44 protein-coding genes are annotated in these 42,606 nt (G+C 68.0%); 30 read left to right on the forward strand and 14 right to left on the reverse strand.

Translation table 11 applies throughout. The annotated features are described in order from the left end of the window. Positions 1–215 precede the first annotated feature (215 nt). The 7 genes from L0D17_RS07490 to L0D17_RS07520 all read left to right on the forward strand — a co-directional run bounded on the left by L0D17_RS07490 (position 216) and on the right by L0D17_RS07520 (position 8,744). Positions 216–491 carry a DUF485 domain-containing protein gene (locus L0D17_RS07490; RefSeq protein WP_243094647.1) on the forward strand — a complete coding sequence of 92 codons (276 nt, stop codon included), beginning with the start codon at positions 216–218 and terminating at the stop codon, positions 489–491. Beyond that, positions 488–2,023 carry a sodium:solute symporter family transporter gene (locus L0D17_RS07495; protein ID WP_039455830.1) on the forward strand — a complete coding sequence of 512 codons (1,536 nt, stop codon included), beginning with the start codon at positions 488–490 and terminating at the stop codon, positions 2,021–2,023. The genes L0D17_RS07490 and L0D17_RS07495 overlap by 4 nt, the downstream gene beginning before the upstream one ends. A 105-nt stretch (positions 2,024–2,128) precedes the next feature. Further along, complete coding sequence (locus L0D17_RS07500) at positions 2,129–3,877, forward strand: putative nucleotidyltransferase substrate binding domain-containing protein (RefSeq protein ID WP_243094648.1); 1,749 nt, start codon at positions 2,129–2,131, stop codon at positions 3,875–3,877. Then, positions 3,874–4,050 (forward strand): hypothetical protein, encoded by a 177-nt coding sequence (locus L0D17_RS07505; RefSeq protein WP_200883374.1) that lies wholly within the window; start codon positions 3,874–3,876, stop codon positions 4,048–4,050. Before L0D17_RS07500 ends, L0D17_RS07505 begins: the two co-directional genes overlap by 4 nt. Next, complete coding sequence (locus tag L0D17_RS07510; RefSeq protein WP_243094649.1) at positions 4,047–6,536, forward strand: ATP-binding protein; 2,490 nt, start codon at positions 4,047–4,049, stop codon at positions 6,534–6,536. The genes L0D17_RS07505 and L0D17_RS07510 overlap by 4 nt, the downstream gene beginning before the upstream one ends. Then, entirely contained in the window at positions 6,514–6,873 is a 360-nt protein-coding gene (locus L0D17_RS07515; protein ID WP_243094650.1) for a response regulator transcription factor, read from the forward strand. Before L0D17_RS07510 ends, L0D17_RS07515 begins: the two co-directional genes overlap by 23 nt. Then, positions 6,870–8,744: a 3'-5' exonuclease gene (locus L0D17_RS07520; RefSeq protein ID WP_243094651.1), complete on the forward strand. Its 1,875-nt coding sequence runs from the start codon at positions 6,870–6,872 to the stop codon at positions 8,742–8,744. Before L0D17_RS07515 ends, L0D17_RS07520 begins: the two co-directional genes overlap by 4 nt. On the opposite strand, the gene purD is transcribed toward L0D17_RS07520, so the two are convergent. Genes purD through L0D17_RS07545 form a run of 5 tightly spaced genes read right to left on the reverse strand, consistent with a single transcriptional unit; the run spans position 8,734 to position 13,085 of the window. After that, positions 8,734–9,987 (reverse strand): phosphoribosylamine--glycine ligase, encoded by a 1,254-nt coding sequence (gene purD / locus L0D17_RS07525; protein ID WP_039455820.1) that lies wholly within the window; start codon positions 9,985–9,987, stop codon positions 8,734–8,736. The genes L0D17_RS07520 and purD overlap by 11 nt on opposite strands. Next, positions 9,984–10,856: a phosphoribosylglycinamide formyltransferase gene (purN, locus tag L0D17_RS07530; protein ID WP_243094652.1), complete on the reverse strand. Its 873-nt coding sequence runs from the start codon at positions 10,854–10,856 to the stop codon at positions 9,984–9,986. Before purN ends, purD begins: the two co-directional genes overlap by 4 nt. 1 nt (position 10,857) lies before the next feature. Then, a complete protein-coding gene (locus L0D17_RS07535; RefSeq protein ID WP_243094653.1) occupies positions 10,858–11,757 on the reverse strand; it encodes an MBL fold metallo-hydrolase in 900 nt (299 codons plus the stop codon). Next, positions 11,751–12,545 (reverse strand): fumarylacetoacetate hydrolase family protein, encoded by a 795-nt coding sequence (locus L0D17_RS07540; RefSeq protein ID WP_039455816.1) that lies wholly within the window; start codon positions 12,543–12,545, stop codon positions 11,751–11,753. Before L0D17_RS07540 ends, L0D17_RS07535 begins: the two co-directional genes overlap by 7 nt. Before the next feature lie 9 nt (positions 12,546–12,554). After that, positions 12,555–13,085, reverse strand: coding sequence for a glycerol-3-phosphate acyltransferase (locus L0D17_RS07545; RefSeq protein WP_039456216.1), 531 nt, complete (start codon positions 13,083–13,085; stop codon positions 12,555–12,557). An 84-nt stretch (positions 13,086–13,169) separates the two neighbouring features. On the opposite strand from L0D17_RS07545, the gene L0D17_RS07550 reads away from it, so the two are divergent. The 9 genes from L0D17_RS07550 (at position 13,170) to L0D17_RS07590 (ending at position 20,872) form a co-directional block, all read left to right on the forward strand. After that, positions 13,170–14,204: a substrate-binding domain-containing protein gene (locus tag L0D17_RS07550; RefSeq protein WP_243094654.1), complete on the forward strand. Its 1,035-nt coding sequence runs from the start codon at positions 13,170–13,172 to the stop codon at positions 14,202–14,204. A gap of 3 nt (positions 14,205–14,207) precedes the next feature. After that, entirely contained in the window at positions 14,208–14,651 is a 444-nt protein-coding gene (locus tag L0D17_RS07555; protein WP_039455814.1) for a YqhA family protein, read from the forward strand. Next, complete coding sequence (locus tag L0D17_RS07560) at positions 14,651–15,316, forward strand: hypothetical protein (protein WP_243094655.1); 666 nt, start codon at positions 14,651–14,653, stop codon at positions 15,314–15,316. The genes L0D17_RS07555 and L0D17_RS07560 overlap by 1 nt, the downstream gene beginning before the upstream one ends. A 10-nt stretch (positions 15,317–15,326) precedes the next feature. Next, positions 15,327–16,445 (forward strand): aminofutalosine synthase MqnE, encoded by a 1,119-nt coding sequence (mqnE, locus tag L0D17_RS07565; RefSeq protein ID WP_039455810.1) that lies wholly within the window; start codon positions 15,327–15,329, stop codon positions 16,443–16,445. Continuing rightward, positions 16,445–17,263 carry a menaquinone biosynthetic enzyme MqnA/MqnD family protein gene (locus L0D17_RS07570; RefSeq protein WP_039455808.1) on the forward strand — a complete coding sequence of 273 codons (819 nt, stop codon included), beginning with the start codon at positions 16,445–16,447 and terminating at the stop codon, positions 17,261–17,263. The genes mqnE and L0D17_RS07570 overlap by 1 nt, the downstream gene beginning before the upstream one ends. A gap of 56 nt (positions 17,264–17,319) precedes the next feature. Further along, the gene (locus L0D17_RS07575; protein ID WP_039455806.1) at positions 17,320–17,856 is read left to right on the forward strand and encodes a YceI family protein; all 537 of its coding nucleotides are present in this window, start codon (positions 17,320–17,322) and stop codon (positions 17,854–17,856) included. Next, a complete protein-coding gene (locus L0D17_RS07580) occupies positions 17,856–18,623 on the forward strand; it encodes a VOC family protein (RefSeq protein WP_039455804.1) in 768 nt (255 codons plus the stop codon). The genes L0D17_RS07575 and L0D17_RS07580 overlap by 1 nt, the downstream gene beginning before the upstream one ends. A gap of 138 nt (positions 18,624–18,761) precedes the next feature. Beyond that, entirely contained in the window at positions 18,762–19,796 is a 1,035-nt protein-coding gene (gene aroF, locus L0D17_RS07585; RefSeq protein WP_039455802.1) for a 3-deoxy-7-phosphoheptulonate synthase, read from the forward strand. Beyond that, positions 19,793–20,872, forward strand: coding sequence for a prephenate dehydrogenase (locus L0D17_RS07590; protein WP_039455800.1), 1,080 nt, complete (start codon positions 19,793–19,795; stop codon positions 20,870–20,872). The genes aroF and L0D17_RS07590 overlap by 4 nt, the downstream gene beginning before the upstream one ends. On the opposite strand, the gene L0D17_RS07595 is transcribed toward L0D17_RS07590, so the two are convergent. The 3 genes from L0D17_RS07595 to L0D17_RS07605 are packed head-to-tail and all read right to left on the reverse strand — an operon-like array spanning position 20,857 to position 23,695. Continuing rightward, complete coding sequence (locus L0D17_RS07595) at positions 20,857–21,810, reverse strand: GGDEF domain-containing protein (RefSeq protein WP_039455798.1); 954 nt, start codon at positions 21,808–21,810, stop codon at positions 20,857–20,859. The genes L0D17_RS07590 and L0D17_RS07595 overlap by 16 nt on opposite strands. 46 nt (positions 21,811–21,856) lie before the next feature. Then, positions 21,857–23,206 carry an FAD-binding oxidoreductase gene (locus tag L0D17_RS07600; protein WP_039455796.1) on the reverse strand — a complete coding sequence of 450 codons (1,350 nt, stop codon included), beginning with the start codon at positions 23,204–23,206 and terminating at the stop codon, positions 21,857–21,859. 9 nt (positions 23,207–23,215) lie between these two features. Continuing rightward, entirely contained in the window at positions 23,216–23,695 is a 480-nt protein-coding gene (locus L0D17_RS07605; protein ID WP_039455794.1) for a hypothetical protein, read from the reverse strand. A gap of 71 nt (positions 23,696–23,766) precedes the next feature. Between L0D17_RS07605 and L0D17_RS07610 the strand changes: the two genes are divergently transcribed. Then, positions 23,767–24,219 (forward strand): EVE domain-containing protein, encoded by a 453-nt coding sequence (locus L0D17_RS07610; RefSeq protein ID WP_039455792.1) that lies wholly within the window; start codon positions 23,767–23,769, stop codon positions 24,217–24,219. Here the strand turns inward: L0D17_RS07610 and pilC are convergent. After that, on the reverse strand, positions 24,194–25,414 hold the full coding sequence (pilC, locus tag L0D17_RS07615) for a type IV pilus assembly protein PilC (protein WP_039455790.1): 1,221 nt from the start codon (positions 25,412–25,414) through the stop codon (positions 24,194–24,196). The genes L0D17_RS07610 and pilC overlap by 26 nt on opposite strands. Between pilC and L0D17_RS07620 the strand changes: the two genes are divergently transcribed. Next, the gene (locus L0D17_RS07620) at positions 25,413–26,006 is read left to right on the forward strand and encodes an L-threonylcarbamoyladenylate synthase (protein WP_039455788.1); all 594 of its coding nucleotides are present in this window, start codon (positions 25,413–25,415) and stop codon (positions 26,004–26,006) included. The genes pilC and L0D17_RS07620 overlap by 2 nt on opposite strands. Continuing rightward, a complete protein-coding gene (gene scpB / locus L0D17_RS07625) occupies positions 25,999–26,520 on the forward strand; it encodes an SMC-Scp complex subunit ScpB (protein ID WP_039455786.1) in 522 nt (173 codons plus the stop codon). The genes L0D17_RS07620 and scpB overlap by 8 nt, the downstream gene beginning before the upstream one ends. Here the strand turns inward: scpB and L0D17_RS07630 are convergent. Next, the gene (locus L0D17_RS07630; protein ID WP_243094656.1) at positions 26,467–27,546 is read right to left on the reverse strand and encodes a PIG-L deacetylase family protein; all 1,080 of its coding nucleotides are present in this window, start codon (positions 27,544–27,546) and stop codon (positions 26,467–26,469) included. The genes scpB and L0D17_RS07630 overlap by 54 nt on opposite strands. A gap of 33 nt (positions 27,547–27,579) precedes the next feature. Between L0D17_RS07630 and L0D17_RS07635 the strand changes: the two genes are divergently transcribed. Next, on the forward strand, positions 27,580–28,203 hold the full coding sequence (locus L0D17_RS07635; RefSeq protein ID WP_243094657.1) for a GNAT family N-acetyltransferase: 624 nt from the start codon (positions 27,580–27,582) through the stop codon (positions 28,201–28,203). Here L0D17_RS07635 and L0D17_RS07640 read toward each other — a convergent pair. Continuing rightward, on the reverse strand, positions 28,200–28,523 hold the full coding sequence (locus L0D17_RS07640; RefSeq protein ID WP_243094658.1) for a heavy metal-binding domain-containing protein: 324 nt from the start codon (positions 28,521–28,523) through the stop codon (positions 28,200–28,202). The genes L0D17_RS07635 and L0D17_RS07640 overlap by 4 nt on opposite strands. Positions 28,524–28,540: 17 nt before the next feature. Between L0D17_RS07640 and L0D17_RS07645 the strand changes: the two genes are divergently transcribed. The 6 genes from L0D17_RS07645 (at position 28,541) to L0D17_RS07670 (ending at position 37,126) form a co-directional block, all read left to right on the forward strand. Beyond that, positions 28,541–30,763 (forward strand): DEAD/DEAH box helicase, encoded by a 2,223-nt coding sequence (locus tag L0D17_RS07645; RefSeq protein ID WP_243094659.1) that lies wholly within the window; start codon positions 28,541–28,543, stop codon positions 30,761–30,763. A 106-nt stretch (positions 30,764–30,869) separates the two neighbouring features. Continuing rightward, entirely contained in the window at positions 30,870–31,343 is a 474-nt protein-coding gene (locus L0D17_RS07650) for a hypothetical protein (RefSeq protein ID WP_243094660.1), read from the forward strand. A 52-nt stretch (positions 31,344–31,395) separates the two neighbouring features. Continuing rightward, positions 31,396–31,794 (forward strand): hypothetical protein, encoded by a 399-nt coding sequence (locus L0D17_RS07655; protein ID WP_243094661.1) that lies wholly within the window; start codon positions 31,396–31,398, stop codon positions 31,792–31,794. A gap of 2 nt (positions 31,795–31,796) precedes the next feature. Continuing rightward, complete coding sequence (locus L0D17_RS07660; protein ID WP_243094662.1) at positions 31,797–34,391, forward strand: adenylate/guanylate cyclase domain-containing protein; 2,595 nt, start codon at positions 31,797–31,799, stop codon at positions 34,389–34,391. Then, positions 34,370–36,103: a DNA primase gene (dnaG, locus tag L0D17_RS07665; RefSeq protein ID WP_243094663.1), complete on the forward strand. Its 1,734-nt coding sequence runs from the start codon at positions 34,370–34,372 to the stop codon at positions 36,101–36,103. The genes L0D17_RS07660 and dnaG overlap by 22 nt, the downstream gene beginning before the upstream one ends. 39 nt (positions 36,104–36,142) lie before the next feature. Beyond that, the gene (locus L0D17_RS07670) at positions 36,143–37,126 is read left to right on the forward strand and encodes a malate dehydrogenase (RefSeq protein WP_071677461.1); all 984 of its coding nucleotides are present in this window, start codon (positions 36,143–36,145) and stop codon (positions 37,124–37,126) included. Positions 37,127–37,132: 6 nt separating this feature from the next. On the opposite strand, the gene L0D17_RS07675 is transcribed toward L0D17_RS07670, so the two are convergent. Beyond that, the gene (locus L0D17_RS07675; RefSeq protein WP_039455771.1) at positions 37,133–37,594 is read right to left on the reverse strand and encodes a phosphoribosyltransferase; all 462 of its coding nucleotides are present in this window, start codon (positions 37,592–37,594) and stop codon (positions 37,133–37,135) included. Further along, on the reverse strand, positions 37,594–38,811 hold the full coding sequence (locus L0D17_RS07680) for an aspartate kinase (RefSeq protein WP_039455769.1): 1,218 nt from the start codon (positions 38,809–38,811) through the stop codon (positions 37,594–37,596). The genes L0D17_RS07675 and L0D17_RS07680 overlap by 1 nt, the downstream gene beginning before the upstream one ends. Before the next feature lie 88 nt (positions 38,812–38,899). On the opposite strand from L0D17_RS07680, the gene L0D17_RS07685 reads away from it, so the two are divergent. The 4 genes from L0D17_RS07685 to L0D17_RS13795 are packed head-to-tail and all read left to right on the forward strand — an operon-like array spanning position 38,900 to position 41,974. Continuing rightward, complete coding sequence (locus L0D17_RS07685; protein WP_071677460.1) at positions 38,900–40,033, forward strand: methyltransferase; 1,134 nt, start codon at positions 38,900–38,902, stop codon at positions 40,031–40,033. Next, positions 40,030–41,346, forward strand: coding sequence for an RNA polymerase sigma factor RpoD (gene rpoD / locus L0D17_RS07690; protein WP_039455765.1), 1,317 nt, complete (start codon positions 40,030–40,032; stop codon positions 41,344–41,346). The genes L0D17_RS07685 and rpoD overlap by 4 nt, the downstream gene beginning before the upstream one ends. A 43-nt stretch (positions 41,347–41,389) precedes the next feature. After that, positions 41,390–41,815, forward strand: coding sequence for a hypothetical protein (locus L0D17_RS07695; protein WP_243094664.1), 426 nt, complete (start codon positions 41,390–41,392; stop codon positions 41,813–41,815). Positions 41,816–41,848: 33 nt separating this feature from the next. Continuing rightward, positions 41,849–41,974, forward strand: a complete 126-nt coding sequence (locus L0D17_RS13795; RefSeq protein WP_243094665.1) for an EamA family transporter — start codon at positions 41,849–41,851, stop codon at positions 41,972–41,974. Here L0D17_RS13795 and L0D17_RS07705 read toward each other — a convergent pair. Beyond that, positions 41,958–42,464 carry a 2'-5' RNA ligase family protein gene (locus tag L0D17_RS07705; RefSeq protein WP_243094666.1) on the reverse strand — a complete coding sequence of 169 codons (507 nt, stop codon included), beginning with the start codon at positions 42,462–42,464 and terminating at the stop codon, positions 41,958–41,960. The two genes, L0D17_RS13795 and L0D17_RS07705, sit on opposite strands and share 17 nt — an antisense overlap. Between the last annotated feature and the right edge of the window lie 142 nt (positions 42,465–42,606).

The raw sequence follows: 42,606 nt of genomic DNA on the forward strand, positions 1-42,606 counted from the left end.
AAGGCGCGGAAGTCCCTTGGGGTTATGCCCTATGGAGGTTTTGACGTGTACATAGGAGAAAACCTACCTTTTGCGCATGACCGAAAAAGCTGGTTTTCTTGACATGCTCCTCACCGAGAAATCATACTGGGCCCCAACCCAAGGGAGTTTAAAGGCCCTGCCCAGCGGAGCAGGTTTCCCTTGGGGTACCGAGAAGGAAAGGGAGGAGGTCAACCATGTCCAAAGACCAGTTGGAGCAGCTCGTTCAGGCAAGATGGCGGATCGCCCTCACCCTCACAGGGGCCATGCTCGCCATCTATTTGGGGTTTTTCCTCCTTGTCGCTTACGCAAAGGGGGCTATGGGCACGCAAATCGTACCTGGCTTGAGCTGGGGTATTTTCCTTGGCGTCTTGGTGATCCTGACCGCCTGGGTGCTCAACTGGATTTACGTCCGGTGGGCTAACCGTTACTACGACGAGGCCATTCGCCAGCTGAAGGAGGTGCGAGGATGAGCGGAAGCGCGTTGGGACAACCCAACCCCACGGCAATCCTTTTCTTCTTCGTCTTCATCGCACTAACTCTGGGCATCACCTACTGGGCCGCGCGGCGAACGAGGTCTACAGAGGAGTTCTATGCCGCCGGCAGGTCTATCTCTGGTTTTCAGAACGGCCTCGCCCTGGCCGGTGACTACATGTCAGCGGCGAGCTTCCTCGGCATCGCCGGCCTCGTAGCCCTTTCCGGCTTTGACGGCCTCCTCTACTCCATCGGCTTCCTCGTGGGCTGGCCCGTGGTCATGTTCCTCGTGGCCGAGCCCCTGCGAAACCTCGGCAAATACACCTTCGCCGACGTGGTGGCCTACCGCCTCCGGCAAGCTCCGGTGCGCAGCGCCGCAGCGGTGAGCACCTTGGTTGTGGTCACCCTCTACCTCATCGCCCAAATGGTGGGGGCCGGAAACCTGATCAAGCTCCTCTTCGGGCTATCCTACGAGTGGGCGGTGGTGCTCGTAGGGGTGGTGATGCTGGCCTATGTTCTCTTCGGAGGCATGGTGGCCACCACCTGGGTTCAGATCGTCAAGGCCGTACTCCTCTTAAGCGGGGCCTTCCTCCTTGCCCTCCTGGTGCTGGTCCGCTATGGCCTGAACCCTCTTTCGTTGTTCCAAGATGCGGCCGCTAAGTACGGGGAACAAGTCTTGGCTCCTGGAGGGCTCGTTGCCAACCCCATAGACACCCTTTCCCTGGGCTTGGCCCTAATGCTGGGCACCGCAGGCCTACCCCATATCCTCATGCGGTTTTACACGGTTCCCGACGCCAGGGCCGCCAGAACGTCCGTGAGCTGGGCTACCCTTTTCATCGGCTTCTTCTACCTTCTCACCTTCGTCTTGGGGTTCGGCGCCATGACCCTGGTGGGCCGAGACCCCATCCGGGCCATCGACAAGGGGGGCAACATGGCGGCACCCCTGCTCGCCGAGGCGCTCGGGGGGACAGCCTTTTTAGGGTTCATCAGCGCCGTGGCCTTCGCCACCATTCTAGCGGTGGTGGCAGGCCTTACCCTGTCTGGAGCCGCCGCCCTTTCCCACGACCTTTGGGTGAATGTGGTCCGGCAAGGAAAGGCCCCCGAAAAGGAACAGCTGGCGGTCGCTCGGATCGCCACCTTGCTCTTGGGCATCGTGGCCATCCTCCTGGGCATCGCCTTCAAGGGGCAAAACGTGGCCTTCACGGTGGGGCTAGCCTTCGCCATCGCTGCCAGTGGAAACCTTCCCGCCATCGTCTATTCGGTTTTTTGGCGCAAATTCACAACCGCCGGAGCAGTAGGCGCCATCCTCGTCGGCACTCTCTCCGCGGTCATCCTCATCTACCTCTCCCCCACGGTGCAGGTGGACATCCTTAAGCATGCAAGCCCCATTTTTCCCCTCAAAAACCCGGGCATTGTTTCCATCCCGCTAGGGTTCTTGGCCGGCTACCTCTTTTCCCTTCTGTCCCAAGAAAAGGAGGCGGAGGAACGCTACCGGGAGGTTGAGCGTCGGGTGCACCTGGGAGGGGACTAGGTATCCCGCCTTAGCTCCGGCACCCAAAGCTGGCTCAAGTCTCCTCCAGGACCCCTTGGGGTCCTGGAGGAGGTTGAAGCCAGGCTGGCCATAGGCCTTTGTTTTATGCATCCGAGGACGATACCCCCGTTACAGGCCCTGCCCAAACCCGTACAAGAGGCTTTCCTAGCCCAAGGGGTAGAGGAGGCCCACCCTCCCGGAACCCGTTTCCTGGAGCAAGGAGGAGTACCTGTCCAGGCGCTCTACCTGGTGCTGGAGGGGGAGGTGGCCCTCCTGGACGGGGAAAGGGAGGTGGGGGTGTTGGGCGCAGGGGAGTTTTTCGGGTTTCCCTCCCTCCTTTCCGGGGAGCCCCCGGCGTTTAGCGTGGTGGCCAAGACCCCGGTGCGCCTCCTGCGTTTTCCCGAAGCCGCTTTTCGCCGGCTCCTCGCCCACCCCGAGGCCGCCCGCTTCTTCGGGCAGGGCTTGGCGGAGCGGGTGCGGCTTAGGGCCTTGCCCGACCTCTCCCTCTTTGCCCCCGTGGGGCGGCTCGTGCGGCGGGCGCCCGCCTTCATCGCACCGGAAGCCCCGGTGCAGGAGGCGGCAAGGAGGATGCGGGAGGAGGGCATCAGCAGCCTCCTGGTGGCCTCCGACCCCCCCGGCATCCTCACCGACCGGGACCTGAGGAACCGGGTCTTGGCGGAGGGCCTTCCCCCCTCTACCCCGGTGGCGGCGGTGATGACCGCCCCCCTCTTCGCCCTGCCCGCGGACACCCCCCTCTACGAGGCGGTGGCGGCCATGGTGGAGCGGGGCATCCACCACCTGCCCCTCACGGAAGGGACGAGGATCGTGGGCCTTTTGACCCACACCGACCTCCTCCTGCACCAGGCGCAAAGCCCCCTTCTCCTCCTGCGGCGGATTGAGCGCCTGGAGCTCACCCGCTACAGCGCCGAGGTGGCCCACCTGGTGGAGGGGCTTTTCCAGAAGGGCCTCGAGGCCCTGGAGATCGGCCGGGTGGTGGCCTCCCTGAACGACGCCCTGATCCGCCGCCTGGTGAAGGAGGGGGAAGCCGCCTTAGGGCCACCCCCCACCCCCTATAGCTTCATGGTCTTCGGCTCGGAAGGCCGCCGGGAGCAGGCCCTCCTCACCGACCAGGACAACGCCCTGGTCCTGGGGGAAGGGGGGCACGAGGCCTACTTCCAGGCCCTGGCGGAGCGGGTGGTGGGGGGGCTTTTGGAGGCGGGGATCCCCGAGTGCAAAGGGGGGTATATGGCCACCCGCTGGCGCATGCCCCTAACGGACTGGATCGCCACCTTCCGCCGCTTCATGGAAACGCCCGAACCCCAGGCCCTCCTGGAGTCCCAGATCTTCTTTGACTTCCGGGGCGCCGCCGGGGAGCTTTCCCTAAAGCCCTTGGAAGAGGCCGTCTTAGAAGGGGCCAAGCGGGGGGTTTTCCTCTACCACCTGGCCCGGGCCAGCCTGGCGTTCCACCCTCCTTTGGGCTTCCTGGGCCGGGTGCGCACGGAGGAGGGCTTCGTGGACCTCAAGCGCTCGGCCCTCGCCCCCATCGTGGCCCTGGCAAGGCTTTACGCCCTCCTGGCGGGAAGCGCCGCCAAGGGCACGGTGGAGCGGCTTAGGGCGGCGGCGGAAGGGGGGACGCTAAGCCGGGAAGGGGCGGAAAGGCTGGAGGAGGCCTTCCGCTTCTTCTTCGGCCTGCGCCTGGCCCACCAGCTCCAGGCCTTCCGCGAGGGGAAGGAGATCGGCAACAAGGTGCTCTGGGCGGCCCTCTCCCCCGGGGAAAGGCGGCGGGCCCTGGAGGGGTTTAGGGCCATCCAGGAGGTGCAGGAGAGCACGGCAAGCCGCTTCAACCTGCGATGAAGGAGAAAGCCTTCGCCCTCTTCCTCCTGGCCCTCTTTCTCTTCACCCTGCCCCTAAGCCTCCTCTTCCGGGGGGTGGAGGGGCCTTGGGGGCTTCCCCCCCTTTACCTCTACCTCTTTGGGGCCTGGGCCTTGGTGGTCCTCTTGGCCTTTCTCCTCTTCCGCCGGCCATGAGCCCTGGGGTGCTTCTCCTCGGCCTTCTCCTCTACCTGGGCCTCCTCTTCCTGGTGGCCCTGTGGGGGGAAAGCCGCCCGAGCTTCACGCAAAGCCCCTGGATCTACGCCCTCTCCCTAGCGGTCTACGCCACCGCCTGGACCTTCCTGGGCAGCGTCGGGCGGGCGGCCACGGAAGGGGCCACCTTCCTCCCCATCTACCTGGGCCCCACCCTGGTCCTCCTCCTCTGGCCCTGGCTCCACGGAAGGCTCCTCGCCCTGGCCCGGACCCACCGCCTCACCTCCTGGGCGGACTTCCTCCACCTGCGCTATGGCCCAGGTCCCTTGGCCCCCCTGGCGGCGGGGTTTTTGGTGGTGGGGCTTCTGCCCTACCTGGCCCTGCAGCTTAAGGCCATCGCCCAAGCCTTCCTCTTCCTTAGCGGGGAAAAGGCCCCCCTGGCGGACGTGGCCCTCCTCACCGCCCTTCTCCTCGCCCTCTTCGCCATCCTCTTCGGCACCCGCCGCCTGGACCCTTCGGAGCGCCACCCGGGCCTGGTCTTGGCGGTGGCCTTTGAATCCGTGGTGAAGCTCCTCGCCCTCCTCCTGGTGGGGGCCTTGGTCCTCTTAAGCCTCGGGAACCCCTTTCCCCGCGCCCAGGCCGAGCCCCACCTCCACCCCCTCCTCCTCCCCCCTGAGGGGCTTTCCGGGCACCTGGCTTGGGTGAGCCTGGTGGCGCTTTCCGGCCTCGCCTTCCTCCTCCTGCCCCGGCAGTTCCACGTGGCGGTGGTGGAGGGCCAAGACCCCCGCCACCTGCCCCAGGCCGCCTGGGCCTTCCCCCTCTACCTCCTCCTCATCAACCTGCCCATCCTCCCCCTGGCCCTTTGGGGGAGGCTTCTTTTGCCCGGGGAAAACCCCGACCTCTTCGTCCTGGCCCTCCCCCTCCTGGCGGGAAGCCCCCCCGTGGCCTTTTTAGCTTTCCTGGGGGCAGTGTCCGCCGCCACGGCCATGGTGGTGGTGGAGGGGCTTGCCCTCTCCATCCTGCTTTCCAACCACCTCCTCTCCCCCCTCCTCCTGCGCTACCGGGCCCTGGGAAGCCTCCTCCTGTGGCGAAGGCTTGCCATCCTCCTGGTGATGCTTTTGGCCTACCTCTACTTCCGCCTGGCGGGGGAAGCCCACGCCCTGGTGGGCATGGGGCTCATCTCCTTCGTGGCGGTGGCGCAGCTGGCCCCGGCGGCCCTCCTCGGCCTCTACTGGAAGGGGGCCACGGGGACGGGGGCTCTGGCGGGGTTCCTGGCCGGGGTGGGCCTTTGGGCCTACACCCTCTTCCTCCCCACCCTGGCCCGCTCCGGCTTCCTTTCCCCCCTCTTCCTGGAAGGCCCCCACCCCCTCCTCCATCCCGAGGGGCTTTTGGGCCTAAAGGGCCTAGACCCCATCACCCACGGCTTCCTGGTGAGCCTGGGGGTGAACCTGGCCCTCACCCTGGGCGTTTCCCTCTTCACCCGCAAGAACGCTCCCCTAGGGGGGCGCACCGGGGAGGTGGCGGCGCTCGCATCCCTTTTGGAAAGGGTCTTGGGGAAGGAGACGGCGGAGGCCTTCCTCAAGGAGGCCGAAGGCCTTCCCGGCACCGAAGCCGCCCAAAGGGCCGAGGCCTTCCTCTCCTCCGCCCTGGGGCCCGCCACCGCCCGGCTCCTCCTCCTTTCCGTCACGGAGGAAGCCCCAGGGGCGCATCGGCCCCTCCTGGAGGAGGCGGCCCGGGAGTCCAAGGCGGTGCGGGCCTACGCCCAGGCCCTGGAAAGGGCCCAGGCGGAGCTGGCCGAGGCCTACGAGCGGCTAAAGGCCCTGGACCGGGCCAAGGACGAGCTCCTTTGGGCGGTTTCCCACGAGCTCAAGACCCCCCTCACCGCGGTGCGGGCCCTGGCGGAGATCCTGGCGACCCACACGGACCTCTCCGAGGAGGAACGGGGGCGCTTCACCGCCCTCCTAGCGAAAGAGGCGGCAAGGCTTTCCCGCCTGGTGGAGGAGGTCCTGCGCTACGCCCGCCTCCAAACGGACCCCGCCCGGAAGGAGCCCACGGACCTGAAGGCCCTGGCGGAGGAGGCCCTGGGCCTCGCCGAGCCCTTGGCCCGGGAGCGGGGCGTTAGGCTGGAGGCGGCCCTGCAGCCCCTCCACGCCCCCACCCACCGGGACCGGGTCCTCCAGGTCCTCCTGAACCTCCTCACCAACGCCATACGCCACGCCCGAAGCCGGGTGCGCCTGGAGCTCTTGCCTAAGGGGCAAGAGGCCCTTTTCCGCATCCTGGACGACGGCCCCGGGGTGCCCGAGGAGGCGCGGGAGCGGATCTTTGAGCCCTTCCAAAGCCTCTCGGGGGGCATGGGGCTCGGGCTTTACCTGGCGCGGCGCCTGGCCGAGGGCTTGGGCGGGCGGGTCTACCTGGAAGCGGGGGAAGGCGGGGCCTTCGCCTTCACCGTACCCTTGGAGGTGGAAGATGCGGATCCTTGTGGTGGATGACGAGGAGAGCATCCTGGTGCCCCTGGAGTTCCTCTTGCGCAGGGCGGGGTACGAGGTGGCCCTGGCCAAAACCGGGGAGGAGGCCTTGAGGGCGGCGGAGGCGAGCCCCTTTGACCTGGTGGTGCTGGACCTCATGCTCCCGGGCCTGGACGGCTTTGCCGTCCTGGAGCGCCTCAAGGCCCACCCCCATCCCCCCAAGGTCCTGGTCCTCACCGCCCGGGGGCGGGAGGCGGACCGGGCCAAGGCGGAGGCCTTGGGGGCGGAGGGCTTCCTGGGCAAGCCCTTCGCCATAGAGGACCTCCTCGCCCGGGTGCGGGCGCTTTTGGAGGGGGCATGAGGGAGGCCCTGCGCTTCCTGGGCGCCCTCCTTTTGGGCCTCCTCCTGGTGGGGGGGACGGTGGGGGCAGGGCTTTTCCTCCTCCTCCAGGGGGAGGAGGCCCTGGCACAGGAACTCCTGCGGCTGGTCCGGGAAAAGGCCTCCCTCATCCTCTTTTTGGCCTTCCTCTTCGCCTTGGTGCTGGCCGCCCTCCTCCACCCCCTTTTCCTGGGGTACCTGGCCGCCACCCGGGCCCTGGGCCAGGAGGCGGAGGTCCTCCTGGCCAACCCCGGCCACCGCCTGCGCCTAAGGGGGCCCTTTGAACTCCAGAGCCTAGCCCGGCTCATCAACCGCCTGGCGGAGGAGAAGGAGGCCCTGGAAAAGGAGGTGGAGGCCCGCGTGGCCGAGGCCAAGGCCCTCTTAGCCCGGGAGCGGGAGGTTTTGGCCACCCTGATCGCCCACCTGCCCCAAGGGGTGGTCCTGGCCAACCCCAAGGGCCAGGTCCTCCTCTACAACCCCCCGGCCCGCCGGCTCCTGGGGGAGGGGCTTGGGGCGGGGAAAAGCCTTTTGGGCCTTTTGGAGCGGGGCCTGCTGGCCCACGCCCTGGCCCTGCCCGGGGAGCGCTTCCTCACCCAGGGCCCCAAGGGCCCCTTGCGCCTGCAGGCGGTGCCCCTGGAAGCTGGCTTTTTGCTCCTCTTGGAGGAGGCTCGGGAGGAGGGGACCCTGGAGGAGGCCACCCTGCACCGCCTCAAGGACAAGCTGGCGGGGCTTAGGGCCCTGGTGGAGGCGGCGGCGCAGGAAGCCCCCCATCCCCTCCTGGCCCAGGCCCGGGCCACGGCGGAGGCCCTTTCCCGCCTGGTGGAAGGCTTGAAGGCGCCGGTGCGGGCGGAGGAGGTGCGGGCGGAGGACCTCCTTGCCCTCTTGGCCGAGGCCCTGGAACGGGAAGCGGGACTTTCCCCGGGGTTTTCCCTGAAGGAAGGGGCCGAGGGGCTTTTGGTGCAGGCGGACACCTACGCCCTCGCCCGGGGCCTCGCCGCCACCCTGGCGGGGGAGGAAGAGGTCTTTTGGGAAGGGGGGCGGCAGGGGAACCTCTTCCGCCTCACCCTCCTCTTCCCCCACCCAGCCCCGAAGCCCCACCCCCTGCTGCAGAAGGCGGTGGAGGCCGCCCAGGGAAGCCTTTGGCGGGAGGATGGCCGGCTTCACCTCCTCCTGCCGGCCCGGGAAGCCCCGAGCCTCCCCGCGCCCCAAGGCCCCCCGCCCCGGACCGAGGTGGTGGACCCAGCTCTCCTCCAGGTGCCGGAGGCCCTCGAGGACGCCCCCCTGGAGGGCCTCCTCTACACCGCCTTTGACCTGGAAACCACGGGGCTGGACCCGGAAAAGGACGCCATCGTCGCCTTGGGGGCGGTGCACGTCCTGGGACGGCGGGTCCTTCACCAGGAAACCTTTGAGGCCCTGGTGGACCCCGGCCGCCCCATCGCCAAGGCGGCCACGGAGGTGCACGGCCTCACCTGGGAGATGCTGAAGGGCAAGCCCAAGCTGGAGGAGGTCCTCCCCGCCTTCAAGGCCTTCCTGGAAGACACAGTCCTCCTCGCCCACAACGGGGCCTTTGACCTGGCCTTCCTGCGGCGGGTGGGGGTGGGGGAGCCCCCCCTGGTGGACACCCTCCTCCTCGCCCACCTCCTCTTCCCCGACCTCAAGGACCACCGCCTCGAGGCCCTGGCGGAGCGCTTCGGCGTTCCCGTTTTGGGGCGGCACACCGCCCTGGGGGACGCCCTCATGACCGCGGAGGTCTTCATCCGCATGGTCCCCCTCCTGAAGGAAAAGGGCTACACCACCTTGGGGGCGGTGCTTTCCGCCTGCAGGCGGCTTCCCCTGGCCCGGCTCAGGTACTAGCCCGCCGCAGGGCCTTGCGCCCGATGTCCTTGCGGTAAACCGACCCCGGAAAGCCCACCTTGGGGACGAAGGCGTAGGCCCGGCCCAGGGCCTCCTCCAGGTCCTTCCCCAGGCCCACCACGTTCAACACCCTTCCCCCGGCGCTCACGAGCCGCCCCCCCTCCCAGCGGGTGCCCGCGTGGAAGACAAGGACCCCCTCCGGGGGCTCGGGCACGTGGAGGGGGATGCCCTTCTTGGGGGCCTCGGGGTAGCCGGGGGCGGCCAGGACCACGCAGGCGGCGGCCCCCTCCCTCCAGGCGAGGGCAGTGCCCCCAAGCCGCCCCTCCGCCACCTTCAGGGCGAGCTCCACCAGGTCGCTTTCCAAGAGGGGAAGCACCGCCTGCGCCTCGGGGTCGCCGAAGCGGGCGTTGAACTCCAGGACCTTGGGGCCCTCCCGGGTGAGCATGAGCCCGGCGTAGACCACCCCCCGATAGACCACCCCCTCCGCCCGGAGGCCCCGGACGAGGGGCTTGAGGATCTCCTCCTCCACCCGCTTGAGGGTGGCGGGGTCCATGGGGTAAGGGGCCACCGCCCCCATCCCCCCGGTCATGGGGCCCTGGTCCCCATCCAGGAGGCGCTTGTGGTCCTGGGAGGGGATGAGGGGTAGGATGGCCTCCCCGTCGGTGAGGGCCAGGACCGTGGCCTCCTCCCCCTCCAGGTACTCCTCCACCACCACCTCCCCCCCTTCGGGGCCCGAGAGGAGGTTTAAGACGGCCTGCTTGGCCTGGTGCAGGTCAAAGGCCACCGTGACCCCTTTCCCGGCGGCGAGCCCCGAGTCTTTGATCACGATGGGAACCCCCACCGCCTCCAGGTACTCCAGGGCCTCGAGGGCCTCGGTGAAGACGCGGTAGCGGGCGGTGGGGATGCCGTGGCGCTCCATGAAGCCCTTGGCGAAGGCCTTAGAGCCCTCAATCATGGCGGCTTTCTGCGCGGGGCCGAAGACCTTAAGGCCCCGCTCCGAGAAGGCGTCGGCGATCCCCTCCACCAAGGGGGCCTCGGGGCCCACCAGGGTGAGGTCTATCCCCTCGGCCAGGGCCCAGTCCGCCAGGGCCTCCACGTCCCCGTTCCAGGGGACGAGCTCCGCCAAGGCCGCCATCCCGGCGTTGCCGGGGGCGGCGTAGAGCTTCTCCACCAGGGGGCTTTGCGCCGCTTTCCAAAGGAGGGCGTGCTCCCGCCCCCCGCTCCCCACCACCAAAACCTTCATAGAGGGGATTCTACCCGCTTCCAAAGGGCCAGGGCCGCCTCCCCCACCTCGGGCAAGGCGGCGAGTTCCTCCTCCAGGGGCAGGTGGGGCGCGGCGAGGAGGTGGGCGAGGAGAAGGGCTCCCCGCACCCAAGGGTTGCGGGAAGGCCCCAAGGCCTCGGGCCAGAGGTCCTCCCGGCCCCAAAGGGCGAGGGCGGAAAGGGCCCGGGCCCATAGGGCCCGCTCCCCCGGGGTAAGGGCGTAGAGGGCCTCCCTAAGCCCGCCGAAGGCCTCGGGGGGGCGGGCCAGGCCCAGGAGGAGGAGGCGCACCGCCTTGGGGTAAAGCCCGTGTTCCAGGCGCAGGACCCGCGCCTCCACCTCCTCCTCCCGGTCCCCGGGGAGGATGGGCACCCGCCCCTGGAGGACGATGGGCCCGGTGTCCATCCCCTGGTCCACGAAGTGCACCGTGGAGCCCGTTTCCTTTTCCCCCGCCTCCAAAACCCGCCGGTGCACGTGGAGGCCGGGGTAGGCGGGGAGGAGGGAAGGGTGGATGTTGAGGAGGCGGCCGTACCACCTCTCCACGAAGCCCGGGGAAAGGAGGCGCATGAATCCAGCCAGGAGGACCACGTCCACCCCCTTGGCCTCGAGGCGGGCCAAGGCCTCCCCTTCAAAGGCCCGCCGCCCCCGCCAGGGCAGGGCCACCGCCTCCACACCCCCCTCCCTCGCCCGCTTTAGGGCCAGGGCCTCGGGGTTGTCGGAAAGCACCAGCACCACCTCCCCCAAGGGGTTGCCGGGAGGGAAGGCCTGGAGGAGGGCCATCAAGTTCGTCCCCCGGCCCGAGGCCAAGACCGCCATCCGGGCCGGGCGGCCCAGGGGAAAGGGCCAGGCCATCTCAGCCCTCCAAGGCCTCGGGATGGTGCTTCTGCCAGTAGCGCGCCAGGCCCTGCAGGTTCATGTACGGAGGGTCGGCGAGCTCGTAAAGGCGCATCCCCGCCTCGTCCACCCCCGCCCGCTTCAGGCCCTCCCGCCAGTAGGCCTCAAAGCGCCGGGTGAGCTCCTCCGGCGAAAGCCCCTCCTTGAGGCGGCTTAGCGTCCAGCCTGCCCACTCCTCCAAGACGTGGCGCAGGGCCAAGAGGTGTTCCTCCACGTCCTGGTAGGCGCCGAAGTGGGTGAGGTAAAGGGCCTCCGGGCGCAAGGCCAGAAGCCGGTCCAAGGAGGCGTACCAGCTTTCCAGGTGGATGTCGGGGGGAGGGGTGGGGGGAAGCACCGGCCCCGGGGCGATGCGCACCCCGGCGATGTCCCCGGCGAAGACCACCCCATCCACCCGATAGGCGTGGTGGTGGGAGGCGTGGCCCAGGGTTTCCAGGGCCTGCACCTTCACCCCGCCCAGGTCCACCACCTCCCCGTCCTCCAGGACCCGCACCCGCTCCGGGGGGATGCCCCTAAGCTCCCCCCAGAGGGGCTTGAGGAGCGCCCCATAGATGCGCTCCGCCGAGGCCAGGAGCCGGGAAGGGTCCACCAGGTGCGGCGCCCCCTTGGGGTGGACGTAGACCGTGGCCCCAGCCTCGGCCAGCCGCCAAGCGGCCCCGGCGTGGTCCAGGTGGATGTGGGTGACGAAGACGTGGCGCACCGCCTCGAGCTCCACCCCGTGGGCCTTAAGCCCTTCCACCAGGCGGGGGTAGGTGCTCTCGGGGCCCGTTTCTATCAGGACCGGACCTATGGGGGTCTCCAGGAGGAAACTGGCGATGACCCTCTCCGCCCCCTGAAACCCCAGGTCCAACACCCTCACCACGGCCGCTCCTCCTTGGGGCCGATGCGGGTGTGGAGGGTCCCCACCCCCTCCACCGCCACCTCCAACCGGTCCCCGGGCTTTAGGGCACCCACCCCTTCTGGGGTGCCCGTGAGGACCACGTCCAAGGGCTCGAGGGTCATGAAGGTGGAGATGTAAGCAAGGATCTCCGCCACGCTAAAGATCATTTGGGAAGTGTGCCCCTCCTGCCGGAGCTCCCCGTTCACGTAGGTGCGGAGCCAGACGTTCTGCGGATCCAGATCGGTCTCCAGCCAAGGCCCCAGGGGCAGGAACTTGTCGGCGCTCTTGGCCCGCACCCACTGCAGGTCCTTTTTCTGGGCGTCCCGGGCGGTGATGTCCACGGCCACGGTGTAACCGAGCACGTGGTCCAAGGCCTTCTCGGGGGGAACGTTGCGCATGCGGTCGCCCACCACCACGGCGAGCTCCCCCTCGTAGTGGAGCTCCTCGGTGAAGAAGGGGTAGGGCACGGCGTCCCCCGTGTTCCACGGGTCCATGGGGTTGCCCGGGTGGGCCAGGGTGTTGGGGGCCTTGAGGAAAAGCCCCGGCTCCTTTGGCAGGTCGTGGCCGAAGTCGTGCCCCATCTCCCGGATGTGCTCCCGGTAGTTTCGCCCCACGCAGACGATCTTGCTAGGGGTCGCCGGCACCAGAAGCCGCACCGAGGCCAGATCGTAGCGCCGGCCCGTGGGGTTTCCCCCGGGGCCGTCCGTTTCCAGGACCACCTCCCCTTCCAGGATGCCCCAGCTTCCGCCGTTAAACCGGAGGATCTTCATGCCCCAAAGCTACCACCTTCCCCTTAGGATTTGTAGGCCCCTTAAGCCCACCACCAGGGCCACCAAGAGGACGGCAAGCCGCCCTTCCTCGGGGGCCAAGAGGAAGAAGGCCAGGTAGCCGAAGGCGGCCCCGAAGGGGATGGGGTAGACCCCCCGCCGCCTGCGCCACCAAAGGAGGTGGTAAACCCCAGCCACCAGGAGGGCGAAAAGGGTGGAAAGGAGGGCCTCCCGGGGGAACCAGGCTAGGAAAAACCCCAAGGAGGGCGCGATCCCCCCGCCCCCCCGGAAGCGGAAGAAAAGGGGCCAGGTGTGCCCCGCCACCAAGGCCGCCCCCGCCCACGGGCGCCAGGCCAGCGGGGTTAAAAGGCCCACCAAAACCCCTTTGCCCACGTCAAAGAGCACCACCCCCAGCGCCGCCCAAGGTCCCTTTTTCCGGAAGACCCCGGAGCCCCCGGGAAGATCCTTCCCCCGGATCTCGGGATAAAAGAGAAGCCCCCCCACCAAGGAACCCATGAGGTAGGCCAGGAGCACGTACCCCATGCCCCCATTCTTGCGGAAGACCCCCTTTTGCTCTATCCTGAGGGTGGAAGTTTCCATGAAGCGCTTCCACCACGGGACCAGGCCATGAGAAAGAAAAAGCCCACCATCCACGAGGTGGCCGCCCGGGCCGGCGTGGGCCTGGGCACGGTGAGCCGCGTGCTCAACAACCACCCGGCGGTGCGCCCGGAAACCCGGGCCCGGGTCCTGAGGGCCATGGAGGAACTGGGCTACACCCCCAACCCCCACGCCCGCAGGATCGCCGGGGGAAGGAGCTACACGGTGAGCGTCCTCCTCCCCTTCGTGGCCACGGAGTTCTACCGCAGGCTCATTGAGGGGATAGAAAGCGTCCTCCTGGAAAAGCGCTACGACCTGGCCCTCTTCCCCATCCTCTCCGAGGCCCGGCTTAGGCGCTACCTGGAAAGCCACACCCTGGCCTACCTCACGGACGGCCTCATTCTGGCCTCCTACGACCTCACGGAGCACTTTGAAGGGGGCAGGCTCCCCACGGACCGGCCCGTGGTCCTGGTGGACGCCAAAAACCCCCGGTACGACTCCGTCTACCTGGACAACTTCCTGGGCGGCCACCTGGCGGGGGCCTACCTGGCCCGCTTCCCCGGGGCCATCTTCGCCGTGAAGGTGGAGGAGGAGCCCGACCGGGCCTTCCGCCACACGGTCTTCGCCGAGCGCATGGCGGGGTTTTTGCAGGCGCTCAAGGAGCGGGGGCGGCCTTTCCCGGAGGAGCACCTCTACACCACCCGCCTATCCCCCGAAGGGGGGCGGCTCGCCCTTCGGTACTTCCTGGAGAAAAGCTCCCCACCCCTCAACGTCTTCGCCGGGGCCGACCAGGTGGCCCTGGGGGTCTTGGAGGAGGCGGGGCGGCTCGGCCTCACCCTGGGCAAGGAGGTGCGGGTCCTGGGGTTTGACGGCCACCCCTTCACCCAGGAAGTGGGGCTTTCCACCATCGCCCAGCCCGTGGAGGCCATGGGGGCCAAGGCGGCCCAGCTCCTCTTGGAGAGGATGCAGGGCTACGCCGGCCCCCCGCGGGAGGTGCGGTTTGAACCCCTTTTGATTGAGCGGGCCTCCACCGGGACCCCGCCCGCCGTACCCTACGTGCCCTAAGCCATGCGCCTGGAACCCTTCGCCAACCTGGTCCGTTGGGTTATGCTCCTGCCGGTGGCGGGGCTTCTCCTCGGGGCCTCCTACTTCGCCTGGAACGCTTTTTTTGAGGCCGTAAAAGCCCTTTTCCACCCCCTGGAAGAAGCCCTCCCCGCCTTGGTGGGGGCGGTGGACCTGGCCCTTTTGGCCGCCGTTTTTCTCCTTTTCTCCCTGGGCCTCTTTGAGCTTTTCATCCGCCCCTTGGAGCTTCCCATGGGGAACATCCTGGCGGTGGCAAGCCTCTCCGACCTCAAGGCCAAACTGGGGCAGGTGATCGTCATGATCCTGGTGGTGAAGTTCTTTGAGAGGGCCCTGGGCTTCAAACCCAATAGCGCCCTGGACTTCCTCCTCTTCGCCGGGGGGGTGGCCCTCTTGGCGGGGGCGCTTTGGCTCGCCAAGGCCAAGGAGTAGTGCTCGTCTACCTGGACCAAAACTATGCCAGCCGCATGGCCAAGCACCTCCTGGGCCAGCCGGGCCACGAGGCCTTTGGCAGGCTCTATGAGGCCCTAAAGGGAAAGGCCCTGGCCCCGCCCAGCCCCTTTCACGTCCTGGAAACCCTTCACCCGCAAAGGGGCCCCGAGGAAAAGGTGGGCTACCTCCTCCCCGCCCTTAAGGCCGTCTTCGGCGAGCTTTCCCACGGGTACTGGGTGCGCCCGTGGCCGGAGGTGGCCTGGCGGCAGGGCCGGGGCCTTTACCGGGAAGACCTTCTCTGGCGGGGGGGAAGTTGGGAGGAGCCGGCGGACCTCTCCCCTTTCCTGGGCCTTCCCGAGGGCCTTAGGGGGCTTCCCTTCCTCGAGGCCCAAGAAACCGCCCGCCGGGAAATCCTGGCCCGCACCGGCCTGAAGGAGGTCCCCTTCGTCCGCCTCCTGGCGGAGCTCTTAGCCCGCATGGCCACGGACCCCACCCGCAAACCCCGCCCCTCCGACCTCCTGGATGCGGTGATGGCGGCCACGGTCTACCCCTACGTGGACCTCCTCCTCACCGACCGCTACCTTAGGAACCTCCTCCCCCAAAAGAGCGTGGGGGGAAGGCAAAAAGAGGTGGAGGCCCTGGTCAGGCGCCTCGGCGGGGAGTAGACTGCCCCCCGTGAAGGGGATCAAGGACCCCCGCCTCCTGCCCATCGCCGAAAAGGTGGAAGCCGGGGAGCGGCTCACCTTCGCCGAGGGGCTCGTGCTCTACGAAACCCAAGACCTCCCCACCCTCATGCGCCTGGCCAACCGGGTGCGGGAAAGGAAGCACGGCCACAAGACCTATTTCGTCCATTCCATCCGCGTTTCCCAGACCAACATCTGCTACGTGGGCTGCACCTTCTGCGCCTTCCAAAGGCGCTTTGGCGAAGAAGGGGCCTGGGACTGGGACGTGGAGGAGGTGGTGGCCTGGGTGAAGGCCCGCTACCAGCCCGGCCTAACCGAGATCCACATGACCGCCGGCCACCACCCCAAGCGGCCTTTCCAGTACTACCTGGACCTGGTGCGGGCGCTAAAGGAAACCTTCCCCGGCGTTCAGGTGAAGGCCTGGACGGCGGCGGAGATCCACCACTTTTCCAAGATCGCCCGCCTGCCCTACCGGGAGGTGCTCCAGGCCCTAAAGGAGGCGGGCCTGGACGCCATGCCCGGGGGCGGGGCGGAGATCTTCGCCGAGCGGGTGCGCAAGCGGATCGCCCGGGCCAAGGTGAGCGCCGAGGGCTGGCTGGAAATCCACCGCACCGCCCACGCGCTTGGCATCCCCACCAACGCCACCATGCTCTACGGGCACATAGAAACCCTGGAGGAGCGCCTGGACCACATGGACCGCCTGCGGCGCCTCCAGGACGAAACGGGGGGGTTCATGAGCTTCATCCCCCTGGCCTTCCAACCCGACGGGAACCAGCTCGCCCGGGAGCTGGGCAAGCGGGAGTTCACCACGGGCCTGGACGACCTGCGCAACCTGGCGGTGGCCCGGCTTTACCTGGACAACATCCCCCACATCAAGGGCTACTGGGCCACCTTGACCCCGGAGCTCGCCCAGGTCTCCTTGGACTGGGGCGTCACCGACATTGACGGCACCCTCATTGAGGAGCGCATCGTGCACATGGCGGGAAGCCCCACCCCCGAAGGGCTCTCCAAGCGGGAGCTCGCCCGCATCATCCTGGCGGCGGGCCGGATCCCCGTGGAGCGGGACGCCCTTTACCGGGAAGTGCGGGTCTGGGACCAGGTGGAGGCCTGATGGCCTACGTCCTGGGGGTGCCCCTTTACGCCAACACCGCCCCCCTCCACCGCTTTCTGGAAGCGGATGGGTTTCTCCTCCGCCACGGGGTGCCGGCGGAGCTCAACCGCATGGTACTTTCGGGGGAGGTGGGGCTTTCCCTGGTCTCCAGCTACTTCTACCTGAAGCACCAAGACGTCCTCGGCCTCCTTCCCGATTTCTCCGTGGCGGTGTTGGGCCGGGTGTACTCCGTGAACCTTTTCCACAAGGTGCCCCTCGAGGCCCTAAAGCAGGTGGCCCTCACCACGGAAAGCGCCACCAGCGTGGAACTCCTCAAGCTCCTCCTACGGGAAAAGGGGCTAACCCCCAGCTACGCCCAGGTGGAGGGGGGCTTGGAACTCTTGGAAAGGTACGACGGCGTCCTCCTCATCGGCGACCGAGCCATAAAAGCCTATGCCAGCCTCCTACCCGAGCTTCCCGAAACCCCCCATGTTCTTCCCACCCGCTTCGGCGGGGTGGAGGTGGTGGACCTCTCGGCCCTTTGGTTCCAAAGGACCCACCTCCCCTTCGTCTTCGCCGTCTGGGCCTACCGCAAGGAAAACCCTCCCCCCAAGGCCCTGGTGCAGGCCCTCAGGCGGGCGAGGCGGGAGGGCTTGGGCCGGCTTAAGGAGGTAGCGGAGGCGGAAGGGAAGCGGCTTGGCGTGAACCCCGCCCTCCTGCAGCACTACCTTTGGAACTTCCGCTACCATCTGGAGGAGCCCGACCGGCTGGGCCTAAAGGCCTTCGCCGAGGCCTTGGGGCTTCCCTTCCAGCCCACGTACTATCCAGCTAGCGCTTGACTTCATATAGCGCTTTAGATAATATTCTACTGGGCCGAGGGCCCGAGGAGGTGTGTATGCGTTGGAACCTGGACCCCACCCACACCAGTGTGGAGTTCGCCGTACGGCACATGATGATCGCCACGGTAAAGGGCACCCTGAACCTCAAGGAGGGGTACGTGGAAACGGACGAAGGCGGCAAGCCCCTTCGGGTGGAAGCCCGCCTGGACGCCAGGAGCATCCACACCGGGGTGGCGGACCGGGATAACCACCTGCGCTCGCCTGATTTCCTGGACGTGGAAAACCACCCCGAGATCGTCTTCCGGAGCGAGAAGATCACCCCCCTGGGCGAGGGGCGCTACCGCGTGGAAGGGGAGGTGACCATCCGCGGCGTGACCCGGCCCCTTTCCTTTGAGGTGGAAACCCATGGCCCCGCCAAGGACCCCTGGGGCAACGAGCGCATCGCGGCCCACTTTGAGGGCAAGCTCAACCGCAAGGACTTCGGCCTCACCTGGAACGTGCCCCTGGAAATGGGCGGGGTGCTGGTGGGGGAAGAGGTGCGCTTTAGCGTGGACACCGAAGCGGTAAAGGCGCAGGAGGCGGTGGCCCGGTAATGCCCTTTCCCAGGCGGCTCCTTTCCCTGGCCCTAAGGGTGCGGGACCTGGGGGCCGCCTTGGGGTTTTACCGGGACCTTCTTGGGCTAGAGGTGGAGGAAGACCCCCCCTTTTTCCGCCTCTTTCCCCAAGGGAAGGGGTTTTGCCTAGAGCTTCACCACGACCCCAAGGCCCCCCTAAGGCCCTACCCCTCCCTGGGCCTTTACCACTTCGCCCTCCTCCTCCCGAACCGCAGGGCCTTGGCCGGGGTTTGCCGCAGGCTCCTGGAAGCCGGGGCCTTCTTTGAGGGGGCGGCGGACCACGGGGTTTCCGAGGCCCTTTACTTCCGCGACCCTGAGGGGAACGGCCTCGAGCTCTACCGGGACCGCCCCCAGGGGGAGTGGCCCAAAGGGCCTTTGATGTTCACCGCCCCCCTAAACCTGGAAAGGCTCCTGGCGGAAAACCCCAAGGCCACCCCCCTGGCCCCGGAGACCCTCCTCGGCCACCTCCACCTGCACGTGGCGGACCTGGGCGAGGCCGAAACCTTCTTCGCCGGAAGGCTTGGGATGGAGGTCACCTTGCGCACCTACCCCGGGGCCCTCTTCTTCGCCTGGGACGGCTACCACCACCACGTGGGGGCCAACACCTGGGCGGGGCCAAGGAGGGCTCCAGAAGGGGCCACGGGGCTTGTGGGCTACACCCTCTTGGACCCCAAAGGACGCGAGGAAACCCTCCTGGACCCCGTGGGGATACGGGTGCGGTTGACAGGCCATGGGGCCACCCCCTAAACTTGGGGGCAATATGCGGAGACCAGGGCGCTACTTCGGCTTTTATTATCCCGCCGGGGGCGCCCTGCGGTCCGCATAGGCTTTCACCGCAACCGGGCGCCCCCAAAAGGGGGCGCCCAAGGTTTTTAGGAGGGGAAGATGCTCATCGTGATGAAGCGGGGACACACGGAGGCGGAGCTGGACGAGGTGGTGCGGGAGATAGAGAAGGTGGGCTACCGGCCCCACGTTTCCCGGGGGGTGGAGACCACCCTGGTGGGGGCCATCGGCCGCGGCCCCACCCCCGAGCTCATGGAGCACTTCCGGGCCCTTCCCGGGGTGGCGGAGGTCATCCCCATCTCCAAGCCCTGGAAGCTGGCGAGCCTCGAGGTCCAACCCTTCCCCACCGTCTTAGACTTCCCCACGGGGAAAACGGGGGGCGGGCACGTGATGGTGGCGGCGGGCCCCTGCGGGGTGGAGTCCCGGGAGCAGACCCTGAAGGCGGCCCGGTACGTGAAGGCCCACGGGGGGGCGATGCTTCGGGGCGGCGCCTTCAAGCCCCGCACGAGCCCCTACGCCTTCCAGGGCCTAGGGGTGGAAGGCCTGAAGATCCTGGCGGAAGCCCGTAAGGAAACGGGCCTCCCCGTGGTCACCGAGGTCCTCTCCCCGGAACAGGTGGAGCTCGTGGCGGAGTACGCCGACGCCTTCCAGATCGGCGCCCGTAACGCCCAGAACTTCCCCCTCCTCCAAGCGGTGGGGGAGGCGAAAAAGCCCGTGCTCCTCAAGCGGGGCATGAGCATGACCCTGGAGGAGTTTTTGATGAGCGCGGAGTACATCCTCTCCCGGGGAAACATGCAGGTCATCCTGGTGGAGCGGGGCATCCGCACCTTTGAGAAGGCCACCCGCTTCACCCTGGATGTCGCCGCCGTGCCCGTGCTCAAGAGTTGGACCCACCTTCCCGTCTGGGTGGACCCCTCCCACCCCGCGGGCAAGCGGGATTGGGTCATCCCCCTGGCCCTGGCGGGGCTCGCCGCCGGGGCAGATGGGCTCATCGTGGAAACCCACCCGGAGCCCGAAAAAGCCCTTTCCGACGCGGCGCAACAGCTTCATGAGCACGAGTTCGCCGAGCTCATGGAAAGGGTGCGCCGCCTGGTGGTGGCCTTGGACAAGACCCTTTCCACCCCTGCCCTGGCATGAAGCCCCTCTTCGGCAAGGTGGGCATCTTCGGCGTGGGCCTCCTGGGGGGAAGCGTGGCCCTGGGGCTCAAGGAGCGCTTCCTGGCGGAGGAGGTCCACGCCTACGACCAAGACCCCTTGGCCCTGGAAAAGGCCCTCTTCCTGGGGGTGGCGGACCGGGTCCACGCCGAGCTCGGGCCCTGGGTGGGGGAGCTTTCCCTGGGCATCCTCGCCGCCCCCGTGGGGGCTTTGCCCGCCCTGGCCCAGGCCCTAAGCCCCCTGGCCCACCCCGAAAGCCTCTGGACGGACGTGGGGAGCGTCAAGGGCAAGGTGGTGGCGGCCCTGGAGGGGCTTCTTCCCCACTACCTGGGGGGCCACCCCATGGCGGGAAGCGAGCGGGCCGGGGTGGAAAACGCCCACGCCGGGCTTCTGCAAAACGCCGTCTGGGTCCTAACCCCCACGGCCCGCACGAGCCCCAAGGCCCGGGAGGGCATACTGCGCCTGGTGGAGGCCCTAGGGGCCTACCCCCTGGAGATGCCCCCCCTCCTTCACGACCAGCTGGTGGCCCGGATCTCCCACCTCCCCTACCTCCTGGCCGTGGCCCTAAACCGCATGGTGGCGCAAAACCCCCATAAGGACCTCCTCATCTTCCTGGCCGCCGGGGGCTTCCGCGACCTCACCCGCATCGCCTCGGGAAGCCCCAGGATGAGCCGGGACATGGTGGTGGAGAACCGGGAAGCCCTCAAGGAGGCCATAGAGGAACTCCGGGCGGTGCTTTTGCAACTGGAAGGACTTCTGGACGAGCCCGAGGCCCTCTTGCAGGTGGCGGAGGAGGCCAAGCGCACCCGGGACAGCCTTCCCATCGTGCGCCGGAGCCTCCTCCCCGAGATGTACGACCTGGTGGTGCAGGTGCCGGACCGCCCTGGGGAGATCGCCCGCATCGCCACCGCCTTGGGGGAGGCCGGGGTGAACATCAAGGACATAGAGGTCCTCACCATCCGGGAAGCGGCGGGGGCCCTCCGCCTTTCCTTCGCCACTCGGGAGGAGCGGGAGGAGGCCAGGCGGGTTTTGGAGAGGGCGGGCTACCGGCTTCCCTGATCGGTGTACCGGGCCACGCGGTCTTTGCCCCCCCGCTTGGCCCGGTAAAGGGCCTCGTCCGCCTTCCGGTAAAGCGTCTCCAAATCCCCCCGGTAGGAGGCCACGCCGAAACTGGCCGTGGTGCCCAGGGCCTTGAGGCCCTCCCGCAACCGCTCCGCCAGGCGGGTGGCCTGGAGGGCGTCGGTCTCCGGCAGGAGGATGGCGAACTCTTCCCCACCCCAACGGCCCACCAGATCCCCCTGGCGCACGTGGGCCACCAGGTAGCGGGCCACCTCCTTCAGGAGCCGGTCCCCTTCCGGGTGACCCTTTTCATCGTTCACCCGCTTGAAGTCGTCCAGGTCCAAAAGCACCAGGCTGAAGGGCTTCCCGCCCCGCTCCACCCGGGCCGCCTCCCGCTCCAAGGCCATCTCCAAGGCCCGGCGGTTGGGCAGGCCCGTGAGGGGGCAGGTGAGGGCCTGCTCCCGCCAAAAACGAGTCCGGCCGTAAAACTCCCGGAAGCGGGCGAGGAGAAGGGTGAGGGCGAGGAGCACAGGCTGGCTCAGGGCGAAGTGGGCGTAATAAGGACCGAGCTCCCGGCCCCAAAGAGGCGGGGCGAGGAGAAGAAGCGCCCCCCAAAAGAGGGAGGCCGCCAAGGCCCAAGGCACAGGGTAAGCGAAGGCAGCCACCAGGTAAAGGGCGGGAGACCAGTACCCCACCACCCACCCGTCCTCCTGGGCCCGCCAAAGCTCAAAGAGCAGGTACGCCCCAAGCCCGTGAACCAAGAACTTAGGGGCCCGCCTTGGCCCGCGGGTCAGCGCAAAGAGGAAGTAAAGGGCGAAGACACCATAGGCAAGCCATAGACCCAAGGTCTCTGGCGGGTACCAAAGCAACTGGAGGCCGATACCCAAGGGAAGGCCGAACCAAGCGGACCAGTAAAGGAGGCGGGCCAAGCGGTCCATGGAGTCATTTTATCCAAAAAGAAGGCGAAAAGGGTGTGAAAGAAAACTAAGGAAGCAGCTTCCCCGGGTTTAAAAGCCCCGCCGGGTCCAGGGCCGCCTTCACCTGGCGGAAGGCCTCGAGGGTCTCCCCGTCCACCGCCTCCGCCATGAACTTCCGCTTCATGACCCCGATACCGTGCTCCCCGGAAAGCACCCCGCCATGCCTGAGGGCCACCCGGGCGATCTCGTGGGCCAGCGCCCAGACCCTCTCCTCGCTCTCCCGCCTGGGGTCAAAGAGGATGTTGGGGTGGAGGTTGCCGTCCCCGATGTGACCAAACTGCACCACGATGAGGCCAGAGGCCTCCCCCAAGGCCCGGATCTCCCGCACCACCTGGGGCAAAGCGGAGCGGGGCACGGCGATATCCTCGTTCACCCGCTTGGGCCGGATCCGCCCCAAGGCCGGGCTCACCGCCCGCCGGGCCCGCCAAAGGGCCTCCGCCTCTTTTTCGTCTTGGGCCCGCCGCACCTGGGCGCCGTGGGCCTTGGCCGTTTCCTCCAGGAGGGAGAGTTCCTCCTCCACGAGCTCGGGATCGTCCCCGTCCGTTTCCGCCAGAAGGAGGGCGTGCCCCCGGGGTAAGCCCATAGCCAGGTAGTCCTCCACGGCATCCACGCAAGCCGGGTCCAAAAACTCCAGCCTAGCCGGCACCGCCCCCAAGGCGATGGCCCGGGAAACCGCCTCCGCCAAGGCCCCCACCTCGGGGAAGGCGGCCATGAGGGCGGCCCGGTGGCGGGGCAAGGGCAAAAGGCGCACCCGGGCCCCGGTGATGAGGCCCAGGGTGCCCTCGGAGCCCACCAAAAGCCCCGCGAGGTCAAAGGCCTTCCTGTCCAGCAGGTGGGCCTCCCCGAAGGCGTCCACGAACTCCAGGGCCAGGAGGTAGTCCCCCGTGACCCCGTACTTAAAGCAAAGGGGCCCCCCGGCGTTTTCCCCCAGGTTGCCCCCGAGGGTGCTGGTGCGGTGGGAGGCGGGGTCGGGGGGGTAAAAGAGCCCGTAGGGCCTCGCCGCCTCGGAGAGGCGGGCGGTGGTCACCCCCGGCTCGGCCCAGGCGGTGCGCGCCACGGGGTCCAGGGCCAGGCGGTCCATGCGGGTGAAGGACACCACGACGACCTCCCCCAGGGGCACCGCGCCCCCGGAAAGCCCGCTTCCCGCCCCCCGGGGCACCAGGGGAAGCCCGTACCGCCGGGCGAGGCGCACCAGGGCCTGCACCTCCTCCCGGGTTTCCGGGAGGACCACCGCCAAGGGCCTTTCCCCCACCAGGATGGCGTCGTAGCGGTAGACCTCCTTTTCCGCCGGGGAGAGGAGCGCCTTTGGCCCCAAAAGCCGCCTCAGCTCCTCCTTGGCCGCCTCCCAAGCCCCCATGCCCTTAGGCTACCAGGCGGGGTCGCAGGAAAGGGTGCCGTCCGGATAGACGGGGTTCCCCCGCACGTAGGGCCCCGCGAGCCCCCCGGTGAAGCCCTGTAGCCAAAGGCGGCGGGGCGGGAGGTTGGGCTCCACGCCAATTCCCTGAACCCCCACCCTCCCTTGAGGGGACACGGCGGAAACCCCCCGGATGGCCCCGTCTGGGGTCACCTCCACGTAGCCCCGGACCACCCCGCCGTAGATGGGGCCCTGGAGGACCGCCCGCTCCTCGGGCAGGGCGCTCTCAGGAGAAGCCCCCTCGGGGAGCCAGTAGAACGCTAGCCTGTCCAGCCTGCCCTCGAGGAAGAAGCGGTAGTCCACCTGGGTGGTACCAGAGGTGCAGTAGGTGGTCTGGGTGGCGAGATCGGAAATGCGGTGCCCGGGGTAGACCACCTCCAGGGTCAAGGAGCAGGCGGCCAAGAGGGGAAGAAGGAGGAGGAACTCTCGCATACCCTCATCTTTGCCTCCTCCCCACCCCTCCAGGCTTTGCCCAGGCTAAAGGGAACTTTAGACTGGACCCCATGGCGTACTGGCTCCTCAAGTCCGAGCCCCAGGTGTACAGCATGGAGGACCTCCGGCGGGAGGGGCGGTCCCTGTGGGATGGGGTGCGCAACTACCAAGCCCGCAACTACCTCCTAAAGATGCGGGAAGGGGACCTCTGCTTCTTCTACCACTCCAGCGTCCAACCCCCGGGCATCGCCGGGCTATGCCGGGTGGTGCGCGTGGGCATCCCCGACCCCACCCAGTTTGACCCAAGTAGCCCCTACCACGACCCCAAGGCTACCCCGGAAAAGCCCCGGTGGTACACGGTGGAGGTGGCCTTCCTCGAGGCCTGGCCCCTCATCCCCCTGGAGGAGCTCAGGGCCTGCTTCCCCCCCGACCACCCCCTGGTGAAAAAGGGGAACCGGCTTTCCGTGATGCCGGTCCCCCCGGAGGTGGCCGAACGGCTTATTGCGCGGAAAGGGTGCCGATGATCTTGAAAAGCGGCAGGAACATCCCGGCCACGATCATGCCCACGATGACGCCCAGGAAGATGATCATGAGGGGCTCAATGGCCGCGGTGAGGCTCGCCACCGCCTCGTCCACCTCACGCTCGTAGAAGTCCGCCAGCTTGTTCAGCATGGTGTCCAAGGCCCCCGTCTCCTCGCCGATGGCCACCATGGAGCTCACCATGGGGGGGAAGATGAAGGGATGCTGGGCCAAGGTGAGGTTCAAGGGGTCGCCTTGCTGGATGCGCTGCTTCGCCGCCTCCACGATCTCCTCCACCACCACGTTTCCCGCCGTCCCCTTGGTGATGTCCAAGGACTCCACGATGTTCACCCCGCTTCCCAAAAGGAGGGCCAGGGTGCGGGAGAAGCGGGCCACCGCGGTCTTGCGGTTCAGGTTGCCAAAGACGGGGATGCGGAGCTTGATGCGGTCAATGACCTTGCGCCCCTGGGGGGTGCTGTAGTACCAGCGGTAGACGAAGAAGAGGACCACCCCCAAAAGGAGGAGGGGTAGGGTGGCGGCCCGGAGCAGGTTGGAAACGGCGATGAGGAAGCGGGTGAGGAGGGGGAGCTCCGAACCCAGATCCGTGAGGATCTGGGCGAACTGGGGCACGATGCCCGTGAGGAGGAAGTAGGCCACGCCCACGGCGAAGACGAAGACGATGGCTGGGTAGGTCATGGCGCTTTTGATCTTGCCCCTGAGCTCCAGCTCTTTCTCCAAGAAGCTCGCCAGGCGGTCCAGGATCACGTCCAAGCCCCCCGAGGTCTCCCCCGCCCGCACCAGGTTCACGTAAAGCCGGGAGAAGAGCTTGTGCTTGGCCAGGGCCTCGGAGAAGGCCATGCCGCCTTCTATATCGGCGCGCACCTGTTTTAGGATTTCCCGGAACTTCTTGTTCTCCGTCTGCCGCTCCAAGATGGCCAGGGACTGGAGGAGGGTGAGGCCTGCCCCCAGCATGGTGGCGAGCTGCCGGGAGAAGATGGCGAGGTCCTTAAGGCCAGGACCCCGCTCCAAGGCGGGAAGCCGCACCTCGGCCCTCAGGCCCTTTCCCGGCTCCTTGATCTCCGCCACGAAAAGGCCCCGGTCGCGAAGGAGCCGCGCGGCGGTGCGGAGGTCTTCGGCCTCAATGGTGGCCTCCACCAGGCGGCCCTGCCGGTCGCGGGCCTTATACTGGTAGACTGGCATGGTAGAAGTATACCAGAAGGAACTGGAAGAAGCCGCCCGTACCCTTCGGGAAGGGGGGCTTGTGGCCTTCCCCACGGACACGGTCTTCGGCGTCTTGGCCCGCATGGAGGACGAGGCCGCCTGCCGCCGCATCTACCAGGTCAAGGGACGGCCCGAGGAAAAACCCCTCCAGGTCCTGGTGGCGGACCTGGAAAGCGCCCTAAGGCTCGCCGAGCTGGGCCCCCTGGAGGACAGGTTCGTGCGCCTGGTGGAGGCCTTCTGGCCCGGGGGGCTCACCGTGGTGGTGCCGGGGCGGAACATCCCCCCTTGGATCAGCAAGGACGGCTCCGTGGGCCTAAGGATGCCCGCCCACGAGGTGTTGCGGGAGCTCCTTTCCCGGGTGGGGGGTTACGCCGCCGCCACCAGCCTGAACCGGAGCGGGGAAGCGCCGGTGCGCACCGCCGAGGAAGCCCGGTCCTTCGCCGTGGACTTTGTCTTCCCCGGGGAGGCGGGGGGGCTCGCCTCCAGCGTGGTGGACCTGCGCACGGGAGAGGTCCTGCGGGAAGGCGCCATTCCCAAGGAAGCCCTCCTCGCCTACCTCCAGGATGCCTAGCCTGAAGGCGGAGATTCTGGCCGTCCTCTTCGCCGCGGGGAGGCCCGTGCGCCTCAAGGAGCTTCGCGCCCTGGGCCACCCGGAGGAGGGGATTTTGCGGGCGCTAAAGGCCCTGGAGAAGGACCTGGCGGAGGGCCATTTGGGGGTGGCCCTGGAGCGGGTGGCGGGAGGGTGGCGGCTCGTGGTGCACGAAAGCGCCCTTCCCGCGGTGGAAAAGGTGCTCAAGCCTTCCCCCCCCAGGCTTTCCAAGGCGGCCCTCGAGGTCCTGGCCCTCATCGCCTACCACCAGCCCGTGGCCCGGGCGGAGCTGGAGGCCATGCGGGGGAAAAGCGTGGAAGGCGTTCTGGAAAGCCTCCTGGAACGGGGGCTCATCCGGGTGGTGGGGGAAAAGGAGGCCCCGGGCCGCCCAAAGCTCTACGGCACCACCGAGCGCTTCCTGGAGGTCTTCGGCCTGGAAAGCCTAGAAGACCTCCCGCCCCTCGAGGACGGCCCACCCCTCCTCCTCCGCGGCTAGGGCCTCCTTGGCGGGGATGGGCAGGGGGCTAAAGAGCTCGTTCTGGCGCACGAAGGCCAGGAGAAACCGCCCCAAAAGGCGCATCTGGCTCCGGTGGGCCCGGATGGCCTTTTCCTTGAGGCGCACCTCCTCCTCCGCAAGGGGAAAGCGCCGCCAGGGAAGCCCCCGGCCCCTGGGGGGCGGGTAGAGGGGAAGCCGGGGGTGGAGGCCCTTGGGCAGGGGGTACTGGTACCCCCCGTGGACGATGTAGTACTCCAAAATCCCCTCCAGGCCCAAGGCCGCCGCCGCCTGCATGCCGAAGTAAGCGGTGGCCTGGTGGTCCCGATGGGCGTCCAAGGGGCTTGGCAAGAGGATGCGGTTCGGCCTAAGCTCCCGAAAAAGCTCCAGCAAAACCCCTTCCAGGGCCTTGCCCGTGTAGGGGAGGCCCAAGCGGTAAGCCCCGGGGTAAGCCACCGCCTTAAGCCCGGTGTAGGGGCTTTCCCAGGGCAGGTAGTAGTGGGTGGTGAAGAGGGCGAAAAGCCCCTGGTCGGGAAAGCCCAGGAAGACGGCGCTTTCCCGGCCAAGCCCCAGGGCCTCGAGGCCCCGCCAGGCCTCCACCATGCGCCTTAGGGCCAACCGGCGCATGGCCTCTTGCGAGGGCAAGGGGCTTCCCGCCGCCAGGTCAAAGGCGTCCCCCGAGGTGAGGTAGACCACGCTAACCCGCCCCCCTTGGGCCGCCACTCGGCGCATGCGCCCCGCCGCCGCCAGCACCTCGTCGTCGGGGTGGGGGGCGAGGACGAGGAGGTGCTCCCCGGGCCGAGGGTCTTCCGCCAGGGAAAGCCCCCGGGTCCGCAAGGAGGCGAAAAAGGCGTGATAGTAGGCGAAGAGGAAGCGGCCGTTGATGAAGGCCCAAACCCCAAGGGCCGCGAAAAGGAGCGCCACCCGCTCGGCCCAAAGGAGCCCCAGCCAAAGCCTCAGCGCCTCCGCCAGGACCAAGTAGGCGAGGAGGAGAAGAAGGAACCACTGCCAAGGAGCCAAACGGCGCACGAGGGGCATTCTACCCAGGGGTAAACTGGAAGCGTGCCCAAGGTGCGCCCGGCGAAGCCCCAGGACCTCCCCGCCATCGCCCACATCTCCCACCAAACCCTCCTTTTGGGCCGGGAAGGGTCCCGGGTCTTCCCCAGTGAGGCCCTTTGGGGCGAGCTCTTCGTGGCCCCGTACTTGAAGCGGGGGTGCTGCAACCTGGTGGCGGAGGAGGGGAACGAGGTGGTGGGCTACATCCTCGGGGCCTGTTCCGACTGGGCCCTCCTGGGCCACCTCCTCCCCCGGCTACCCCTCCTCCTCCTTTGGCTCGCCCTCGGCCGCTTCGGTCCCCCGCTCCCCCACCTGGCTTACCTCCTCCGCCTGCTCCTCTTCCGGGGCCCCAGGGCCCCCAAAGGCCGCTACCCCGCCCACCTCCACATCGCCGTAAGCCCCAAGGCCCAGGGCCAGGGGGTGGGCCGGGCCCTCCTCGCCACCTTCCTGGACTGCCTCAAAGAAAAGGGAGTACCCGGGGTGCAGCTTTCCACCACCCGGGCCAACCAGGCGGCCCGCAGGCTTTACCAAAGCCTTGGCTTCCGCCTTTACGCCAAGCGGGCGAGCCCCTTCTGGGCCCCTTACCACGGCCGCCCCGTGATCCACGAGGTCTGGGTGAAGGCGCTTTAGGGAGCGAGGCGCACCGCGGTGCCGCTTACCGTGACCATGAGCATGGAGTTGCCCTGGCCCAGGACCTCGTAGTCCACGTCTATGCCCACCACGGCGTCGGCCCCAAGGCGCCGAGCCGCCTCCGCCAGCTCCTTTAGGGCGATTTCCCGCGCCCGCTTAAGTTCGGCCTCGTAGGCCCCGCTCCGGCCCCCCACGACGTCCCGGATCTGGGCGAAGAGGTCCCGGAAGAGGTTCGCCCCCAGGATGGCCTCGCCGAAGACCACGCCCAGGTAAGCCTCAATCCGCCGCCCTTCCACGTTTGAGGTGGTGGTGAGGATCATGGGCCCATAATAAAGGGGTGTTGCCCGAGGCCCTAAGAGGATGGGAGAGCTACCGGGAGTGGCTCGAGGCCGACCCCGAGTTCCAAGGGCGCATCGCCTTCGCCCGGCTCCTCCCGAAAAGGCCCCCGGAAAGGACCCCACCCCACGGCCCCTTCGCCGGGGTCCTGGAAGCCTTGGGCCTGGTCCCCTTCCGCCACCAGCAAGAGGCCCTGGACCGGGTGGCCGAGGGGCAGAACCTGGTCATGGCCTACTCCACCGCCGCGGGGAAAAGCCTCGTCTTCCAGGCGCCCGTGCTCAAGGCCGCCTTGGAGGGGGAGACGAGCCTCCTCCTCTTCCCCACCAAGGCCCTGGCCCACGACCAGCTAAAGCGCCTCCGGGCCATGGCGGAGGCCCTGGGGATCCAGGGGGTTTACCCTTACGACGGGGACACCCCCGCCGCCACCCGCCGGAAGGCCCGGGAGGAGGGGAGGGTCCTCCTCTCCAACCCCGACATGCTCCACTTCGGCCTCCTGCCCCGGCACGGGGAGTGGGCCCCCTTCCTCGCCCGCCTCCGCTACCTCGTCCTGGACGAGCTGCACGCTTACCGGGGGGTCTTCGGCACCCACGTGGCCCTGGTCCTCTTCCGCCTCCTGCGCCTCGCCCGCCACTACGGGGCGGACCCCCAGGTGATCGCCGCCAGCGCCACCATCGGCAACGCCAGGGAGCACGCGGAAAACCTCACGGGCCTCCCCTTCGTGGAGCTCCAAGAAGAGGTGGCCCGTTCTGAAAGGGAGCTTTTGGTCCTCCTCCCCAAGCCCCTGGACCGAAGGGGGGAAAGGCGGCGAAGCCCCCTTTTGGAGGCGGCCTACCTGGCCCGGGCCCTGGCGGAAGGAGGGCTTCGCGCCCTAGTCTTCGCCAACGCCCGCAAAAGCGCCGAACTTATCGCCCGCTACGCCGCCCACCCCGCGGTGCGCCCCTACCGGGCGGGCTACACCGCCCGGGAAAGGCACCGGCTGGAGGAGGCCCTGAAGGAGGGGACGGTGCGGGTCCTGGTGAGCACCAGCGCCTTGGAACTCGGGGTGGACATCGGCGAACTGGACGCCGTGGTCCTGGTGGGCTACCCGGGCTCGGTTTCCGCCTTCTGGCAGCGGGCGGGGCGGGCGGGGCGGGGGGAGCGGCGGGCCCTGGTGGTTTATATCCCCCGGGAAGACCCCTTGGACGAGTACTTCCTCCACCGCCCCGAGCTCCTCCTCCAAACCCCCCCCGAGGTGGCGGTAGCAGACCCCAAGAACCCGGTGCTTTGCCCCTTGCACCTCCACGCCGCCGCCTGGGAGATACCCCTCCTGCGGGAAGAGGTGCGCTGCCGGGAGGCGCTGGCCGAACTTCAGGAGAAGGACGGCCGCTTCTACACCCCAAGGCGGCGGCCCCACCGGGAGATCTCCTTGCGGGGCCTTGGGGCCACCTTCACCCTAAGGGGGCCGGAGGGGGAGGTTCTGGGCTACCTGGACGAGCGCCAGGCCTACTGGGAGGCCCATCCCGGGGCCATTTACCTCCACGGGGGGGAAAGCTACCTGGTGCGGAACGTGGACCCCGCGCGGCGGGAGGTGTGGCTCCTCCCCGCCCTGGAGGACTACTACACCGAGCCCCGGGCGGAAACGGACCTGGAGGTCCTCTCCGGGGAGCCCGTGGGCCAGGGGGTCTACGTGGGCAAGGTGGTGATCCGGGAGCGGGTGGTGGGCTACGTGAAGAAGCGCTTTTTCACGGGAAGCGTCCTGGAGGAGGTACCCCTGGAGCTCCCCGAGATCTCCTTCCCCACGGAGGCCTTGTGGTTCCACCCCCTCGAGGCGGTGCCCCCCCACCAGATCCCTGGGGGCATCCACGCCCTGGAACACGCCATGATCGGCCTCCTGCCCCTCTTCGTCCTGGCGGAAAGGCAGGACATCGGGGGCATCTCCTACCCCTTCTATCCCAGGCCCCTCCCCTCCGGGCAGGGCCCCACCATCTTCATCTACGACGGCTACCCCGGGGGCGTGGGCTACGCCCGGGCCGCAGCCCAGCGCTTTGCGGAGTGGGTGCGGGCCACCTTTGAGCTCCTAAAGGGTTGCCCCTGCGAGGAGGGCTGCCCCCGGTGCGTCCTCTCCCCCAAGTGCGGCAACGGCAACCAGTACCTGGACAAGAAGGCGGCGCTCCGCCTGGCCGAGGCCCTGGCCTGGCAACTGGCGTGGGGCCTTGACGGCACTCCTAGACGAATCACAAACTGAAGCCATGAAGGGATTAAACGCGCTTTTTATACCGGGTATTCTTCTACTGGGGCTCCTCAGCGCCTGCACCCAAGGGCCATCCCTTAGCGCCCAGGACGTGGAGGCCATGGTGAAGCCCCTGGCTCCCTTGCTTGTGCCCGAAGCCCCCGAGCCCCAAGGAAGCTTAAGCCCGGCGGGCGTCAGCCTCACCTTGACCAAGGTCTGCCCCGCCGGGGGGAGTCTGGCGGTCCAGCACAGCGCCGACTGGAGCGAAAACGGGGGGAGCTTCTCGGGGAGCCTCCAAGGGGAGCGGTGCGCCTTCGCCGAGCCCGAGCCGCTGGAGTACCGCAACCTTTCCCTCACGTACACCGGCTGGGCCCAAGGCACGGGGAGCGCGGCCTCCTTCGTTTACCACCACCAAGGCCAGGGCCAGGCCATCTTCCGGGGCCAAACCTATAGCCTGCGGCTTTCCCTGGACATTCGGGTCCAGGCCGTGTACGAGAACGGCTTCGCCCTGAGCTACACCCTCTCCGGAACCACCTGGGTGAACGAGCGGGCCTACCCCGTGGAGGAGCGGTTCACCCTCACCTACACCCCCTAACCCCCCCAAGGCCGGCTTCCCAGGGGCCCTTCGGGGCCCTTAAACTTTTCCCATGGCCCCGGTGGAGGAAAGCCCCGAAACCTTTTACGCCCGCTTCCGGGAACACGCCATTTTGGCCCACCTTTTCCCCGAGCCCTGGGGGAGCCCCCTCCTCGAGGCCCTGGCGGAGGGCGTCCTGGTCTACGCCTTTGACCGGGGTGCCCCCCCGGCCCCCACGGGACCCACCCGCGTCCTCCTCCACGGGGTGGTGGCGGAGGCCAGGCCCCTGGAAGGCGTCCCCTTCCTGGAACGAAAAAAGGACCGCTACCGCCTGGGCGGGGAGGCGGTGCCCCTAGGGGAAGGGTTTTACCTCCTAAAGGCCCCCCTTCCCGTGGTGGTCCACGCCGAGGCTCCCCTGCCCCCCAAGGCCGAGGTCCTCCTCCACCCTCCCCTAATGCTCTTCCGGGAGTAGCCGTGCGCTGCGAGTGCGGGCACAAAAACCCCCCCGAGGCCCGGTTCTGCATGGCCTGCGGCCGGGCCTTGGGGGTCCTCCTGCCCGAGGAGCGGCGCTTCGTGAGCGTGGTCTTCTTTGACCTGGTGGACTCCACCCGGGGTTTCCAGGAAGGCCTAGACTCCGCCTACGCGCGGCTGCAGGAGGCCCTGGAGGAAGCGGCCCGCGCCGCCCGGGCCAAGGGCGGGTTCGTCCACCGCTTTTTGGGGGACGGGATCCTGGTGCTCTTCGGGGCCCCCAGGGCCCGGGGCCTGGAGCCCTGGCGGGCCCTGGAAGCGGCCTTAGACATGGTGAAGGCCTCCCCCTTCCCCGCCCGGGCCGGGGTCGCCAGCGGGGAGGTGCTCTGGGCCCCCTTGGGAAGCGGCCAAGCGGGGGAGCCCACGGCAGTGGGTAGCCCCGTGGTCCTGGCGGAGCGGCTTTCCAAGCTGGCGGCCCCGGGGGAGGTCCTGGCGGACGCCGCCACCTTGGCCTTGGCCAAAGGGGCCCAAGCGGAGTTCTTGGGCCAGCGGGAGGCCCGGGGCCTGGGATGGGTGGCGGTGCACCGGGTAAGGAGGGTGGAAATGGCCCTGGACCCCGAGGAACAGGCCCTCCTTCAGGAACTGCACCGGGCCCTGGCCCACCCCCCCGCTCGGCTCAACCTGGTGGGCCCCCCGGGAAGCGGCAAGAGCTTTCTCTTGACCAAGTTTTTGGAAAACCCGCCCTTTCCCGTGGCCCTCCTGGAGCGCATGGGCCCGGAAACCCCCTTGCGGGCAAGCCTCCGCCAGGCGGTGGAAGGCGCCTTAGGCCACCCCGAGGCCCTTTTAGCCCAGGCGGGCCTCCCCCCCAGGCTGGCCCTGGCCTTCCGTTATAGCCTCGGCCTCGAGGCCCGCCCCTCCTGGGGCCGGGAAGAGTTGGAGCAGGCGATCCTCGAGGCTTGGAAGCAACTCCTAGCCACCCTGGGAAAACCGCTTCTTATCGTCCTAAAGGACCTCCACGCCCCCGACCCCACCTTGGAGCGCTTTCTCCACACCGAGCTTCCGGCCAACGTCTGCCTTCTGGTGGAAAGCCGCCTCCCCCTCTTCGCCCCCAGCCTGGCCCTAAGCGGCAGGAAGGCACCCCCCCTCCTCGCCCTCCAGCCCGCCCTAGACGCCTTGCCCCCGGCGGAGCGGCGGGCCCTGTTGGCCTACGGGGTCTTGGGAGAAGCCCCGGAGGCCTTGGTGAGGAAGCTGGTGGAGCCCTTCTCCAAGGCGAGGCTTCTTAAGGAAGGGCTTCTGCGAGGGGAAACCCCCCTACCCGAGGTGCAGGAAGTGGCCCTCACCCTGGTGCCCGAGGCCACGGCCAAGGCCTGGCACCAGGAGGCCGCCCACTTCCACCTGGAAGGAGGCCATCTGGCCCAGGCCGCCTCCCACCTGGCCCAAGCCGGGAAAGCCCGGGAGGCGGCGCAGATCCTCCGCTCCCTGGCCCAGGCCGCCTGGAGAAAGGGCCACCCAGAAAAGGCCCTCCCCCTCTACCAGGAGGCGATCCGGGTAGCTCCCCCCTCTTGGAGGGACTTCTTGGAAGCGGAGCTTCGGGACGCCCACGCCTCCTTGGGCCTGGGGGAGGAGGCCCCGGGAGGCCCCAGGTCCCAAGACCCCATCCTCGAGGCCTTCCGGGAGGCCAAAGACCCCATGGACCTCCTCCCCCTCCTCCCCGGGCTCAAGCCCTACCCCCTGGAGGAGGCCCAGGCCCGCCTCCTCCTGGCCGGGGCCCTTTGGCGCCGCTTCCAACCCCAGCGGGCCCTGGAGGTGCTAACCCCCTTCCACCCCGCCCTACCCCCAGCCCTCCACCTCCACCGCCAAAGCCTCTTGGCGGGCCTCCTCATGGACTTGGGCCACTACGCCGAGGCGGAAGCCCTCCTCGCCCAGGAAGGGAAGGGAGACCTCGAGGCCCTCACCCGCTTCCGCGCCACCCGGATCCGCCTCCTCGTGGAAACGGGCCGCCTGCCCCAAGCCCTGGTGGAGGGGGAGGCGTGGTACCACGAAGCCCCCCATCCTTGGCTCGCCGCCGCCCTCCTCAGCGCCTGGACCCTCCGGGGCCGCTTCCGAGAGGACCTTTTCCAGGAGGCCCTAAAGCACCCGGACGGCCGGGGCCTCGCCGCCTTGGCCCTGGCCCACCACCGCTGGCACCAGGGCCTGGACCCCGTGCCCCTCCTCAAAGAGGCCCTGCGGGAAGCCCGCCGCCTTTCCAATCCCTACGTGCACCACCTGGCCCTCACCTCCTTGGCCCTTTACCTCTGGCCCTCAGCCCCCAGGAAGGCCCAGGCCCTCTCCCAGCACCTCCTCTACCAGACCCACCGCACGGGCTTCGCCGTGCACCACGAGGTGGCGAGACTCCTAAGGGCCCAGCTCCTCCTGGAAAGCGGGGAACCCGTGGAGCACCTCCTGGGGTTCTCCCCTTCCGTCCCCTTGACCCAAGCCTGGCACGGCCTCCTGGCCGGAAAACCCCCGGGGCGGGAGCTCAGGGGATACGGTATCCTGGGGAGGTGGGTTCAGCGCCTTTGGCTTGAGCGGGGGATGGCATGGACACGGCGCAAGCGGTAGAGGCCATCAAGCGCCGCCTCTCCTTGAAGGAGGTGGTTTCCCGCTACGTGGCCCTGAAGCCCGCGGGCCGGGGGCGGTGGAAGGGCCTATGCCCCTTCCACCAGGAAAAGACCCCCTCCTTCTACGTGGACGAGGAGAAGGGCCTCTTCCACTGCTTCGGGTGCAAGGCGGGCGGGGACCTTTTCGCCTTCGTGGAGCGCATAGAGGGGTTGGACTTCCCCGCCGCCCTGGAGCGCCTGGCGGAGGAGGCCGGGGTGGAGCTTCCGCAAAAGCCCGGCGCCCCGCAAAATCGGAAGGAGCTCCTCGAGGTCCTGCGCCTGGCCCAGGCCTACTTCCAAGAGGCCCTCGCCGCCTCGGAGGAGGCCAAGGGCTACCTGCAAAGCCGGGGTCTTAGCAAGGAAAGCGTGGCCCGCTTCGGCTTGGGCTACGCCCCGGCCAAGGCCGATGGCCTCCTCACCCACCTCGTGCGCCACGGGGTGAGCCCGGAGGAGGGCCTGAAGGCGGGGGTGCTGGCGGAAAAGGAGGGGCGCTTTTTTGACCGCTTCCGCCACCGCATCACCTTCCCCATCAAGGACCACCTGGGCCGCATCGTGGCCTTCACGGGGAGGGCCTTGGGGGAGGAAACCCCCAAGTACCTGAACTCCCCAGAAACCCCCCTCTTCCGCAAGCGGGAGGTCCTCTTCGCCTACCCCGAGGCCAAGGCTAGGCTCCGGGAAGGGCGGGCCATCGTGGTGGAGGGCCTTTTTGACGCCATCGCCCTGCACCAGATGGGCTTTGGGGAAACCGTGGCCGTGCTGGGCTCCGGGCTTTCCGAGGAGCAGGCCCGGCTTTTAAAAAGCCAAGAGGTGCGGGAGGTCTACCTGGCCTTTGACGCCGACGAGGCGGGGCAGAAGGCCGCCTTGCAGAGCCTGGACCTGGAGATGGCGCGGCAGTTTCTCTTCTACGCCGTGCGCCTGCCCGTGAAGGACCCCGGGGAGCTCCTCCTTTTGGAAGACGGCCCCGCCCGCTTCCAGAAGGCCTTGGAAGCGGCGCTCCCGGAGGTGGAGTTCCGCTTCCAGGAGGCCGCCAAGGGCCTAGACCTCACCCGGCCGGAGCACAAGCGGAAGGTCCTCGAGGCCCTCACCCCGAGGATGCTTTCCCCCGAGCCCTTTGACCCCGTGGCCGAGCGGCTTAAGGCCCTGGTGGTGGAAAAGCTGGGCCTTTCCCCGAGGCAACTGGAGGAGTACCTGGCAAGCCGCAAACGAGGCCGGCCCGCCCCACCCCCGCCCCCCAAGGCCGAGCCCAAGGACCGGGCCCTCCTTTTGGAGCTGGACGTCATGGCCCTCCTCCTTTCCCTTCCCGAGGAGCGCTTCTTGGACTGGGTCCTCTACGTTTCCGACCACGTCTGGCCCCCCGCAGGCTCCCTCCTCGCCGAGTTTTTGGACCTGGCCCGGCGGGAACCCCGGCGGGACTACCTGAGGCAGGTGCTAAGCCGCAAGGAGGCGGGGGGGCTCTTCTTGGAAAAGCTCATGATGGCCCCACCCCTGGAAGAACCCCGCTTCCCCGAGGTCATGGAAAAGACCCTCGCCCGCCTGCGGGAGGCCTACTACCTGGAACGGCGGGCCAAACTCAAGGCCCTTCTGGCCCAGGAACCCCGGATGGAGCTCCTTAAGGAGATCCAGGAGCTGGACCAGGCCATTGAGGCGGAGCGGCGCATCTACCGGGGGCTTTAGCGTAAAATCCCCTTGGGCGTAAGCCCAAAGGAGGGAAGCATGAAAAGCCCTGTTCGCGTGGCGGTCACCGGCGCCGCAGGCCAGATCGGTTATAGCCTTCTCTTCCGCATCGCCGCGGGGGAGATGCTGGGCAAGGACCAGCCCATCATCCTGCAGCTTCTGGAAATCCCCCAAGCCCTGAGAGCCCTAGATGGGGTCATCATGGAGCTGGAGGACTGCGCCTTCCCGCTTTTGGCCGGGGTGGTGGCCACCGACGACCCCAAGGTGGCCTTTAAGGACGCCGACTACGCCCTTCTGGTGGGGGCGGCCCCCCGTAAGGCGGGCATGGAGCGGCGCGACCTCCTGGAGATGAACGGCAAGATCTTCACCGAGCAGGGCCGGGCCCTGGCGGAGGTGGCCAAGAAGGAGGTGAAGGTGCTGGTGGTGGGCAACCCCGCCAACACCAACGCCCTCATCGCCTACAAGAACGCCCCGGGCCTAAACCCCCGGAACTTCACCGCCATGACCCGCCTGGACCACAACCGGGCCAAGGCCCAGCTGGCCAAGAAGACGGGGGTGGCCGTGGACCGGATCCGCCGCATCGCCGTCTGGGGCAACCACTCCTCCACCATGTTCCCCGACCTCTTCCACGCCGAGGTGGACGGGAAGCCGGCCCTGGAACTCGTGGACATGGAATGGTACGAGAAGGAGTTTATCCCCACCGTGGCGGGGCGGGGTGCGGCCATCATCCAGGCCCGGGGGGCCTCCAGCGCCGCCAGCGCCGCCAACGCCGCCATTGAGCACATCCGCGACTGGGCTTTGGGCACGCCGGAGGAGGACTGGGTATCCATGGCCGTCCCCTCCCAAGGGGAGTACGGCATCCCCGAGGGCATCGTCTACTCCTTCCCCGTGACCGCCAAGGACGGGGAGTACCGCATTGTGGAGGGGCTTACCATCAACGAGTTCGCCCGCAAGCGCATGGAAATCACGGCCCAAGAGCTCCTGGACGAGATGGCGCAGGTGAAGGCCCTAGGCCTCATCTAAGGCCTTCTAAAGCCAGACCTCGGGGGCCCAGGGATAGACCACCCAGGCCCCCGTTTCCTTGGCGTAGAAATCGGGGCGGTCCGGCACCCGGTTGCGGCCCGGTTTGAAGTGGAGGGTAGCCACCACGGGCACACCCCCCGCCCTTTGGATGCGCCCCTTCACGGCGAAAGCGGTGCGCCCCGAGTCCCAGACGTCGTCCACCACCAAGACCCGCTTGCCGAAGAGGAGGGGGTCAGGGGGGAACTGGAGGAAAACGGGCTCGGGCAGGGTTTCCTCCCCCTCTTCGTAGAACATCACCGCCGCGGTGAGGATGTTGCGGATGGAAAGGGCCTGGGCCAGGAGGGCCGCGGGGATGAGGCCCCCCCGGGCGATGCCCAGGAGGAGGTCAAAGGGCTCTTCCCCAAGCTTCCCGGCCAGGAGGCGGACCAAGGCGAGAAGCTCGTCCCACGAAGGCGCCTCCCGCTCCATCAGGGCTTATCCAGTTCAAAGGCCTGGTGCACAGCGCGCAGGGCGGCCTCGGCGTACTCGGCGGGGATGATGACGGAGATGCGCACCTCGCTGGTGGCGATCATCTCAATGTTGGCCCCGGTGGAGGCCACCGCCTGGAACATCTTGGCGGGGATCTCCGGGGCCGAGGCGAGCCCCACCCCCACGATGGAAACCTTGGCGATGTCCGGCCTCAGGATAGCCTCCCCGCCAATCTCCGCCAAGACGGGCTCCAGGGCCTCGAGGGCCTCCTGGGCGAAGTCCTTCTTCACGGTGAAGGCCATTTGCTGCCGGGAAGGGTCGTGGCCGGGCACCCCTTGGATGATCATGTCCACGGCGATGCCCCGCTCCGCCAAGGCCTGGAAGACCTTGGCGGCGATGCCCGGCTGGTCGGGAATGCCGATAAGCCCGATCTGGGCGTGGTCCAGGTCCAAGGCCGCGCCCGTCACCACCTTGCCCATTTCCATGTCAACCTCCTTCACCAGGGTACCGGGGTTGTAGGAGAAGCTGGAGCGCACGTGAAGCACCACCCCGTAGCGCTTGGCGTAGTAGACGGCCCGGGGGTGGAGCACCCTGGCCCCCAGGGCCGCCATCTCCAGCATCTGGTCGTAGCCGATGACGTCCAGCTTCCGCGCCTCGGGGATTAGGTGGGGGTCGGTGGTGTAGACCCCTTCCGTGTCCGTGTAGATCTCGCACTCCTTGGCCCCCAAGGCGGCGGCGATGGCCACGGCGGTGGTGTCCGAACCGCCGCGGCCCAAGGTGGTGATCTCCCCCTCCGGGGTGGTGCCCATAAAGCCGGCGATCACCGCCACGTAGCCCCCGTCCATGGCCTCTTGGATGCGCCTCGGGTCCACCTCGAGGATGCGGGCATCCCCGTAGCGGCCGTCGGTGGTGATGCCGATCTGGTGCTGGACAAACCCCTTGGCGGGGATGCCCATGGCCCAAAGCTGCATGGAAAGGAGGGCCACGGAAACCTGCTCCCCCGTGGTGGTGAGGAGGTCCAGCTCGCGAAAGGGGGGTCTCGGGTTCACCCGCTTGGCCAGGGCGATGAGCTCGTCCGTGGTGTGCCCCATGGCCGAGACCACCACCGCAAGTTTATGCCCCTTCTCCCGGTAATGGGCGATGCGCTGGGCCACCTTGTGGATGCGCTCTAGGTCGCCCACGGACGTGCCGCCGTACTTTTGAACCACCAGGGCCACGCTCGCCTCCTTCCCGCCCCAGGGGCGGTTTGAAGAGGAATACTATCACATTTGCCCTTCCTCCCCAAGCCCCGTATCCTGAAAAGACGTGAGCCTGACCCTCGAGGCCTACCACCGCCTCACCCCCCTGCCCCGGGAAGGCGGCCTTCTTTACGTGAAACCGGGCGCCCGGGGCTACCGGGACCCCGTCTACGATGCCTTGCAAAAGGCCGTGGCCCCCTTTGGGGAGCGCGCCTTGGACCTGAACCCCGGCGTGGGCTGGGGCAGCCTCCCCCTGGAAGGGCGCATGGCGGTGGAACGGCTGGAAACCTCCCGGGCCGCTTTCCGCTGCCTAGCGGCGAGCGGCCTAGGGGCTCGGCTTGCCCCCCCATGGGAGGTGGAGGAAGGCGCTTATGACCTGGTGGTCCTGGCGCTCCCCGCAGGCCGGGGGACCGCCTACGTGGAGGCCACCTTGCTGTCCGCCGCCCGGGCCTTGCGCCTTGGGGGAAGGGTCTACCTGGCGGGGGACAAGAACAAGGGCTTTGAGCGCTACTTCAAGGAGGCCAGGGCCCTTTTCGGGTACGGGGAGGTCATCCAGCGGGAAGGCCCCGTGCGGGTGGCCCTCCTGGAAAAGGAGAAGGAGGCCCCACCCCTGCCTCCCCTTTGGCGAAGCTTCCAGGCAAAGCTTCTTGGGGAAACCTTCACCTTTCACCACCTTCCCGGGGTCTTCTCCGCCGGCAAGGTGGACCCCGCCTCCATCCTGCTCCTCCAAGCCCTCCGGAACGCCCTAGGCCCGGAAGGGGTGCGGGGCAAGCGGGTGCTGGACCTGGGGGCAGGCTACGGAGCCCTCACCTTGCCCCTCGCCCAGTGGGGCGGCGAGGTGACGGCGGTGGAGGACGATCTGGTCTCGGTACTCTCCCTAAACCGGAGCTTGGCGGAAAACCGCCTCCAGGCGCGAGTCCTGCACTCGGACGTGGACGAGGCCTTGACGGAAGGGGAGCAGTTTGACATCATAGTTACGAACCCCCCTTTTCACGTGGGGGGTGCGGTCATCCTGGATGTGGCCCAGGCGTTCGTGGAAGCGGCGGCGGCCCGGCTAGCGCCGGGCGGTGGGTTTTTCCTGGTGGCGAACCCCTTTCTCAAGTACGAGCCCTTGCTGGAGGAGCGCTTCGGCGCCTTCAAAACCCTCTTGGTGAGGGAGTACAAGGTGCTTTACGCCCAAAAGGAGGGAGGACGGCGTTGAAAAAGGCCAAGACCAAGAAGACGAAGGTGCAGGAGACCGAGGCCAAGGACACCCTCACCGCCTTAGAAGCCCTTCCGGAGGCGGAGGCCCCGGGGGAGGACCTCGCCGACCTCCCCGACCCCGATCCCGAGCTCTTGGAAGCCGAGGGGGACCTCGCCCTTTTGGACGAAGGGCTGGACTTGGACGCCGACCTCCTCCTCCCCGAGGCGGAGGGTGAGGAGGTTTTTGAGGAGGCGGAGGAGGAGGAACTCGTCCTTCCCAAGGTTTCCACCTCTGACCCCGTGCGCCAGTACCTGCACGAGATCGGGCAGGTGCCCCTCCTCACCCTGGAAGAGGAGATTGAGCTCGCAAGGAAGGTGGAGGAGGGCATGGAGGCCATCAAGAAGCTCTCCGAAGCCACGGGGCTGGACCAGGACCTCATCCGCGAGGTGGTGCGGGCCAAGATCCTGGGCACCGCCCGCATCCAGGAAATCCCCGGCCTCAAGGGCAGGCTGGACCCCCAAACGGTGGAGGAGGTGGATCAGAAGCTAAAAAGCCTCCCCAAGGAGCTCAAGCGCTACCTGCACATCGCCCGGGAAGGGGAGGCGGCGCGGCAACACCTCATTGAGGCCAACCTGCGCCTCGTGGTCTCCATCGCCAAGAAGTACACGGGGCGGGGCCTATCGTTCCTTGACCTCATCCAGGAGGGTAACCAAGGCCTCATCCGGGCGGTGGAGAAGTTTGAGTACAAGCGCCGCTTCAAGTTCTCCACCTACGCCACCTGGTGGATCCGGCAGGCCATCAACCGGGCCATCGCCGACCAGGCCCGCACCATCCGCATCCCGGTTCACATGGTGGAGACCATCAACAAGCTCTCCCGCACCGCAAGGCAACTGCAGCAGGAGCTGGGCCGGGAGCCCACCTACGAGGAGATCGCCGAGGCCATGGGCCCGGGCTGGGACGCCAAGCGGGTGGAGGAAACCCTTAAAATCGCCCAGGAACCCGTGTCCCTGGAAACCCCCATCGGGGACGAGAAGGATAGCTTCTACGGCGACTTCATCCCCGACGAGCACCTTCCCTCCCCCGTGGAGGCGGCGGCGCAAAGCCTCCTTTCCGAGGAGCTGGAAAAGGCCCTCTCCAAGCTCTCCGAGCGGGAGGCCATGGTCCTCAAGCTCCGCAAGGGGCTCATTGACGGCCGGGAGCACACCCTCGAGGAGGTGGGGGCCTACTTCGGCGTGACCCGGGAAAGGATCCGGCAGATTGAGAACAAGGCCCTGAGGAAGCTCAAGTACCACGAGTCCCGCACGCGGAAGCTCCGGGACTTCCTGGACTGAGCCGCCTTCCCCCCAGGCGCTGGCCCCGCTTGGGGCCTTTTTTATGGACGCCACCGGACTCCCCTTGGGCTTCCGCCTCCTTTCCGCCCTCACCTGGGGGTGGGGGACTTTCAGGGGCGGGACGGAGGCCAAAACCGCCCGCAGGCGGTGGTCCTCTGGACCTCCCCCCTGGGAGGGCTCCCCTTCCTGGCTTTGGCCGGGGCCTGCCAGGAGCCCTTCCACCCCCAGGACCTGCCCTTCGCCCTTTGGGGCGGGGCTTTGGGGGTGTGGCTGGCCTCGAGGCCCGAAGGGAGAACCAAGCCCCTGGGCCCTTCTCGCCGGGCTAGGCTTAGGCGGCTTCTACGTCCACATGGACCGGGTGGAAGGCCCCCTCTGGCCCGCCGCCTCGGGCAAGCTCACCGCCTTCGCCCTGGTCCTCCTCTTCTTTCCCCAGCCCAAGGTCCATCTTCCCAAGGCCGTCCCTCCCTGAGTCCTCCTCGCCGCCCAGGCAGGGCGGCTGGACGTGGCCGCCTCGGTTTCCTCCTTCTGCCCCGCCACCACCGTGGCCTTGGCCTGGCTCTTCTTAGGGGAGCGCCTCGGCCCTGCCCGCGCCCTGGGGGTGCTCCTAAGCCTCATCGCCTTGGGTTAAGGAGGGGAAACCGCGCCACCTCCACGAGGTCTTCCCCCTCCCGATCCTTCACCAAGGCCACCTCCTTTACCCAAAAGGAACGCCGGGGCGGGGGGGGAAGCCCTTCCGCCAAGGTTTTGGCCTCCGCTTCGGAAAGCCCCAAGGCCAGGGTAATGTGGGGCAGGTAGCTCGGGCCCTCTATCTCCTTCAAGGGCGGGGCCAGGGGCTCCAGGGCGTGGTAAAGCCGGCGGAAAGGCGTGCCGCCGTAGGCCCGGAGGTAGACCACCCCCTGGGGGAAATAACCCCACCCGCCAAGCCGCAGCCGGAAGGGAGCGTGCCCCCGCAGGATGCCTTCCAAGGCGATCTTCAGGGCCTCCTCTTCATAGGGCCAATCAAAGGGCTGGCGCAGGTTCAGGTGGGGGGGGCCGAACCCCCGCACCCCGTGGTGAGCCTGCAAACCTTCCAAAAAGGCTCGCAGGTCAGGGGGCGGCCACACCAGCACCCCGTACACGCCGCCAGTATACCGGGAAGGCGAGGGCGGCCGAAGGCTTGGCCGGGTACAAGAAAAAGCCCTTTTCGGGACATATTACCCTTGACTGGGCTTGCCTAGTAAATTGCCTTGTACCCCGGAGGGGGCGGGAGAAGGGAGAGAA

Origin of the sequence: Thermus thalpophilus, assembly GCF_022760915.1 — a bacterium.
GTDB lineage: Bacteria > Deinococcota > Deinococci > Deinococcales > Thermaceae > Thermus > Thermus thalpophilus.

What these genes read in the sequence shown, in the direction of transcription:
- L0D17_RS07490 (WP_243094647.1), top strand. Translation starts at nt 216, where the DNA reads ATGTCCAAAGACCAGTTGGAGCAGCTCGTTCAGGCAAGATGGCGGATC.
- L0D17_RS07495 (WP_039455830.1), top strand. Translation starts at nt 488, where the DNA reads ATGAGCGGAAGCGCGTTGGGACAACCCAACCCCACGGCAATCCTTTTC.
- L0D17_RS07500 (WP_243094648.1), top strand. Translation starts at nt 2,129, where the DNA reads ATGCATCCGAGGACGATACCCCCGTTACAGGCCCTGCCCAAACCCGTA.
- L0D17_RS07505 (WP_200883374.1), top strand. Translation starts at nt 3,874, where the DNA reads ATGAAGGAGAAAGCCTTCGCCCTCTTCCTCCTGGCCCTCTTTCTCTTC.
- L0D17_RS07510 (WP_243094649.1), top strand. Translation starts at nt 4,047, where the DNA reads ATGAGCCCTGGGGTGCTTCTCCTCGGCCTTCTCCTCTACCTGGGCCTC.
- L0D17_RS07515 (WP_243094650.1), top strand. Translation starts at nt 6,514, where the DNA reads ATGCGGATCCTTGTGGTGGATGACGAGGAGAGCATCCTGGTGCCCCTG.
- L0D17_RS07520 (WP_243094651.1), top strand. Translation starts at nt 6,870, where the DNA reads ATGAGGGAGGCCCTGCGCTTCCTGGGCGCCCTCCTTTTGGGCCTCCTC.
- purD (WP_039455820.1), bottom strand. Translation starts at nt 9,987, where the DNA reads ATGAAGGTTTTGGTGGTGGGGAGCGGGGGGCGGGAGCACGCCCTCCTT.
- purN (WP_243094652.1), bottom strand. Translation starts at nt 10,856, where the DNA reads ATGGCCTGGCCCTTTCCCCTGGGCCGCCCGGCCCGGATGGCGGTCTTG.
- L0D17_RS07540 (WP_039455816.1), bottom strand. Translation starts at nt 12,545, where the DNA reads ATGAAGATCCTCCGGTTTAACGGCGGAAGCTGGGGCATCCTGGAAGGG.
- L0D17_RS07545 (WP_039456216.1), bottom strand. Translation starts at nt 13,085, where the DNA reads ATGGGGTACGTGCTCCTGGCCTACCTCATGGGTTCCTTGGTGGGGGGG.
- L0D17_RS07550 (WP_243094654.1), top strand. Translation starts at nt 13,170, where the DNA reads ATGAGAAAGAAAAAGCCCACCATCCACGAGGTGGCCGCCCGGGCCGGC.
- L0D17_RS07555 (WP_039455814.1), top strand. Translation starts at nt 14,208, where the DNA reads ATGCGCCTGGAACCCTTCGCCAACCTGGTCCGTTGGGTTATGCTCCTG.
- L0D17_RS07570 (WP_039455808.1), top strand. Translation starts at nt 16,445, where the DNA reads ATGGCCTACGTCCTGGGGGTGCCCCTTTACGCCAACACCGCCCCCCTC.
- L0D17_RS07575 (WP_039455806.1), top strand. Translation starts at nt 17,320, where the DNA reads ATGCGTTGGAACCTGGACCCCACCCACACCAGTGTGGAGTTCGCCGTA.
- L0D17_RS07580 (WP_039455804.1), top strand. Translation starts at nt 17,856, where the DNA reads ATGCCCTTTCCCAGGCGGCTCCTTTCCCTGGCCCTAAGGGTGCGGGAC.
- aroF (WP_039455802.1), top strand. Translation starts at nt 18,762, where the DNA reads ATGCTCATCGTGATGAAGCGGGGACACACGGAGGCGGAGCTGGACGAG.
- L0D17_RS07590 (WP_039455800.1), top strand. Translation starts at nt 19,793, where the DNA reads ATGAAGCCCCTCTTCGGCAAGGTGGGCATCTTCGGCGTGGGCCTCCTG.
- L0D17_RS07595 (WP_039455798.1), bottom strand. Translation starts at nt 21,810, where the DNA reads ATGGACCGCTTGGCCCGCCTCCTTTACTGGTCCGCTTGGTTCGGCCTT.
- L0D17_RS07600 (WP_039455796.1), bottom strand. Translation starts at nt 23,206, where the DNA reads ATGGGGGCTTGGGAGGCGGCCAAGGAGGAGCTGAGGCGGCTTTTGGGG.
- L0D17_RS07605 (WP_039455794.1), bottom strand. Translation starts at nt 23,695, where the DNA reads ATGCGAGAGTTCCTCCTCCTTCTTCCCCTCTTGGCCGCCTGCTCCTTG.
- L0D17_RS07610 (WP_039455792.1), top strand. Translation starts at nt 23,767, where the DNA reads ATGGCGTACTGGCTCCTCAAGTCCGAGCCCCAGGTGTACAGCATGGAG.
- L0D17_RS07620 (WP_039455788.1), top strand. Translation starts at nt 25,413, where the DNA reads ATGGTAGAAGTATACCAGAAGGAACTGGAAGAAGCCGCCCGTACCCTT.
- pilC (WP_039455790.1), bottom strand. Translation starts at nt 25,414, where the DNA reads ATGCCAGTCTACCAGTATAAGGCCCGCGACCGGCAGGGCCGCCTGGTG.
- scpB (WP_039455786.1), top strand. Translation starts at nt 25,999, where the DNA reads ATGCCTAGCCTGAAGGCGGAGATTCTGGCCGTCCTCTTCGCCGCGGGG.
- L0D17_RS07640 (WP_243094658.1), bottom strand. Translation starts at nt 28,523, where the DNA reads ATGATCCTCACCACCACCTCAAACGTGGAAGGGCGGCGGATTGAGGCT.
- L0D17_RS07650 (WP_243094660.1), top strand. Translation starts at nt 30,870, where the DNA reads ATGGTGAAGCCCCTGGCTCCCTTGCTTGTGCCCGAAGCCCCCGAGCCC.
- L0D17_RS07655 (WP_243094661.1), top strand. Translation starts at nt 31,396, where the DNA reads ATGGCCCCGGTGGAGGAAAGCCCCGAAACCTTTTACGCCCGCTTCCGG.
- dnaG (WP_243094663.1), top strand. Translation starts at nt 34,370, where the DNA reads ATGGACACGGCGCAAGCGGTAGAGGCCATCAAGCGCCGCCTCTCCTTG.
- L0D17_RS07670 (WP_071677461.1), top strand. Translation starts at nt 36,143, where the DNA reads ATGAAAAGCCCTGTTCGCGTGGCGGTCACCGGCGCCGCAGGCCAGATC.
- L0D17_RS07675 (WP_039455771.1), bottom strand. Translation starts at nt 37,594, where the DNA reads ATGGAGCGGGAGGCGCCTTCGTGGGACGAGCTTCTCGCCTTGGTCCGC.
- L0D17_RS07695 (WP_243094664.1), top strand. Translation starts at nt 41,390, where the DNA reads ATGGACGCCACCGGACTCCCCTTGGGCTTCCGCCTCCTTTCCGCCCTC.